We start from the raw sequence: 53,797 nt of genomic DNA, 5'->3' as shown, positions 1-53,797 counted from the left end.
ATTTCCCTCTAGACCGCCACAGCCCAATGCCCCTGGTTCAGCAACTGACCGATCACCTCCAGGCCTGGATCGAGCAGCAACGCCTGCGCCCCGGTGCCCGCCTCCCCTCAATCCGGGCCCTGGCTGGCTCATTGCAGGTCAGCCACGCCTGCGTGATCGAAGCCTATGACCGCCTGGTCGCCAGTGGCTGGCTGGAAGCGCGCCACGGCACTGGCTTCTTCGTCGCAGAACGCAAATCTGACCTGTCTTGGCAAAACGAAGCCCCCTGGGGCGAGGCCGCCGACGGAAGCTGGCGACAGTTTCGCGAGGGTTTCGATGAACTGCTCAAGCTCGGCTGTGGCTGGCTGCCGACGTCCTGGCGCGATGGTGAGGCGCTGGCCCAGGCCGTGCGCCAGGTCAGTCGCGGCGATGCGCAAGACCTGTTCGACTACGGCCCACCCCTGGGCCTGGCCAGTCTGCGCCAGCAGTTGCACAAGCGCCTCACCCGCCTGGACATCCCGGCCGGCCCTGAGCGCATCCTCACCACCCAGGGCGCCAGCCATGCCCTCGACCTGCTGGTGCGCATCTTGCTCAAGCCCGGCGATACCGTGTTGGTGGAAAGCCCCGGCTACTACAACCTGTTCAACCTGCTGCGCCAGCACGGTGTGCGCATGCTCGCCGTGCCGCGCACCGCCAGCGGCCCGGACGTGCAGGCGCTGGAGGCGCTGCTGGCCGAGCACCGCCCGCGCTGCCTGTTCATCAACAGCCTGTACCACAACCCGACCGGCACCAGCCTCACGCCCAAGGTCGCCTATCGGCTGTTGGAACTGGCCCGCGAGCACGACCTGCGGATCATCGAGGACGATATCTATGCCGACTTCCAGGACGGCCCGGCCACGCGTCTCTCGACCCTCGACAGCGAGCAGCGGGTCATCTACCTGGCGAGCTTCTCCAAGACCCTGAGCAGCGCCCTGCGGGTGGGCTACGTGGTTGCGGACGCGCCGCTGATCGCCCGTCTGGCCGAACTGAAGATGGTCAGCGGCATCGGCACCTCGCGCTTCGCCGAGCAGGTGGTCGGGCAGATGCTCGCCAACGGCAGCTACCGCAAGGCCGTGCAGCGCTTGCGTGTGCGTCTTGCACAGCATATGGCCAAGCTGCTCGAGCAGCTCGAGGCAGTTGGCTGGGAGGTGTTCTGTGAACCCTATGGCGGCATGTTCGTATGGATTCGTTCGCCCGGGCGCAGCTTCGCCGAGGTGGAGCGGTTGGCCTTGACGCATTCGGTGCTGCTCACACCAGGCAGCGCCTTCGATTTCCAGGGGAAAGACAGCGACTGGCTGCGGGTCAATGTCGCCTACGGGCAGGATGTGCGGGCCCAGGCGTTCTTCCGGCATGCGGGGCGACCCTGATTTAGCTGAAAACGACAGGTTCATAGCTATTTGACACCATTCTGGCGCCAAGCCCTTGTTACTTGACGGGCGCCATTGTCACTCTTGCCCTCTGCAAAACCGCAAACGGGCGAGGGGGATTCGGCGATGAGGTCGACCAAGCACAGTGTTCTGGCCAACCTGGGCATGGCCCGCAAACTCGGCCTGGGTTTCGCCCTGGTGCTGCTACTGACGCTGGCGGTGGCGGCCATCGGCGTGGTGGCGCTGCAGAGCGTCGAGCAACGCTTCGAAGGGCTGCGCCAGATGGGCCAGGTCAATACCGACCTTCTGCGCCTGCGCCAACGCGAGCAGGCCTTTGCCTTGCGGTCGGACATCAAGGAGGCCGAAGCCGTGCGCGCCGGCCTGCAAGGCCTGGTCGAGCGCGTGCGCGGGCTGCCGGCGTTGGCTGCGACCGAAAGCGACCTGACGGCCTATGGCAAGGCTTTCGATGCCTTCGTCGAGGCGGTGCAGTCCAAGGAGCTGGCGCTGGACATGGCCAGTTGGTCGGTGTCCAGCGTCGCCAACAACCTCGACGTGCTTCAGGCGGGCCTGGCCGATGACGGTGCCTATACCCTCAAGCAGTCGCAAGGCCAGCAAGGCACGGAGTTCCTCGACCAGGCCGCGCAGGTGGCGCAGGTCTCGCGCCTGATGCTGCAAGCCATGGACGAGGCGCGGGTGCGCCTGGAGAAGGGCCGCAAGGGCGATGACACGGTCGAGCAGGGGCGTATCGCGCAGACCGTCGATGCCGCCGCGCTGGTCGACCAGCTCAAGGCGTCAGTGAGCGACGCTGGCTACCAGAGCGTGCTCGGCGAAGTGGCGGGGCATATCGCCAGCTTCTCGGAGAAACTCAACGAATACACCGACCTGCTGGCCAAGGAGCAGGGCATCAAGGCGCAGTTGCAGACCAGCGCCGAGCAGGTCACCGCGCGCATCGACCAGGCCTACGCGGCCCAGGAGCAGAGCATGCAGGGCGAGTTGACCCGCAACGCCCTGGCCATTGCCTTGGCTACCGCGCTGGCGTTGCTGGTAAGTGTGGTTGCGGCCTGGTTGATCACCCGCGCGGTGGTCGGTCCACTGAAGCGGGTGATCGCCAACGCCCAGCGCATCGCCGCCGGCGACCTGGTGGTCGAGGCGCAGGTGGCCGGGCGCGACGAAGTCGGCCAACTGACCCAGGCCATGCAGCAGATGGCGGCGGGCCTGGCCGGCATCGTCAGCGGCTTGCAGCAGGGCATCGAGCAACTGGCCGGCAACGCCCAGGCACTGTCGGCCGTGACCGAACAGACCAACCGCGAGGTCGGCAGCCAGAAGGAAGAGACTGAGCAGGTGGCCACGGCCATGCAGCAGATGACCGCCACCGTGCACGATGTGGCGCGCAATGCCGAGGAAGCCGCCCAGGCCGCCCAGGCCGCCGACGACAAGGTCGAGTCCGGCCAGCAGGTGGTGCGCCAGAGCATGCAGCGTATCGAGCAGTTGGCCGAAGCCGCGGAAACCGCCAGCGCCGGTATCGACAGCCTGAGTGCCGAGATTCACACCATCGGCGGCGTGCTGGAGGTGATCAAGAGCGTCGCCGAACAAACCAACCTGCTGGCGCTCAACGCGGCGATCGAGGCGGCCCGGGCAGGTGAACAGGGGCGTGGTTTCGCGGTGGTGGCCGACGAGGTGCGCGCCTTGGCGCGGCGTACCCGGCAGTCCACCGAGGAGATCGAGCGGCTGGTCGCCAGCCTGCGTGGCAATGCCCAGCAGTCAGTGGCGCAGATCCGTGGCAGCACCGAGCTGGTGCGTCTGGCGGTGGCCGATGCGCTGCATACCGAGAGCGCGCTGGGCAGCATCGCGTCGGCGGTGTCGTTGATCCAGCAGATGAACCAGCAGATCGCCGCGGCGGCCGAGCAACAGAGCTCGGTGGCGGAGGAGATCAGTCGCAGCGTCACGCAGATTCGTGGCAGTGCCGATCAGGCGGCGTTGGCGATGCGCGACAATGCGCGGTCCAGTGTCGAGCTGGCGCAGTTGGGGGATGAGTTGAAGGGGATGGTGGGGCATTTCCGGTTGTGAGGGGAGGCCGTGCCGACCCTATCGCGGGCTTGCCACGCGATAGGGTCGGCAAAGACGCCCGGTATCAGCCTGCCTTGCGCGGGCTCAGGATCACCAGGGTGATCACCCCCGCGACAATCCCCCAGAACGCCGACCCGATGGAAAACAGCGTCAATCCCGACGCCGTGACCATGAAGGTGATCAACGCCGCCTCGCGCTCACGCGCCTCGCCCATGGCCACGCTCAGGCCATTCATGATCGAGCCGAACAGCGCCAAGGCGGCGATCGACAGCACCAACTCCTTCGGCAGTGCGGCGAACAGCGCCGCCAGGGTGGCGCCGAACACGCCCGCGATACCGTAGAAAATCCCGCACCACACTGCCGCGGTGTAGCGTTTGGCCGGGTCTTCATGGGCATGCGGCCCGGTGCAGATCGCCGCGCTGATCGCTGCCAGGTTGACCCCGTGGGAGCCGAACGGCGCCAGCAGCAGCGAGGCGAAGCCGGTGGCGGAAATCAACGGTGAGGCTGGCACCTGGTAACCGTCCGCGCGCAATACCGCGACGCCGGGCATGTTCTGCGAGGTCATCGCCACCACGAACAGCGGGATGCCGATGCTGATGGTCGCCGCCAGCGAGAAGCTCGGTGTGGTCCAGACCGGCTTCGCCACTTCCAGGTTGAAGCCGCTGAAGTCCAGCAGCCCCAGCATGCCCGACAGCGCGGTGCCGACCACCAGCGCGGCGAGCACGCAGTAGCGCGGCGACAGGCGCTTGACCAGCAGGTAGCTGAAGAACATCCCCAGCACCAGCAAGGTGCGGTGCTGGGCGGCGACGAAGATCTCGCTGCCGATCTTGAACAGGATCCCCGCCAGCAGCGCCGAGGCCAGCGAGGCCGGAATGCGCCGCACCAGGCGTTCGAAGCTGCCGGTCAGGCCGCACACCAGCACCAGCAGCGCGCAGGTGATGTAGGCGCCGATCGCCTCGCCGTAGCTGACCCCGCCGAGGCTGGTGATCAGCAGTGCCGCGCCGGGGGTCGACCAGGCCACGGTGATCGGCGTGCGGTAGCGCAGCGACAGGCCGATGCTGCACACCGCCATGCCGATCGACAAGGCCCAGATCCATGAGGAAATCTGCGCGCTGGTCAGCCCTGCCGCCTGGCCGGCCTGGAACATCAGCACCAGTGAGCTGGTGTAGCCCGTGAGCATGGCGATGAAACCGGCGACCACGGCCGAGGGTGAGCTGTCCGCAAAGGGGCGCAGGCGCGTGGAGGTGGCGTCGGTCATAGGTGTTTCCTTGTACTTGTAAGCAGTTTTTTCAGGCTACCGTGTGGCAGCCTGATCCTTGCCATACAGCAACCATTGCATTTAGCCGTACAGTCCCCAACTATTGGGCACGGATCGCAAACTGCACCAGAGGGGAGGGGCGATGTACAAGGTCTATGGAGATTTCCTGTCGGGCAACTGTTACAAGGTCAAGCTGATGCTGCATCTGCTCGGCCGCCCGTATGAGTGGCACCCGGTGGATACCCTCAAGGGCGAGACAGAAACCCCCGAGTTCCTGGCCATGAACCCGAACGGCAAGGTGCCGGTGCTCAAGCTCGAAGACGGTACCTGCCTGTGGGAGTCCAACGCCATCCTCAACTACCTTGCCGACGGCAGCGAGTTCTTGCCCAGCGAGCCGCGCCTGCGTACCCAGGTGTTGCAATGGCAGTTCTTCGAGCAGTACAGCCATGAGCCGTACATCGCCGTGGCGCGGTTCATCCAGTTCTACCTGGGGCTGCCGCAAGAGCGCGTGGAGGAGTACCGCAAGCTGCACAAGGGCGGCTACAAGGCGCTCAAGGTCATGGAGCGGCAACTGCAGATGACGCCCTACCTGGTGGGGGAGCAGTTCTCGATCGCTGACGTGGCGTTGTATGCCTACACCCATGTGGCGCACCAGGGTGGGTTCGACCTGACGGATTACCCGGCGGTGCGGGCCTGGTTGGAGCGGGTGGCCAGTCATCCGCGGCATGTGCCGATGGTGGAGTGATTCAAGGTTTTGCGTTGTTGGTGCCGGCCCTATCGCGGGGCCGGCAAATTCGGCGCTGATTTTGCCTCAGACCGCCGAAAACCGCTTGTCCAGGTAGGCGATGATGGCCTTGGACTCGTACATCCAGGTCACCTGCCCGCCGTCCTCGATGCGCAGGCACGGCACTTTCACCCGTCCACCCCCTTCGAGTAGCGCCTGACGGTGCTCCGGGTCGTTCTTCGCATCGCGCAGCGCCACCGGCACGTTCAGGCGGTGCAGGGTGCGGCGGGTCTTCACGCAGAATGGGCAGGCGTGGAACTGGTACAGCGCCAGGCCCTTGGCTTCCTGCTCCACCTGTGCCTGGGCGCTGGCATCGCGCTTGCGCTTGGCCGGGCGGCTGATCCAGTCGGCGAACACGATGAGTTGGCCGAGGCCGACTCGCAAGGCTTTGACGATCATGGGCAACTCCTGAAACAGGTTGGGCGGAAAACAAAAAGCCGACCCCAGGGGTCGGCTTCAGCGCAGCGGCCGATCACTTGATCAAGCTGAGGAACTCGCTGCGGGTGGCGGCATTCTCGCGGAACTCGCCGAGCATCACCGAGGTGATCATGCTCGAATTCTGCTTCTCCACGCCGCGCATCATCATGCACATGTGCTTGGCCTCGATGACCACGGCAACGCCGGCGGCACCAGTGACCTGCTCGACCGCCTCGGCGATCTGGCGGCTGAGGTTTTCCTGGATCTGCAGACGACGGGCGTACATGTCGACGATCCGCGCAACCTTGGACAGGCCCAGCACCTTGCCCTTGGGCAGGTAGGCCACGTGGGCCTTGCCGATGAACGGCAGCATGTGGTGTTCGCACATCGAATACAGCTCGATGTCCCGGACCAGCACCATCTCGCTGTTGTCGGAGCTGAACAGCGCGCCGTTGGTGACTTCTTCCAGGGTTTGCTCGTAACCGCGGCAGAGGTACCTCATGGCCTTCGCGGCCCGTTTGGGCGTGTCGAGCAGGCCCTCGCGGGAGACGTCCTCGCCGATTTGGCTGAGGATCGCGGTGTAGTTCTGTTCCAGGGACATGTATCTACCTGTGGGAAAAAACGCAAAAACGAAGGTTACGGCGGCGAAGGCGGCGCTGCAAGCGCGATATCACTCGTCGCGGCCTTCGAGCATGGTCCGGCGCAGCATCACGTACACCGCGCCGGTGCCGCCGTGGCGGGCCTGGCACGAGGTGAAACCGAGCACCTGCGGGTGCTGGCGCAGCCAGGTGTTGACGTGGCTCTTGATCATCGGGCGCTTGCCGTCCAGGCGCGCGGCCTTGCCGTGGGTGACGCGCACGCAGCGGACTTCCAGCTTGGTGGCCTCGGCGATGAAGTCCCAGAGGGTTTCGCGAGCCTTTTCCACCGACATGCCGTGCAGGTCAAGGCTGCCCTCGAAGGCGATCTGGCCGAGCTTGAGCTTGCGGACCTGGCTTTCCTGCACACCGTCGCGGCGCCACATCAGCTCGTCCTCGGCACCGACGTCGATGACGAACTGGTCGGATAGGCCGTCGATCACCAGCGGCTGGTCGCTGCGCACCGTCGCCGACTGGCGCAGGCCGGCGAGTTGCTTGCGGTCTGCCTTGGGTTTGCCGACTTCGGCGCGGTCATGCTGGATCGGCTTGACGCCGCGCACTTCGCTGCGAAAGAGGGAAAAATCGTCGTCTTGCATGTGTGCCTCCACGTGGGCGGCGTAGTTTACGCGAGTGGTTCCTGGCGTACAGTCCTGTGTCGTGGGTGCCGGCCCTATCGCGGGGCAAGCCCGCGCCTGCAGGTATTGCGTGGCCCTTGCAGGCCCCGTTTCAGTCGTGCTTTTTCATCAGGTGCGGCGACAGGTTCAGCTCGCGCCCACGGCGCAGGCGGATGCGGCTACGCCGCCAGAAACGCACGCCCAGGTACAACAACGCCAACCCGCACACGGTCAGGGTGATCGACAGCGGTCGATTGGCGTTGAGTTCGGCGAAGGCCTGGTAGTTGCCTAGCAGGCCGGCGACACCGGCCATGGCCAGCAGGATGCCCAGGGTGGCGATCAGCGCCGAAAGGCCGGCTGCCAGGCGCGCGCCCCAGTTGCCGGGTTCACGTTGGCGCAGGCGCCTGGCGTCGAAACTGCCTTTGAGCTTCATTCCGATTTCCTCTGTGGGTATCGGGAATTCGACCTGGGCCCGGGCCTTGGGTTCCGCCCGGCTGCCGGGCGGTGTGCCAGCGCGTCAGATCAGGCTGGCGGTCGGGGCGACGCAGGCGAAGTTGTCGGCCATCACGGCCATCTCGCCCTGGTGGATCTGCGCGGCTGGGATGATGCCGTCCTTCCAGGCCAGGTCACGGGTGGCCGAGGCGTCTTCCACCAGGGTGCAGCGGTAACCATAGTCCTTGGCGCGGCGCACCGTGGTGCTGACGCTGGAGTGGCTCATGAAGCCGCAGACGATCAGGTCCAGGTGGCCCAGCTCCTGCAACGTCTCGTGCAGCTTGGTGTTCTTGAAGGCATTGGGCATGCGCTTCTCGATGATGATTTCGCCGGCCTGCGGCTCGAGGCCCGGGATGAACTCACCGCGGCTGCCTTGCGGGTCGAACAGGCCACCGACGGTGCCCAGGTGGCGAACATGGATGATCGGGCGCCCGGCCTTGCGAGCGGCTTCGAGCAACCGGGCGATGTTGGCCACGGCCTCGTCCATGCCCGACAGCGTCAGAGGACCGCTCAGGTACTCTTTCTGCGCATCGATGATGATCAGGCTGGCTTGGCCCAGCTTGGCCGGCGGGTAGTCGCGGCCGCTGAGGCGGAACATCGTGGTTGGAACGGACATCAAGGGCTCCTTGGATAGGGCTTTTGTAGGTCTATTCTCCCCTGCCTCGGCGCCAATGTGAATGGTTGACAACGCAAGCGGCATGGTTGCTGGCCTGTGGCTACCCGGACGGGATTCGGTGGAACATTTCAGCCGAGGGGCTGTTAGACTTTCGTGCTGTATCAAAAGGAGTCCCCCGTGATCACATCCCGTCTGCGCACCCTGCGCGACCATATTCGCTGGGCGGTCAGCCGCTTCCACGAGCACGAACTGTTCTTCGGCCATGGTGCCGACAACGCTTGGGACGAGGCGCGCCTGCTGGTGCTGGGCGCCGTGCACCTGCCTTGGGAAGTGGCCGACAGCTACCTCGACTGCCAACTGGAGGACGACGAGCGGGTACGCCTGCAGCACCTGCTCAAGCGGCGCATCGAAGAGCGCGTGCCGACCGCCTACCTGTTGGGCGAGGCGTGGTTCTGCGGCATGTCGTTCATCGTCGACGAGCGCGTGCTGGTGCCGCGCTCACCGATCGGAGAACTGATCGAGAAGCGCTTCGAGCCATGGCTGGCGGCCGAGCCCGCACGCATCCTGGACCTGTGCACAGGCTCCGGTTGCATCGGCATCGTCGCCGCCGACGTGTTCCCCGAGGCCGAGGTGGTGCTGGGCGACCTGTCCTTCGAGGCGCTGGAGGTGGCCAACCAGAACATCGAACGGCATGGCCTGGACGCGCGGGTATACACCGTGCAGGGCGATGGCTTCGCCGGGCTGCCGGGGCAGCGGTTCGACCTGATTCTGTCCAACCCGCCGTATGTCGATGCCGAAGACTTCGCCGACATGCCTGCCGAGTACCACCATGAGCCCGAGCTGGGCCTGGCCTGTGGCAACGATGGTCTGGACCTGGTGCGGCGGATGCTAGCCGAGGCCGCCGACCACCTGACCGAGAAGGGCTTGTTGATCGTCGAGGTGGGCAACAGCCAGGTGCACGTCGAGTCACTGTACCCGGAGGTGGATTTCGCCTGGCTGGAGTTCGAGCGCGGCGGGCATGGGGTGTTCATGCTCACGGCGCAGCAGTGCCGGGATCACCAGGCGCTGTTCAAGGCGCGAGTTTGAGGTGGGGCGGGGGCTGCTGCGCAGCCCATCGCGGGGCAAACCCGCTCAGATGCCACCGAGCTAGCGGGTGGCGATCCAGATCAACAACCCGGCCTGGAACACCGCGAACGCCACCAGGCAGGTGATGGTGAAGCGCAACCCGCTGTCCTCGCGGCGGTACTTGGCCACCCGCTCATCCCGCTCGCGCAGTTGCGCTTCCTTCTCCTGCAACTTCTGCTCGGCCTGTTGCAACATCGACGCCGCCTCGATGATGTCGACGCGTTGCACCTTCTCGCTGTTCCAGCCGCCCTTGAGCTGGCCAACCGGCGCTTCCACCGTGCGTCCCTTGAGCATCTGCCCGTCGGCGTACTCCACCTCCAGGCCGACGCTGCGCAGCATGTGGTCGCGGCGCAGGCGGGAATCCTCGTTCAGCGCGTCCTTGCTCGGCAGCGCCATGCCCTCGATGCGGTAGTGCGACCATTTGCGCTGCAGCCATTGGCTGGCTTGGGCCAGCATGAAGCGGCCCAGGCCGCGGTTCAGCGGCTCCAGTTGCAGGCCACCCTCGTCGCCCAGGCGCACCAGGCGCTGCTCGTGGTCGACGCGGACATCAAGCTGGTTCTGTTCCTTGCGCACCTTTTGCCCGGGCAGGCGGATCTCCAGGCGCAGCAGGCTGTTGGCCTTGTCGTGGCGCTCGGCGTAGCCGAACTGGACGAAGCGCAGCGGTCGCGCGCCACTGTTGCGGTCGGTGGGCAAGGGGGCCAGGCGCAGCAACTGGAAGTGTTCGACAGTCAAGTCTGCCCAGGGCAGTGGGGCGCTTTCCGGCGGTTGTTCTTCGGCCGCCTCGGCGGCGGGGGCATCGGTCATCGGGCAATCCTCAAAAACGGGGTGGTCGGTGAGATCGCGTGGTACCTGCTATCACCGCCTCATGCCCGTCTTATCGGCAGCGCGCGCCAAGACCTGAGTGAATCATCAGGCCGAGGGCAACTGATGGATGAACGCGACGATCCGCTCGCCCAGTTCGCGGGCCAGCGGCAGTTCGGGGTTGAGGTAGCTGTCGCGCTGCTGGTGCATGTCTCGCGGGCTGATGCGCAGCATGTGGTTCATGCCGTCGATCAGCGCCAGTTGCGCATCGGGCTTGGCCGCCTTGAGGCGCTCGGCGTCGTCCACGTCCACCTGCACGTCGTTGCGGCCCTGGACGATCAGCGCCGGCACTTTGACCTGGGCGAAAGCCGCCGCTGGGTTCTGGCGGAACAGCGAGATCAGGTACGGCTGCACGGTGGGGCGGAACACCTCGCGCAACGGGGACGGCACGTCCAGGCTCGACTGCCCGGCCTGCAAGCGGTCGAGCAGGGCGTTGCCGCTCACCAACTGCGCCGGTGGCAGGCGCTGGGCCAGTTGCTCGCGCAGCACGTCGGCCACCGGGCGGCCGCTGCCGGCCAGGGTGATCACCGCGCTGGCGCCGGCCTGCTCGGCGGCCAGGCTGGCGATCAGGGCGCCTTCGCTGTGGCCGATCAGGATCAGCGGGCCGAAGCGAGGGTCGGCCTTGAGCTGACGCGCCCAGGCCACCACGTCGGCGACGTAGCCTTCGACGCTGAGGTCGCGCTCATCCGGCGCGGCCGGCTGGCTGGCGGCCACGCCGCGCTTGTCGTAGCGCACGCTGGCGATGTGTTCGCCCGCCAGCAGCAGTGCCAGGCGCTTGAGGTTGTCGATACGCCCCGAGGCGGGGTTGTTGCCGTCGCGGTCGGTGGGGCCGGAGCCGGCGATGATCAACGCCACTGGCGGCGGCGTGGCCTGCTGGGGCAGCAGCAGGCTGCCGTGCAGCACGCCGTGGCCGGTGTCCAGGTCGATGGGGCGCTGCAGGACGGTGGGGGCGGCCTGGGCGACGGTGGCGCAGAGCAGGAAGAGGAGGGCGGCGAGGCGCGGCATGCTGGAGGGCTACATGGGGGGATGAGGTTTGGACAGGGTGGTGCCTGGAAGGTTCGCGCGTGTGTTTTCGGGCCCTGTCGCGATAGGGCCACCGCAGCATCCGATTCCTGTCGCAACCCTGCGCCTTTCCGTATACTGGCGCCCTCGTTCACATTCAGGCTGATTCGCGGAGCGTCCATGTCCGGCAATACCTACGGCAAGCTGTTCACTGTCACCACCGCTGGCGAAAGCCATGGGCCGGCGTTGGTCGCCATTGTCGATGGGTGCCCGCCTGGCCTGGAGATCTCCCTGGCCGACCTGCAGCACGACCTCGACCGGCGCAAGCCCGGCACCAGCCGGCATACCACCCAGCGCCAGGAGCCCGACGAAGTGGAGATCCTCTCCGGGGTCTTCGAAGGCCGCACCACCGGGTGCTCGATTGGCTTGCTGATCCGCAACACCGACCAGAAGTCCAAGGACTACTCGGCGATCAAGGACCTGTTTCGCCCGGCCCATGCCGACTACACCTACCACCACAAGTACGGCATCCGCGACTACCGTGGCGGTGGCCGCAGCTCGGCGCGGGAAACCGCCATGCGCGTGGCCGCCGGCGCCATCGCCAAGAAATACCTGGCCACCCAGGGCATCCGCGTGCGTGGCTACATGAGCCAACTCGGCCCGATCGAGATCCCGTTCAAGACCTGGGACAGCGTCGAAGACAACGCCTTCTTCAGCCCCGACCCGAGCAAGGTGCCGGAGCTCGAGGCCTACATGGACCAGCTGCGCCGTGACCAGGATTCGGTCGGGGCGAAGATCACCGTGGTCGCCGAAGGCGTGATGCCTGGCCTGGGCGAGCCGATCTTCGATCGCCTTGACGCCGAGCTGGCCCACGCGTTGATGAGCATCAACGCGGTCAAGGGCGTGGAAATCGGCGCCGGTTTCGCCAGCATCGCCCAGCGTGGCAGCGAGCACCGTGACGAGCTGACCCCGGAAGGCTTCCTCAGCAACAACGCCGGCGGCATCCTCGGTGGTATCTCCTCGGGCCAGCCGATCGTCGCCCACCTGGCGCTCAAGCCGACCTCCAGCATCACCGTGCCGGGCCGTTCCATCGACGTAAACGGCAACCCGGTGGACGTGGTCACCAAGGGTCGCCACGACCCGTGCGTGGGCATTCGCGCCACCCCGATCGCCGAGGCGATGATGGCCATCGTGCTGATGGACCACCTGCTGCGCCACCGTGCGCAGAATGCCGATGTGAAGGTGGGCACGCCGGTCCTGGGCCAGCTGTAACCTCCCATTGAAGGAGCGCCCGCCCCCTGAGGAGCGGGCTTGCCCCGCGATAGGGCCCGTTTAGACCCCGCACAGCTCCCGGCCCGACCCCATGCCTCCCATCCCCTATTGGCGTCTCTCCAGCTTCTACCTCTGCTACTTCGCCTTGCTCGGCGCCACCGCGCCATTTCTGGCGTTGTACTTCGACCACCTGGGCTTTTCCCCGGCACGCATCGGCGAACTGGTGGCCATCCCCATGCTGATGCGCTGCATCGCCCCCAACCTGTGGGGCTGGTTGGGCGACCGCAGTGGCCAGCGCCTGCTGATCGTGCGCCTGGGGGCGTTGTCGACCCTGGCGACCTTCTCGTTGATCTTCTTCGGCAAGAGCTACGCCTGGCTGGCGCTGGTGATGGCCTTGCACGCGTTCTTCTGGCACGCGGTGCTGCCGCAGTTCGAGGTGATCACCCTGGCCCACCTGCACGGGCAGACCGCCCGCTACAGCCAGGTGCGCTTGTGGGGGTCGATCGGCTTCATCCTCACGGTGGTCGGCCTGGGCCGGTTGTTCGAATGGCTGAGCCTGGACGTCTACCCGTTCGCCCTGGTGACCATCATGGCCGGCATCGTCGCCGCCAGCTTGTGGGTTCCCAACGCCCAGCCAGTGGACATGACCGAGCGGCGCGAGGCCGGGGGCTTCCTACGGCAACTGGCGGCACCGGGGGTGTTGGCCTTCTATGCCTGCGTGGCGCTGATGCAGTTCAGCCACGGGCCGTACTACACCTTCCTCACCCTGCACCTCGAACACCTGGGCTACAGCCGTGGCGCCATCGGCTTGCTGTGGGCCTTGGGGGTGGTTGCCGAGGTGCTGATCTTCATGCTGATGAGCCGGCTCTTCGCGCGCGTCTCGGTGCGCCGGGTGCTGATGGCCAGCTTCCTGTTGGCCTCGCTGCGTTGGCTGCTGCTGGGCAACCTGGCGGACATCCCGGCAGTACTGGTGTTCGCCCAGGTGTTGCACGCCGCCACCTTCGGCTGTTTCCACGCCGCCTCCATCGCCTTCGTCCAGGGCAGCTTCGGCGCCCGCCAGCAGGGCCAGGGGCAGGCGCTGTATGCCGCGCTGTCCGGCACAGGCGGGGCGCTGGGCGCGCTCTATTCGGGTTACAGCTGGAAGCTGCTGGGCCCGCAGTTCACCTTTGGCATGGCCAGCGTCGCGTCGCTGGCCGCAGCCGTTATCATTGCCGTTCGTTTGCATGAGACCAGGACCCGTCCCCGATGAGCATCCTCAGCGTTTTCCATACGTCCAGCCCGCAGCAGCCAAACAAGGTGCTGACCCACCACGACGACATCGCCGCGACCCTCGCCGAGCACGGCGTGCGCTTCGCCCACCGCGGCGAGACGCCGCGCATCCGCCCAGGCAGTGGCGAGCAGGCGGTGCTTGCCGAGGCCCGTGAGTGGCTGGACCGGCTGATGACCGAGCAGGGCAGTCGTGCCTTCGTGGTGCTCGACCGTGACGGCGTGGTGCCGGAGGCGGCCGACCTGCGCGATGAGCACATGCATGACGCCGAGGAGGTGTTCGCTGTGCTCGGCGGCCGTGGCCAGGTCAGCCTGCGCCTGGGCGACTACGTGTGCGCCGTGCTGTGCGAGCATGGGGACGTGCTGGTGGTGCCGGCGGGTGTCGGGCGCTGGATCGACCTGGGCGATGCGCCGTTCTGCCTTGCCGTGCGGTTGTTCACCAGCGAGCAGGGTGTGGCGGCGCGGTTCAGCGCTGATAGCGATGCCCGGGTGTTCCCGGGCATAGACGAGTTCTGAAGCGGGTGTTGCTGTAAAGCGCTCACAAACAGATCGCGGGGCAATCCTCGTCGCACAAAATCCCTTCGTGAGAGGAGGATTGCCCCGCGAAACGGGCGCCGCGATCAGCGATAGGTCGGCAGGGCGAAGCGCTGCTGGCTCTGCAGCATGGAGATCACCGGCAGCTCACTGGCCTGCTCGGCAAGGTCGCGGCGGATGGCGCTGATGGCCCAGGACAGTTGCTCGGCGCTGTGCAGCTGCGCGTAGGACAGCACCCGACGGGTCACCGTGCCGTCGGCGGCTCGCAGGGTCAGCAAGATGCCGCCGTCGGGGCGGGCCTTGGTGTCGACCTGGTAAGCGGAAAAGACCGAGGCGAATTTTTCCTGGATGAGGTCCATATCAACTCCTGACTGTGATTTAGCAGACGTGAGTTGATGATTGCAGCGACTGTGCCAGCCCGGGATTTCATTAAAAATCCTTATAAATCAATTATTTAAAAATTAATCTTGGCTGGCTCGCCGTGCATTCTGCATGGTCGCGCATTTTGCACAGTGCATTTTGCAAGGTCATAGAGGCCACCTTTGGCCCCCATAGAATCTGAACCTTTGACCCTGTTGCGGGGCCTGACGAAAAATTGGGCCTTGAACATTGCCAGGAGGTTTCCTATGTCCGACCAACAGCCCACTCCCATGACCGAAGAAGAAACCGCCGCCTTCGCTGAAGAGGTATTCGAGCGCGCGCGCCGTGGCGATGCTGCGATGCTGGAGCGCTTGCTGCAGGGGGGCTTGCCCGCGGACCTGCGCAACCACAAGGGCGACACCTTGCTGATGCTTGCCAGCTACCACGGCCATCACGATGCCGTGCGCGTGCTGCTGACCCATGGCGCCGACCCGCTGATCGCCAACGACAACGGCCAACTGCCGATCGCTGGCGCAGCGTTCAAGGGAGACCTGGCGATGATCCGCCTGCTGCTCGAGCATGGCGTGCCGGTGGATGCCGCAGCGGCCGACGGCCGCACCGCGCTGATGCTGGCGGCGATGTTCAACCGTGGCGAAATCCTCGAGTGCCTGCTGGCCCATGGCGCCGACCCGGCTCGCCAGGACGCCCGTGGCGCCACCGCGTTGCTGGCGGCGCGCACCATGGGCGCGGCGGAGGCCGCCGCGCGCCTGGAGGCGCTGGCCGGCTAACCGTCGGGGGGCGTTTGCGGCTATCCTTGGCGCCTTTTTCACCCACGCAGGGCCCCCCATGAAAAACCAGTTGCTCGAACTCATCAGCCTCATCGGCGCCGGCTGCATGCGCGAGGAAGACATCGAGCGCATCGCCGACGAGGCCGCGCAGGCCTACGCCGACCCCGCCGCCTTCCTGGCCGCCAACCCCGACATCAACTACGACGACAGCTTCCCCATGCCCCTGGGCGAATGGGTCGTGCTCGGCAGCCTGCCAGACACCGTGGTGTTCCAGGCCGACAGCTATCAGGAGCTGTTCCAGCACATCACCGACTCGTTCGACAAGAGCGTGCCGTTCACCCTCAAGCCCAAGCAACTGGCGCGTACCGAGCCGCTGACGGCGCTGAACCGTATCCAGGTGCAGATGGGCGCGTTGAACAAGGAAGCCGGCGGTTACGTGCTGGTGAACTTCAGCCAGTTGCTCGATGACGAGTTGCAGATGGTGATGGTCGGGCAGCAGGACCTGGCGCGGTTGCTGGCGTTGGGGGCCGAGGTGGGGATCAAGGTGGAGCCGGCGTTGGAGGCGTTGAAGGTGGCAGTGCACGTCTGACGGCCTGTGCCGCAGGGGCAGGCCCCGCGATAGCGTCGGTGCGGATACCCGCCTCAGCCCAACGCGGTATCGAGGAACATCATCACCCCGAACCCACCCATCAAACCCAGGGTCGCCGCCGTCTGGTGCCCGTTACGGTGGGTTTCCGGGATCACCTCGTGAGACACCACGAAGATCATCGCCCCTGCCGCCAGCCCCATGCTCACCGGGTAGGCGAGGGCAAAGCCGGTGGAAATCCCCAGGCCGATCACCGCCCCCAACGGTTCCATCAAGCCCGAGCCGATCGCCACCAGCGCCGCCTTGAAGTTCGACAGCCCCGTTGCCCGAAGCGCCAAGGCCACGGCCAGGCCCTCGGGAATGTCCTGGATGGCGATGGCGCTGGTCAGCGGCAGGCCGATGCTCATGTCGCCATTGGCGAAGCTCACGCCAATGGCCATGCCCTCGGGCAGGTTGTGCAGGGTGATCGCCAGCACGAACAGCCACACCCGGCTGACCCGTGCCGCATCCGGCCCGCAAGGGCCGGTGCTTTCATGCTCGTGCGGGGTGAAGCGGTCCAGGCCGAGCATCAGCAGCACGCCCAGGCCCATGCCCAGCACCACGGTGAATGCCGCCGCGGGGCCGTTGCCGGTGATCTCGCGGGCGGCGTCCAGCCCCGGCAGGATCAACGAAAAGGAGCTGGCCGCGAGCATCATGCCAGCGGCGAAGCCGAGCATCACGTCCTGGTTGCGCGCGCTGACATCGCGCAATACCACGGCCAGCACCGCGCCCAGCGCGGTGGCGGCAAACCCGGAGAGGCCGCCGAGCAGCGCGAGGTGCAGGTTCTGCGCATGGTCGCCGTTGACCGCGTTCCACAGGCTCGCCAGCAGCAGGAACACGATCGCCAGCAGGCTCACGCCCAGCCCGGCGCTTAGCCAAGGCGTGTTCAAGGCTTGCTGGCGCCAGGCATTGATCAGCGGGTGCGGTGTGGCGCTATGGGTGTGGGCTGGGGGCATGGCAACCTCGCGGGCAGTGGATGGGGCCAGTCTAGTCAGGGACACTCCGGGCTGGCCAAGGATTCCCTTCTATCGCGGCGATAGCCGACTATGCTGTGCAGCATCGACAGACAGCCGGAGCCTGCCCATGGGGTCGACATTCAACAGCCTGGTCGGGCTGATCATCCTTGCCTTGGACATCTGGGCCATTCTCAATGTGCTGAAAAGCAGCAGCGAGGTCGGCATCAAGGTGCTGTGGATCCTGCTGATTCTGCTGCTGCCGGTGCTGGGGTTGATCATCTGGGCGATCGCCGGGCCGCGGGGCAATGTGCGGATCGGCTGAGGCGGTGGCCAGCATGCCCCGCGCCTGTAGGAGCGGGCCCCGCGATAGGGCAGGCCCAGACACTCCACCTGCCACTCCGTGACAAAATTTTCACACTGACTTCACCAAAATCCGCGCCGCACGTTTATCGTGTAGGCCGCCCCATGGCCTCCCAGGCTGCAAGGCGAGATCGCCTTCCCGCAAACCCGATACCCTAGGATCCTCCCATTCATGGCTAAAACGGATGCCTTGAAGCAACGGGCCGTGCCGGCACCGTTCGCGCCGACCCTCAAATCGCACCTGGCCTACACGCTGCTCAGCGGCCTGGTGATCATGCTGATGCTCAGCCTGGTGCGCCTGGCGCTGCTGGTCTACAACAGCGACATGATCGGCGATACCCCCTATGCCACCGTTGCCGAAGGCTTCCTCAACGGCCTGCGCTTCGACCTGCGCGTGGTGGTGTACATCAGCATCCCGCTGTTGCTGGCCTTGCTCAGCCCGTGGGCCATGGCGCGGCGCGGGTTCTTCCGGCTGTGGCTGACCCTGGCTTCGAGCATCGTGATGTTCCTCGGCCTGATGGAGCTGGATTTCTACCGCGAATTCCACCAGCGCCTGAACGGCCTGGTCTTCCAGTACATCAAGGAAGACCCCAAGACCGTCATGAGCATGCTCTGGTACGGGTTCCCCGTGGTGCGCTACCTGCTCGCCTGGCTGTTCGGCACCTGGCTGCTGAGCCTGCTGTTCAAGGGTATCGACCGCCTGACCCGCGGTGATGCCGGCCCCGGCCGGATCAGCGGCTTGCGCCGCGTGGCGCCGTGGTACGGGCGCCTGGCGGTGTTCATGGTGATCCTGCTGGTGGCCGTGGTCGCCGCCCGTGGCACGCTGCGCCAGGGCCCGCCCATGCGTTGGGGCGATGCCTTCACCACCGATTCGAACTTCGTCAACCAGCTGGGCCTGAACGGCACCCTGACCCTGATCGACGCCGCCAAGAGCCGCTTCGGCGAAGACCGCGCCAACATCTGGAAGCCCGTGCTGGAAACCGGCGTGGCCCAGCAGAGCGTGCGCGACTTGCTGTTGACCGCCAACGACACGCTGGTCGAAGCCGACCAGGCGGCGATCCGCCGTGACTTCACGCCGCCAGCCGAGCGCACCCTGCCGATCAAGAACGTGGTGGTGATCCTCATGGAGAGCTTCGCCGGCCACTCGGTGGGCGCCCTGGGCAGCCCGAACAACATCACGCCGTACTTCGACAAGCTGGCCAAGGAAGGTTTGCTGTTCGACCGTTTCTTCTCCAACGGCACCCATACCCACCAGGGCATGTTCGCCACCATGGCGTGCTTCCCCAACCTGCCAGGCTTCGAATACCTGATGCAGACCCCCGAAGGCGGCCACAAGCTGTCTGGCCTGCCGGCGCTGCTCAGCGCCCGCGACTACGACGACGTGTACGTCTACAACGGTGATTTCGCCTGGGACAACCAGTCCGGCTTCTTCGGCAACCAGGGCATGACCACCTTCATTGGCCGCAATGACTTCGTCAACCCGGTGTTCTCCGACCCGACCTGGGGCGTTTCCGACCAGGACATGTTCAACCGGGCCAACGAGGAGCTGGCCAAAAACTACGGCAAGAAGCCTTTCTACGCGCTGCTGCAGACCCTCTCCAACCACACCCCGTACGCCCTGCCCAAGGACCTGCCGGTGGAGAAGGTGACCGGCCAAGGGCGTCTGGACGAGCACCTGACTGCCATGCGCTACTCCGACTGGGCCTTGGGCCAGTTCTTCGAGCAGGCGCGCAAGCAGCCGTACTTCAAGGAAACCCTGTTCGTCATCGTCGGCGACCACGGCTTCGGCAACCACCAGCAGGTCACCGAGCTGGACCTCGGCCGCTTCAACGTGCCGCTGCTGCTGATCGCCCCCGGTATTCAGGACAAGTTCGGCGCGGTCAGCCACACCGTCGGCACCCAGGTCGACATCGTGCCGACCATCATGGGCCGACTGGGGGGCGAAACCCGCCACCAGTGCTGGGGACGCGACCTGCTCAACCTGCCGGTCGGCGACCAGGGCGTGGGCATGATCAAGCCGTCGGGCAGCGAGCAGATCGTCGGCCTGGTGCAGGGCGACCAGATCCTCATCGAGTCCAAGGACATGACCCCGCGGATGTACCGTTACCAGTTGGGCCGTGAGTTCAAGGCCGAGCTGATCGAAAGCCCCGACCAGCCGGAAATGCTCAAGAAGCTCGAGGCGTACATCCAGACGGCGACCAAGAGCCTGCTGGACAACACCGCCGGTGTGATCCACGGCACCCCGCAGTAACGCAATGCGTTGAAGCACGAGCCCGCCACTACCGGCGGGCTTTTTTCATCTTCGGCCGGTCACCCGCGCTGAACAACGCTTTCCTGCCACGGTCAAGCTAGGTACGGATGTCACTCACGTTGCACCAAGCGAGGGTTGATCGATGAAAGAGTGGGAAGTCATCTTTGCCGACCAGAAAGGCGAGCCGATGTCGCTGCTGCTCACCAGCGAGCACTGCCCCAGCGAGGAGGACGCGGCGCGGGCGATACGCTCGCACCTGTTTCCGGTCATGGACGAGCTTGACCTGAACGACTTCCAGGGGCGTACCCACGCCCCCACGGCACGTTGGCTCAAGGAGCAGAACGGCGTGACCATCACCGAGATCCGCGAGGCGTCCTGACGGCAACCCCTCTGGCGCGGTGCCGTCACAGGCGCTACGCTGCAAAAAGGCGTCGGCCTCTTCTGCGGGCCGGCGTCGCTTCCTTTCGCGTCTCGCATCAGCTCGAACTGCCAGGCCATTCACAGCGGCCTGCAGGTGCGTAGTGCACTGAAAGTCTATCCATCGGTTTGAGGAGGACGTTTCATGAGCAGCCAGAACGACGACATCAGCAGCAATGTCCTGCGCCAGATGAAGGCAGGCGGTTTCGACTTCACCCGCATCCATCCCATCGAGTTCTACGCGGTGTTTCCCGACGAGGCCGGTGCGCGCCGCGCGGCGGGGCAGTTTCGTGGCGAGTCGATCAACGCCCAGGTGCGCGAGCGCGATGACGGCGCCTGGCATCTGGAACTGAGCAAGGTCATGTATGCCACCCACCGGGGGATCGGCGCGTTCGAGGAAAGTTTCGAGAAGGTGATTTCGCCGTTGGGCGGGGAAGTGGAAGGGTGGGGCGTCCGGCAGGAGCGGCTCACGGCCTGAGACCGAGGCGTGGCCATCGCGGGCAAGCCGGCTCCTGCAGGGCGATGGCTACAACGCTTTACGTCCCGCCATATGCTTCAGGTACGCCAGCACCGCATCCAGTTCCTGCTCGTTCAACACACTCTCGGGAAACCCAGGCATGCGCGCCTGCGGCCATTGCCGCAGGGCCTGCGGGTCACGGATGTAGCGGCGCAGGAACGCCGGTTGGAAATACTCGGTGGGGTTGTAGGGCCGGTTCAGGTCCGGCCCGAACTGCGCATCACCCGCGCCATTGAGCCGGTGGCACGCCAGGCAATTCTGCTGAAACAGGGCGAACCCCTGGCGCACCGGGTCGTTGGCTGTCAGCGCTGGGTCCGGCAGCAGTGCCGGAAAGCGCTCGGCCACCGGTGCCAGGCGGCGGATCGTGGCGAGCTGGTAGGGCCATTGCTCGGGGCGGATGCCGCTGGCGTCCGGGTTGCTCCAGACCAGGTAGAATGGCCCGGCCCCCGGTTTGCCGGGGGGCAGGGGCGGCCACGGCTGGCGTGGGTCTTCCACCGCCAGCCAAGCCTGCGCAGGGCCGTTCAGCAGCAGCGGTGCGGCGGGCATTTCCGCGGCGAAGCCGTCCAGCGCCACTGCTTGCAGGTGGTCCTCCGGGCGTACGCCCTCAAGCAACACGGCCAAGGGTACGGCACGGTAGCGCATGGGCTGTTTGTAGGCCGCATCCTGCGCGATATCGAGGTCGCGGGCCTGGGGGTGCTCAAGTAGCTGCGCGGTCTGCCACTGGCGTGGCGAGTCACCGAGTTCGAGGGTCAACTGCGCCGCCGCCAGGGGCAGGCTGAGCAACGACAGCAACAGGGTCAGGCAGTGGCGCATGGGCAATCTCCAACCGTCGAGGTCGGCAGGTTACCTGGGCACCGCTGGTGAATGCCACCGCTGCTTCAGCCGAACAAACGCGTCAGGTTCGGCAGGATCAGCAGCAATGTAGTGGCGAACAGTATGAGGCCGGCTTGGCGTACTTTCGATTGTCTGAACATGGCGGACCGCCTTCTTGTTGTTATTCCTGAATAACCCTTGGCTTCCGTGTCTGGCTTCGGGTCGATCGCAGGGCGTGTGAACCACCGTCCTGCTTGCCGCTTGTGTCTGGATATACAACCAACAGTAGGGCGAACGTCATGGCTGTTTGAGAACCCTTTGTTCTAACCGAATCATGGTCGATTCTCCGTGGTTATGAGGCCAGTGGCCATTCCGCTGGCATGCTCTGACTAGACAGTTGCGTGGCTGCCACGAGTAATTGCCTAGCTGCCTACCGTTCGTCAGTGCGCACCACTTGCTTGTACGTGTCTTTCGCGGCAGTCTCTACCGCAGATTCCCACCCATGTCGTTCAGGACTATCCCTATGTCGTTACGCATCTGCATCCTTGAAACCGATGTCCTGCGACCGGAGTTGACCGCGCAGTACCAGGGCTACGGAAGGATGTTCGAGCAGCTGTTCTCGCGTCAGCCGATCGCCGCCGAGTTTCGCGTGTACAACGTGATGAACGGCGAGTATCCCGCGGAAGAGGAAACCTTCGACGCCTACCTGGTGACCGGCAGCAAGGCCGACTCGTTCGGCAGCGACCCCTGGATCCAGACCCTCAAGGCGTACCTGCTCAAGCTCTACGAACGGGGTGAGAAACTGCTGGGCGTGTGCTTCGGCCACCAGCTGCTGGCGCTGGTGCTCGGCGGCAAGGCCGAGCGTGCCGACAAGGGCTGGGGGCTGGGTATCCACCGCTACAGCCTGGCCGCCCACGCCCCCTGGATGGACCCGGAAGTGACCGAGCTGAGCATGCTGATCAGCCACCAGGACCAGGTCACCGCGCTGCCCGAGGGCGCGACCCTGATCGCCTCCAGCGACTTCTGCCCGAACGCGGCATACCACGTGCGCGACCAGGTGCTGTGTTTCCAGGGGCACCCGGAGTTCGTCCATGACTATTCCCGTGCGCTGCTCGATGCGCGCCAGGATCGGCTGGGGGAGGAGGTGTACCAGAAGGCGGTCGCCAGCCTCGTCGATGAGCACCAGGGGGACCTGGTCGGGGAGTGGATGATGCGCTTTGTCGGGCATTCGGACAAAGGCAAGCAAAACCTGGCCTGATCTTAACGTCCCTCTCGCGGGGCAAGCCCTCTCTCACAAGGACTGCGTCGTTCCTTGGGAGAGCGGGCTTGCCCCGCGATGCTTTTCGCTACAACCACCCCGACCGCTTGAAGCTGGCGAACAACCCGCCACACCCTGCCACGATCACCCCCAGCACCACGAAATAGCCGTAGTGCCAGCTCAGCTCCGGCATGTTCTGGAAATTCATCCCGTAGATCCCGGCAATCGCCGTGGGGAAGGCCAGAATCGCCGCCCAGGCGGCGAACTTGCGCTGCACGATGCTTTGCCGTGACGACTCCAGCAGCATGCCGATCTCGATGGTCTGGCTGGCGATGTCACGAATCCCCGCCAGGTCCTCCATCTGCCGCGTGACGTGGATCTGCACGTCGCGAAAGTACGGGCGCATGTTCTTGTCGATGAATGGAAAGCTCAAGCGCTGCAACTCCTCACCGATCTCCACCATCGGCGCCACGTAGCGGCGCAGCCGCAGGATGTCGCGGCGCAGGCTGTGCAGGCGGCGGATGTCATCTTCGCGCAGCGAGCCGCTGAGCACGCTCTGCTCCAACTCCTCGATCTCGCCATGGATCGCTTCGCTGACCGGCTGGTAGTTCTCGGTGACGAAGTCGAGCAGGGCATAGAGCACGAAGTCCTCGCCGTGCTCGAGCAGCAGCGGCCGCGCCTCGCAGCGTTGGCGCACCAGGGCGTAGGACTTCGAGTGGCCGTTACGGCAGGTGATGATGTAGCCGTTGCCGGCGAAGATGTGGGTCTCGATGAACTCCAGCCGGCCTTCGTGGCGCACCGGCGAGTAGGTCACGATGAACAGCGCGTCGCCAAAGGTTTCCAGCTTGGGCCGGCTGTGTTTCTCCAGGGCGTCCTCGATCGCCAGTTCATGCAACCCGAACTGCCGTTGCAGGTTGGCCAGCTCCTGAGCGTTGGGCTCTTCGAGGCCGATCCACACGAAGTGCCCGGGCTTGCGTGCCCATTCGCTGCCTTCGTCGAGGCTGATGTTGGTGACCTTCCTGCCGGCGCTGTACACCGCCGCTGCGACGACTCGACCCATGGTTGCCTGCTTATTCGGTTAGACATGGCAGACAGCTTGGGCCGTGCGCGGCATTAGGGCAACCGTTGCCGGTCAGTGCCGGGGCAGCTCGCTGTCCATGCGGTCGATGCACTGCTGCATCTGCGTGCGGCATTGTTCGATCAGCGCCGGCAGGTCCTGCTGGCCGAGGCCGCGGGTGGCGATTGGCGGCAGCGAGCGGACGATCACCGTGCGCTGGCGCCAGCTGTTCAGGCCCAGGCGCTGGGTGTAGCGGCTGACGCACACCGGCACGATCGGCACGCCGGCCTCGACCGCCATGTGGAACGCGCCTTTCTTGAACGAAAGCAACTGCTCACCGGGGTTGCGCGTGCCCTCGGGGAAGATCCAGATCGAGGTGTCGTCGCGCAGGATGCGCGTGGTCACCTGCAGGGCCTTGCGCGCCTGGTAGGCGTTCTTGCGGTCGACCAGCACGTTGCCGCCGAGCCAGAACAGCTGACCGAACAGTGGGATCCAGCCCAGGCTTTTCTTGCCAATGGCCACGGTGCGTTGCGGCACCACGCGACCGAGGATGAACAGATCGAAATTCGATTGGTGGTTGGCGACGATCACGCAGCCGGGCGGCTGGTCCCACAAGGGGCCGACCTCTGCCTTGACCCGCAGGCGCAGCAGCCAGGTGGCCGGTACGCTGTAGAGGCGGGCGAACAGGCGGCTATTATCGGGGTTGAACGGGCGGCACAGGCCGATGACCAGGCCGAGCGCTCCCACCAGCAGGAAGTGCAGGGCCAGCAGGAGCATGCGAAGCGAATAGAGCATGATGGGGCTCACACCAGACAGTCGCGGGGCAGTGTACGACTGTGCACTGGCCTGGGCAAACGGTTGGTGTGTCTGGGAGGGCCCTCTCGCGGGGCAAGTCGGATCGCCCCGCGAGGGGTGTTCAACCCATGTGGTTCTGGTCCAGCAGAATCGCCTCGTCCAGTGCGTCCAGCAGCCCCTTGCGCACCTTCAGCTTGGTGTTCTTGTGCGCCAGCATGTTCAGCTTCTTCAGCTCACGCGCGGCGGCCAGGGCGGTGTCCAGCAATTGCTCGGCCGGCACCACCTGGTCGAGGAAGCCCGCGCCCAGCGCGCCCTGTGGGTCAAACACCTCGGCATTGTTCACCGAGCGCTGGAAGGCCGCGCGGCCCAGGCGGTCGCGCGCCAGTTCGATGCCGGCGTGGTGCATGGTCATGCCGATCTGCACTTCGTTCAGGCAGATCTTGTAGGGGCCTTCGACGCCGATGCGGTAGTCGGCCGACAGCAACAGGAAGGCACCCTTGGCCACGGCGTTGCCAGGGCAGGCGACGATCACCGGGAACGGGTGCGAGAGCAGGCGCCGTGCCAGGGTGGAGCCGGCGGTGACCAGGCCGACGGCTTCCTTGGGGCCGCTGGTCATCACCTTGAGGTCGTAGCCGCCGGAGAGAATGCCAGGCTGGCCGGTGATGATCACCACCGCACGCTCTTCAACGGCCCGGTCCAGCGCGGCGTTGAAGGCGGTGATGACGTCCGGGGAGATGGCGTTGACCTTGCCGTTGTTCAGGGTCAGGGTGGCGATGCCGTCTTCGGCGTGGTAGGTAATCAGCTCGCTCATGACAGAGTCCTTTAGGTGGCGTGGCGACGACGTTACCCAGCGCCGCCGGCCAGGTAAAGCGCCAAGGCTGACCGGCTGGTCAGTGAATCGGGCCGCGGCCTTGCGCGGGCGGGGCAGGGCGCTGGCCGTGGAAAAAGCGCAGTGTGGATTGGCAGCATCGCCCTGGCGCCTGGGGCATTTCCGTTCAGGGGCTTAAGCGCATGAAAATTCTGAAAAAAATGCTTGCCAAAGAATAGGTCTTCTACTAAATTAGCGCGCCTCGACAGGCTGAACTGCTTGAAGAGATCCGGTGAAGTGTCCGAGTGGTCGAAGGAGCACGCCTGGAAAGTGTGTATACGAGAAATCGTATCAAGGGTTCAAATCCCTTCTTCACCGCCACATTCCGCAAGAAACCCCTGAATCGAAAGGTTCAGGGGTTTTTTGTTTTCTGGGTTTTTTGCGCGGACAGTGATGGCCCTAGCGCGGGGCAAGCCTGCTCCTGCAAGGAGCGCGCTGTGCCCCGCGAGGCGTCCTCAGAAACTGACCGAAGCCGACAGCCGAGCGGTACGCGGCGCCCCCTGGAACAGGTAGTTGTCCCCCAGGTAATCCCCCACGTCGCGCCAGTAACGCTTGTCGAAGAGGTTGTCCACGCTCAGCCTCAGCACCGTGTCATACCCGCCGATGCGCGTGCGGTAGCGGCTGCCGATATCGAACACCGTGTACCCGCCCACCTCGACGTTGCCCGCCTGGCTCGCAGACTTGCTGGCGTTGTAGCGCGCCCCGCCGAGTAACGCCAGCCCCGGCAGCGGCAGGCTGTATTCGGCCTGCAACGCCGCACGCAGGCGCGGCACGTTGATCGCCTGGTGGCCTTCGTAGGCCTCGGTGCCGCTGCCCTGCACCCGGGCGCGGATCGCCGCGGCGCTGGCCTGTACCTGCAACTTCGAGGTCACCCAGCCGCTGGCGCCGAGTTCCAGGCCGGTGTTCTTCTGCTGGCCCTGCTGCACGTAGGTGAAGTTGCCGTCGCCCTCGGGGCGGGCGTATTGGTAGGCCTGGCGAATCTGGAACAGCGCCGCGCTCAGGCTCATGCCCCGCCAATCACGCTTGATGCCGACTTCCAGCTGGCGCGACAGGGTTGGAGAAAGGATCTCGGCGGCATTGCTGGCAAACCACGGCGCGGTGCCGCCGGACGACAGGCCTTTGGCATAGCTGGCGTACAGGGTGGTGTCCGGCCGTGGCTTGTAGATCAAGGCGGCGTTGGGCAGCAACTGGTATTGCCGAGTGTGGCGGCCAGCCGCGCCGGTCTCGTCCCAGGTCTTTTCGTCCAGGCGCACTTCGCGGGCGCCAAGCACGGTCTGCCACTGTTCGTTGAAGCTGATGCGGTCGCTTGCGAACAGGCCGTACTGGCGGCTGTCCAGGCGTTTCTCGCTGGCGCCGACGGGTTTGTCGGACGGCTCCAGCGCCGGGGCGCCGGTGTAGATGTTGCCGGTATCGAGCCACTCGTTGTAATAGGGCCGCTGGTCGAGGGTGCGGCGCTGGGCGCTGGTGCCGACGGTCAGCTCATGGCCCACGCCCAAGGCGTCGAAGCGCCCGTCGAGGGTGGCCTGGGCCTCGTCGATGCGCCGGGTGTCGTCGGGGCTGCGGAAGTCGTAGATGTCGTAGTCGCCGTTGCTGCCGAAGAACGCGCCCTCGCTGGAGCCCCAGGCGAACGAACTGTAGTCGTCGATCACCACCTTGCTGCGCGAGGCGCTGAGGGTGCCCTGCCACGTGTCGCTGAAGCGGTATGTGAAGTGCCCGCCGAGGTTCAGCGAATCGTTCTGCACGGGTTTGGCCCAGTGCTGGTAGGCCAGGCGGTCGTGCGGGTCGATGCCGTGCGGCAGCTGGCTGCCGCCGAGCAACTGGTAGCCCGGCACCGAGCGTTGCTCGCGGTGCTGGTACTCGGCGTCCAGTTGCAGGGTGGCGTCGGGGCTGATCTGCCAGTCGAAGGCCAGTGAGGCGAAGTCGCGCTTGCCGTCGGCGTGGTCGACGTAGCTGCGGATGTCTTCATGGGCAAGGTTGGCCCGCAGGCCGAACTGGCGCTCGCTGCCGAACCAGCCGCCGAGGTCGGTGGCCAGGTAGCGTTCGCCGTGCTCGTTGCTGGCGAGGGTGACGCTGCGCACGTCCTCGGTACGCTTGGTCACGTAGTTGACCAGCCCGCCCGGCGCCGACACGCCGCTTTGCAGGCCGGACAGCCCCTTGAGCAACTCGACCTGCTGCTTGTTCTCCAGGGCCACGTTCTGCTCGCCGGCGATGGTCTGGCCATTGATCCGGTAGCTGCTGGCGGCGTTCAGCTCGAAGCCGCGCACGTTGAAGTTCTCGTAGTAGCCGATGGGCGCGTAGCTTTCGCCGACCGAGGCGTCGCTTTGCAGCACTTCGCTGAGGTTGCGCACCTGGCGGTCATCCAGCAGTGCGCGGTTGAACACGCTGATCGACGCCGGGGTATCGAGCAGTGGCGCGGGCTGAAAGCCCCCGACCTGCGCTTCGCGGGCCTGGTAGCCGTTGTCGCCGTAGCGTTCGGTGACCTGCACCGGGGCCAGGGTCACGCTGTCGGCGGCCAAGGCGTGGCTGCCGTGCAGGGCAAGGCCCAGGCCAAGCAGGCCGAGGGGCAGGCGGGGGCGAAGCGGGGTCATGCGGGGGGCTCCTTGAAGGACGGGCGCGCAGGGGCGGGGCTCGGCGGCGTTGCACCGGCCGGGCAAAGGGGCGCCATGTTAGCAGGCGCGGGTGGGCGAGGGGATGTGCCAGTGTGCTGGCCTCATCGCGGGGCGAGCCCGCTCCAGGAGGACGGCGCGGTCCTCGTAGGAGCGGGCTTGCCCGGCGATGAGGCCGCCAGGGTATCGCGGCGAGCTGTTCAGCTCACGCTCAATGCGGGGTTGGGCGTTGCTGCTTGCGCCAGGTGTCGTCGATCTTCGACCAGGTCTTGCCGTCGGTGATGGCCATGAGTTTGCGTCCGTCCTTGAAAGTGACGAGGAAGGTGGCTTCCTCTTCCTTGCCGCCGAGCCATAACCCTGCCAGCAGGCCCACCGGGCCGGCCACCAGGGCGCCGGCGACGCCCCAGCCGAGGGTGCTGCCCAGATTGCGGCTGGATTCCAGGCTGGCCAGTTTCAGATCCTTGATCCGCGCCAGGGAAATCCGTTCGCCGGGCGAGGGGCTGCGTGGGGTCTTGAGCGTGAGCGCTCCGTTGCGATACTCGCCTTCACCTTGCAAGAAATCGCCGGATTGCACCGTGAGTCTTGTCATCGTGTCGTCCTGTCAGTGGGAGGGCTGTAGCCAACGCCTACTGAGCGCCGCCGCCGCAGGCAAGTCAACGTGCAGGCGACGGAGGGTCATGCGGTAGTTTGTCGCGCGGCAAAAAAAACATTAACGAAACAGACTGGCCGATCACTAATTTGAAGTCGCGTTTTTATAATTAAACTTCCGTGCGGTGAATAATAAACGTGCGCGTCATTATTGGCGTTGTGGGTAACCCTCGGTTAAAACTGATTCCTCACAGTTTGCGCAAATGCACTGGGTGCTTTGGCACTTTTCAGTTCAGTGAATGGCCGCCAAAAATAACTGGACAACAAGTTTCAGAATGTGTCGGTTTTTTTGCGCCTCAAAAGGGCGAGTGACTGGAAGCCTCGCCGAAGTTGGCGGGTTTCCGTCTGACATCCATTGCTTTTTTGCGCCTTCGGACTTCTACAGCCGCGAGCTGGGCACTTTCAGCCCGTTCAGCGCCCAGCAGAAGGCACAGGCGAAACTCGCCATGCAATCGTGGGCCGACGTGGCCAAGGTGACCTTCACGGAAGCGGCGTCGGGTGGCGACGGTCACATGACCTTCGGCAACTACAGCGCCAACGACGGCGGCGCGGCGTTCGCCTACCTGCCGTTCGACCAGCCGGGCTCGCACAAGGGCGAATCCTGGTACCTGATCAACAGCGGCTACCAGGTCAACGTCACCCCGGACACCGGCAACTACGGCCGCCAGACCCTGACCCACGAGATCGGCCACGTGCTCGGCCTGTCCCACCCCGGCGACTACAACGCCGGGCAAGGCAACCCGAGCTACCGTGACGCTTCGTATGCCCAGGACACCCGTGGCTACAGCGTCATGAGCTACTGGAGCGAAAGCAACACCGCGCAGAGCTTCGTCAAGGGTGGCGGGCAGTACTACGCCTCGGCCCCGCTGATGGACGACATCGCGGCGCTGCAGAAGCTCTATGGCGCGAACTACGCCACGCGTTCCGGCGACACCGTGTACGGCTTCAACTCCACCGCTGACCGCGACTTCTATTCGGCCACCTCGTCCGCGTCGAAAGTCGTGTTCTCGGTGTGGGATGGCGGCGGCAACGATACCCTGGACTTCTCCGGGTTCACCCAGAACCAGAAGATCAACCTCAACGAAGCCTCGTTCTCCGACGTTGGCGGCATGCTGGGCAACGTCTCCATCGCCAAGGGCGTCACTGTCGAGAACGCCTTCGGTGGGGCAGGGAACGACCTGCTGATCGGCAACGCGCTGGCCAACGTGCTCAAGGGCGGGGCCGGCAACGACATCGTCTATGGCGGTGGCGGGGCCGATACCCTGTGGGGTGGCAGCGGCGCGGACACCTTCGTGTTCGCTGCCGTCAGCGACTCCATGGCCAAGGCGTCGGATCGGATCATGGATTTCGTCAGCGGTCAGGACAAGATCGACCTGTCGGGCATTGCCGCGTTCGCCCAGCACACGTTGCCGTTGCAGTTCGTCGACGCCTTTACCGGGCATGCCGGCGAGGCGATCCTCAGCTACGACCAGGCCACCAACCTGGGCAGCCTGGCCATCGATTTCACCGGTAGCAGCCTGGCTGACTTCCTGGTGGACACCGTGGGCCAGGCCGTCGCCTCGGATATCGTGGTCTGATGGCGCGGGGGTGGCCTGCGGGCCACCCCTTGCCCCGCGAGGTGGATGGATGCGAGCAATCAAGCGAATGATCGCGCTGGGCGCGATTCCCCTGATGTCGATGACCGAGGTAGGTATGGCGAGCAGCCTGCTACTCCCCAACGCCGCGCAACTGGCCGGCGACTGGCGGCTTTACCCGCAATCGCAGGCGGCCGACGGCTGTGCCCTGCGCCTGGCCGCCAGCGAAGGCGCCGTGCACGGTGACCTGGTGTGTGCCGAGCGCCTGCTGGGCCTGCGCCCGGGGTCCTGGTTGGTGACCCCCGACACCCTGGCGCTGGTGGCCGCAGACGGCGCCACGGGGGTGCACTTCAGCCGCGAGGGAGGGCAACGTTATACCTGGACGTCGGCCGAGGGCCGGCAACTTGTGCTTGAACGCCAGGGCAAATAAGCCAACCGCCAAGTTATAACGGCAACCAGGGTAAAACATGAAACAACCGAGCCATACGCCCGGGGCGCCCTTGTGGGTGGCACTCGGCGAATTCAAATCGCCGTTGATCAGCGTGGGGTGTTTTACCGCGCTGATCAATATCCTGATGTTGGTCCCTTCTATTTATATGCTGCAAGTGTACGACCGTGTGCTGACTTCGCAGAATGAAACCACCTTGTGGATGCTCACGCTGATGGTGGTGGGCTGCTTTGCTTATATTGGCGTGCTCGAAGCCGTGCGCAGTTTCATCGTTATCCGCGTGGGCAGCCAATTGGAAAAAAGTTTTAACCTCAAGGTGTATCGCGCGGCCTTCGAGCGCAACTTACGCCAGGGCGACGGCGCCGCCGGGCAGGCCTTGAACGACCTGACCCAGGTGCGCCAATTCGTCACCGGACCTGCACTGTTCGCCTTCTTCGACGCGCCATGGTTCCCGGTGTACCTGGCGGTGATTTTCCTGTTCAACGTCTGGCTCGGCGTGCTTGCCTGCGCCGGCGCGCTGTTGCTGGTGCTGCTGGCGCTGCTCAATGAACGGCTGACCCATAAGCCGATGGCCGAGGCCTGCGCCCTGCAGCAACAGTCCAGCGCCCTGGCTGGCAGCCAACTGCGCAATGCCGAGAGCATCCAGGCCATGGGCATGCTCGGCGCCTTGCGCCAGCGCTGGTTCGCCCTGCACGGGCGCTTTCTCGATCTGCAGAACCAGGCCAGCGACACCTCGGCCGTGATCACCGCTACCAGCAAGGCCCTGCGGCTGTGCCTGCAATCGCTGGTGTTGGGCTTAGGTGCGCTGCTGGTGATCGAAGGGCGGATGACCCCGGGCATGATGATTGCCGGGTCCATCCTGATGGGGCGAGCGCTCGCTGCTCAACTACCTGTTCAAGCCCCTGCTCGACCGCGCGGGCACTGCCTTGACCGAACAATAAGGACCGGCTGCGATGAACGCTTCACTGATCGGCCTGCTGGCCGCCTGTGCCCTGGCGCCAGGGCTTGCCCAGGCGGCCATGGGGCCGTTCCAGGTCTACGAGCAGGCCCTGCGCCGCGACCCGACCTACCTTGCCGCGTTCAAGGCGCGCGAGGCGGGTCAGGAATACCGCGCCATCGGTCGCGCCGGCCTGTTGCCAAATCTTTCCTACAGCTACAGCAAGGGGCGCAACGATTCCAAGGCCACCTGCAAGGGCGTGGCCCAGGCCCTGTTCGCCGACGAGAGCTTCCGCGACCAGAGCCAGCAGTTGCTGGTGCGGGTCATGACCAGCTACACCCAGGCGCTGTTCGCCCAGGATCAGATCGCCATCAGCGTTGCCAGCAAGCAAGCCTACCGCCAGCAGTTCCAGCAGAACGAGCGGTTGTACCAGGCTGGGGAGGGCACCCGCACTGACATCCTCGAAGCCCAGGCACGTTACGAGCTGGCCGATGCCGAAGAGATCCAGGCGCGTAACGACCAGGATGCAGCCCTGCGCGAGCTGGGCGCGCTGATCGGCGAGCCGGCGGTGCGGGTGGAGGAACTGGCGCCGCTGCGCGTTGGCTTCGCCTTGCCGGTGGTGACCCCCAGCGGCTACGAGGCCTGGCAGTCACTGGCGTTGGCCAGCAACCCGCTACTCGGCTCGCAGCGCCATGCGCTGGAGGTGGCGCGCTACGAGGTCGAGCGCAATCGCGCCGGGCATTTGCCCAAGGTCACGGCGTTCGCCACCTCGCGGCGGCAGGAGTCGGACAGCGGAAACACCTACAACCAGCGCTACGACACCAACACCGTGGGTATCGAGGTGAGCCTGCCGCTGTTCGCCGGTGGCGGGGTATTGGCCTCGACGCGTCAGGCCAGTCGGCGTGTGGAACAGGCCGAGTACGAACTCGATGGCAGCACCCGCGGCACCTTGATCGAGCTGCGCAAGCAGTACAACGCCTGCCAGTCCGGCGCCAGTCGGCTGCGGGCCTACGAACGGGCATTGCAAGCCGCCGAGGCGCTGGTGGTGTCGACGCGCAAGAGCGTGCAGGGTGGCGAGCGGGTCAACCTGGATGTGCTCAATGCCGAACAGCAGTTGGCCACCACTCGGCGCGACCTGGCGCAGGCGCGGTATGACTACCTGCTGGCGTGGATCAAGCTGCATTACCAGGCGGGGACGCTGAGCGAGGAGCAGTTGGCGCGGGTGGATGAGGCGTTCGTGTCGAACGGGCCGTAGCCAGTGCCAGCGCTATCGCGGGGCAAGCCCGCGATAGCGCCAGATCATCCTCCCGCTGCACCTCAGGCAACCCGAGACCGACCACGCGTCGACATACCCCAAACCGCCAGGGCGACCGCACCGATCACAACCCCAGCCGCAACGATGCCCATCCAGCCGAACCGTTGGAACAACTGCGTCCCCAGCAACGACCCCAGTGCCCCGCCAATGAAATAACAGGTGATGTACCCCGCATTCAGCCGCGTGCGCGCCTCTGGCCGCAGCCCGATCACCGCATTCTGGTTGCTCACGTGCACCAACTGCACGGCCAGGTCCAGCAACAGCACCCCCAGCAGCAACGCCAGCAACGACTCCCGCGCAAACGCCAACGGCAACCACGACAGCAGCAGCGCCGCCAGCCCGACCGTGGTGCCCAACGCCCCCGCGCCACGGTCGGCCAAGCGCCCGGCCCAGTTGGCCGACAGCGCCCCTGCCGCCCCCGCCAGGCCGAACAGGCCGATCACCGCGTCTGGGTAGTGGTAAGGCTCATCGGCCAGCAGGAATGCCAGCGGCGTCCAGAACAGCGCGAACAAGCAGAACGCCAGCAGCCCCAGCAGCGAACGCAGGCGCAGCTCCGGCTCTTCGACGAACAGGCGGAACACCGAGCCGATCAGCGCCGGGTACTTGAGCCCGGCATGGCTGCGGTGCTGGGGCAGGCTGCGGTACAAAGCGATGGCGCTTGCCGCCATCAGTACTGCGGCCAGTACGTAGATGGCGCGCCAGCCGCCCAGTTCAGCCATCAGGCCAGCGGCGGTGCGCGCCAGGAGAATGCCCAGGAGCAACCCACTCATCAGCGTACCCACCACCCGGCCACGCTGCTCCGGGGCGCTGAGTGCGGCCGCCATCGGCACCAATACCTGGGCCACCACCGAGAACAGCCCGGTCAGCGTAGTGCCCAGCAGCAGCCAAGGCAGGCTAGGCGAACAGGCGCTGATCACCAGGCCCACCGTGGCAATGACGACCATGGTGACGATCAGCCGCCGCTGCTCGAACAAATCGCCCAGCGGTGCCAGCAGGAGCAGGCCGGCGCCGTAGCTGAGCTGGGCGGCGATGACGATGGTGCCGGCGCTGGCGGTGCCCAGCCCGAACTGCTCGGCGATGCTGTGCAGCAGGGGTTGGGCGTAGTAGTTGCTGGCCACGGCCAGGCCGGTGGCGGTGGCCATCAGCAGGATCAGGGCGCGGCTCAGGGCAGGGCTGTGCATGCGGGGTCTCGGGCGGCAGGTTAAGCGGGGAGTATCGACAAGAGTGGCTTGGGTTGCCAGTGCTGGGGCTGGCCAACGACAGGGGCCTGCGCCTACAGGGAGGGTATTGTCCCGGTAGGCGCAGGCGTGCCGCGATGAGCAGCGTCAAACGATCACGCCGCGAACCCACCATCGGCCGTCAGGCTCGCCCCAGTGATGTAACCCGCCTCGGGCCCTGCCAGGTAGGCGACGAAACTGGCGATCTCGTCGGGGTGCCCATAGCGCCCGATGGCCATCAAGGGGATCAGGCTGTCGGCGAACTCGCCGCTGGCCGGGTTCATGTCGGTGTCCACCGGCCCAGGCTGCACGTTGTTGACGGTGATGCCCTGCGGGCCGAGGTCACGGGCCATGCCGCGGGTCAGGCCGACCAACGCCGACTTGCTCATGGCGTAGGGCGCGCCACCGGCGAACGGCATGCGCTCGGCGTTGGTGCTGCCGATGTTGATGATCCGTCCACCCTGGCCCATGTGCCGGGCCGCGGCCTGGCTGGCGACGAACACGCTGCGCACGTTCACTGCCAGCAGGCGGTCGAAGTCGCCCAGGTCGAATTCGGCCACCGGTGCCACCGCCAGCACGCCGGCGTTGTTGACCAGGATGTCGAGGCGACCGAACGCCTTCACGGTATCTTCCACCGCCTGCTGCACGGCGCTGGCGTCGGCGCTGTCGGCGCGCAAGGCCAGGGCGCGACCGCCGCTGGCGTTGATGTCAGCGGCCAGGGCCTCGGCGGGGGCGGCGGAGCTGACGTAGGTGAAGGCCACCTGCGCGCCGTCACGGGCCAGGCGCCGGACGATGGCGGCGCCGATGCCGCGCGAACCACCCTGGACCAGGGCGACTTTGCCTTCGAGGCTCGAGTGCTGGGACATGTTGCTCTCCTGAAAAGGGCAAGGCCGAATGCCTTGGATGCGCCCAGTATCGACTCGTAATTAGGTGCTGATAAGATGGCAATCGCTATCATCAGAGTGAACTTTTAGTTGGGAATCGATCATGGAGTCCTTCAGTAGCCTCGAATGCTTCATCCGCAGCGCCGAGGTCGGCAGTTTCGCCGAAGCGGCACGGCGCTTGTCCCTGACCCCGGCGGCGGTGGGCAAGAACGTTGCCCAACTCGAAGCACGCCTGGGCGTGCGCTTGTTCCAGCGCAGCACGCGCAAGCTGACCTTGACCGAGGCGGGGCAGCGCTTTCTCGGCGAGGTCAGCGACAGCTTTCGCACCATCCAGCATGCGGTGGCCAACCTCGCCAGCAGCGAAGGCCAACCGGCCGGGGTGCTGCGGGTGAGCATGGGCACGGTGTTCGGGCGTCTGTATGTGTTGCCGCTGTTGGGCGAGTTCTTGCGGCGTTACCCGGCGATCATCCCGGACTGGCATTTCGACAATCGCCAGGTGGACCTGATCGGCCAGGGGTTCGACGCGGCTATCGGTGGTGGCTTCGACCTGCCGCTGGGGGTCGTGGCGCGGCGCTTGGCGCCGGCACACCGGGTGCTGGTGGCCGCGCCCGAATACCTGGCGCGACATGCGCCGATCATGGTGCCGGAGGACCTGCAGCGGCATGACGGCATCCTGATCCGTTCACCGCAAACGGGCCGTGTGCGCTCCTGGCCGCTGACCAGTCGTTGGCACGAGCAGCGCCCTTTGGCGTTGCGTCAGGGCATGACCATGAGCGATTCGGACGCCGCCTGCGCGGTGGCAGAGCAAGGGTTGGGGATCGCTCTGGTGAGCTTGCCGTTCGCCGTGCCTTGCTTCGCTTCTGGGTGTTTGCAGCGGGTGTTGCCGGACTGGTACGTGGACGATGGCAACATCAGCCTGTATTACGCCGAGCACAAGCTGCTGCCGGGCAAGACCCGGGCGTTCATCGATTATGTGGCGGAGCGCTTCGCCGAGCAGGGGTTGGCGCGGCGGTTCAATGCGCTGGAGGAGGGGTAGGCCGTGCCGGCCCTATCGCGGGGCAAGCCCGCTTCTACAGCAGTGATGGGCCCGTCTAGACAACCTCGACAATGACTTGGCCCCGCGCCGCTCCGGCTACCACGAGGCTTACTTCGTCATCCACACGCTTGCCGACCAGTTGCTGGCCCAACGGCGAACGCGGCGTGATCACTGTTACTAGTTCCTCTCCCTCGCCAATCTTCAGCCCCGCTGCCTCCGGCCCGAGGAACAGCAAGCGCTGCACACCGTCCTCATCCTCCAGCGTCACCAGGTTGCTGACCTGCACCCCTCGCGCCGGGTCGTAGTCGCGCAACAGCAACTGCTGGTAGGTCTGCAGCGCCTGGCGGATCTCGGCCGTGCGCCGCGCCTGGCCGGTGGCCAGGTACGAGGCTTCCAGCCCCAGGGTGTCGTATTTGTTCTCGGCGATGTTTTCTTCGGCGATGGCGGCCTCGTAGGCGGTCTGGGCGGCGCGGCGCAGCACCTCCATGTCGTGTTCGAGGGTGGCGACGATACGCGCGAGCAGGGTGGCCTTGTTCATGATCAGTAGCAGAACTCCAGCACGTTGGCCTGGCTCTTGTCGGTCGGCGCGGTGCGGTTTTGCTGCAGCCAGAACTGGCACTTGGGGTTGTTCAGGTTGCGCATGTTGCCTTGGGCGGCCTCGGCGGCCTGCTGGGCTTCCTGTTTGTGCAGGATGTCCTTGTAGCGCTCGAACATTTCGGCCTGGGCATCGGCCGGTGGCGCAGGGGGCGGGGTGGGTGCCAGCACTGCCGGGGCGATGGCCTGGGCCACTGGCTCCACCTGCTGCGGCCATTGGCGCCAGGCCAGCCACAGGCTCAGGGCGATTGCCACGGCGCCAAGCCACAGGCCCAGGGCCACGCACAGGATCAACTGCACGGGTTTCAAGGTGATCTTCAGTTCGCGGTGGCGGGGCATGGCAGCCTCCTGGCAGGGCGGGTCGTGGGCGGCATTGTCGCATGGCGATGTGGGTTTTTTCAGCGGCGATGCTTTTGTCGGCGAGAATTAATCCGCACAATCCGCGGTTTTCCGCGTCGAGAGGGGAGAGGGATGAAGACCCGCTGGGACATCTTCTGCACGGTCGTCGACAACTATGGCGACATTGGCGTGACCTGGCGCCTGGCCCGCCAGTTGGCGGCTGAGCATAGCCTGGCCGTGCGCCTGTGGGTCGATGACTTGGCGGCCTTCGCCCGCTTGTGCCCGGGGGCCGATCCCGGCGCCGCGCAGCAGTGGCGGCAGGGTGTGGACGTGCGCCACTGGATGCCCGATTGGTCAGCGGTCGACACTGCCCAGGTGGTGATCGGCGCCTTCGGCTGTAGCCTGCCGCCCGCCTATGTCGACGCGCTGGTGCAACGCGCCACCCCGGCGCTGTGGCTGAACCTGGAATACCTCAGTGCCGAGGACTGGGTCGAAGGCTGCCACGGCCTGGCCTCGCCCCAGGCCAATGGCCTGCGCAAGCGCTTCTTCTTCCCCGGTTTCACCGACAAAACCGGCGGCCTGCTGCGCGAGGCCAGCCTGTTGCTCCAGCGTCAGGCCTTCGAGGCCGACGCGGCTGCACGCACCGCGTTTCTTGGCGGCCTGGGCGTGCAGCCTCGGCCAGGGGCGCGGCTGGTGTCGCTGTTCGCCTACGAGAACCGGCAGTTGGGCAGTTGGTTCCAGGCCATGGCCGAAGACTCCCAGCCGACCCACATGCTAGTGCCTGAGGGGCGCATCCTCGCCGATGTGCGCGCCTGGTTCGGCGAGCCGGCACTGGGCGTGGGCGATGTGCGCGAGCGCGGTGGGTTGACGGTGCAGGTGCTGCCGTTCGTCAGCCAAGAGGACTACGACCGCCTGCTCTGGTGCTGCGACTTCAACGCCGTGCGCGGCGAGGACTCGTTCGTTCGCGCGCAATGGGCCGGCAGGCCCTTGCTATGGCACATCTACGTACAGGAAGAAAACGCCCACTGGGAAAAACTCGAAGCGTTCCTGGCGATCTATCGGCGGGGCCTGTCGGAGCAGGCCGGTGACGCGCTGGTCGAACTGTGGCGCGCCTGGAACATGGACCATGACATGGGCCAAGCCTGGCGCGAGGCGCTGGCGCACTGGTCGGAACTGCAGGCCCACGCCCGGCAATGGTGCGCTTTGCAGGCCGCTCGGCCGGACCTCGCCACAGCGCTGGTACAGTTTTACCGAAATTGGATATGATACGCGGCCTCGATTTTTATAAATCCATCCAGATTCGGATATTTCGTAATGAAAACTGGTAAAGAAATCAAACCCGGTACCGTTCTGCGCATCGATAACGATCCGTGGTTGGTTCAGAAAGCTGAATTCACCAAGTCGGGCCGTAACAGCGCGATCATGAAGACCAAGCTGAAGAACCTGCTGACCGGCTACAAGACCGAAACCGTCTACGGTGCGGACGACAAGCTGGACGACGTGATCCTGGATCGCAAAGAAGCGACCCTGTCGTTCATCAACGGTGACGAATACACCTTCATGGACACCACCGACTACACCATGTACGAACTGAACGCCGAGGACATCGACGCCGTTCTGCCGTACATCGAAGAAGGCATGGAAGACATCTGCGAAGCCGTCTTCTTCGAAGGCCGCCTGGTATCGGTAGAACTGCCGACCACTATCAGCCGTCAGGTCGTCTACACCGAGAACGCTGCTCGTGGCGACACTTCCGGCAAGGTCATGAAGCCTGCCAAGCTGAAGAACGGCACTGAAATCCAGGTTGCCGACTTCATCCAGATCGACGAGTGGATCGACATCGACACTCGCGACAACAGCTTCAAGGGCCGCTCCAAGAAGTAACTCTTCTTGCGACCCACGAAAAACCCGGCCTTGGCCGGGTTTTTTTGTGCCTGACGTTAGTCGGTCGGGGACGCATGGCGTCCCCGAGGCCATCAGACCGTCACGTGCAAGCGTACATCCACGTTACCGCGGGTGGCGTTGGAGTAAGGGCAGACTTTGTGCGCCTTCTCCACCAGCCCTTCGGCCTCGGACTGGGCCAGGCCCGGCAGGTTGACGTGCAGGTCGATGTCCAGGCCAAAACCACCGGGGATCTGGCCGATACCGACCTTGGCGGTGATCGAGGCATCGGCGGGCAGGGCTTTCTTCTCCTGGCCGGCGACGAACTTCAGGGCGCCGATGAAGCAGGCCGAGTAACCGGCGGCGAACAGCTGCTCGGGGTTGGTGCCTTCACCGCCTGCGCCGCCGAGTTCCTTCGGGGTGCTCAGCTTGACTTCCAGCTTGCCGTCGCTGGATTTGGACTTGCCGTCGCGACCGCCGGTGGAGGTGGCTTCTGCGATGTACAGGGGAGTGACCTTTTGCATCTTGAACCTCGCTTTGTGTGCTGTGCGCCAGGGCGCTGGGTGGGTATGGGGATTAAGTTATCGCGCAATTATTTTGTGCGCAAGATAATTTTTCGACCATTCGTCCGACGGCCATTTCACAGCGTAGTCGTCAGAGGTTTTTTTGCAGGCTGGCGCGCAGGTCCAACAGCTCGGTTTGCAGTTGCTGCAGGCGCTCCAGCGAGCGGCCGCTGGCTTGCAGGATGCATTGGGGCACACGACGCGCTTCCTGCTGCAGCTCACGGCCCTTGTCGGTCAGTTGCACCAGCACCACGCGCTCGTCTTCGCGGCTGCGGGTACGTTTGAGCAGGCCTTCGCTTTCCAGGCGCTTGAGCAAGGGGGTCAGCGAGCCGGGGTCGGTGAGCAGACGCTGGCTGATCTCACCCACGGTCAGGCCGTCCTGCTCCCACAGCACGAGCATGGCCAAGTATTGCGGGTAGGTCAGGCCGAGGGCTTGCAGCAGCGGTTTATAGACCTTGGTCATCAGCAACGAGGTGGAATGCAGGGCGAAGCAGACCTGGTTGTCCAGCAGCAGCTCGTCGCAGGAGGCTTGGGTGTCTTTCATGCAGGTCCTTGAGTAGGTTCGGTTAAGAATCTAGCACGCTGATGGTTAGCGCGCTCATCATCCACGCAGTCCGCTGCGCAAGGCCAAGTCCCAGGGGGGCACCGGGCTGAAGCGGCTCTTGAGAAATTCGAGCAGCAAGCGGCTGCGAGAGTTCGTTTCATGTTCAAGGCGCAAGGCATAGATGCCGGTGGTTTCAGGTTCAGGCAGGCCGTTTTCGCAGAACAGCGGCAGCAGTTCGCCCCGCAGCAGGTACTCACTGATCAGCCAGGTCGGCAGGTGCGCCACACCCAGCCCGGCGAGGGCACCGAACAGCAAGGCCTCGGCGTTGTTGGCGGCCATGCGCATGCGAGTAGGGCGGTGCAGGCGCAGTTGCCCGTCGACATGAAAGCGCCAGGCGAAGGGTGGCGCCAGGCCGTCCCAGTCCAGGCCGTCGTGCGTCGGCAGTTCGCTGGGGCTGCGCGGTACGCCGCGGCTGGCCAGGTAGGCAGGGCTGGCGCAGGCGATGCGCACCATGGGCGCCAGGGGGGTGGCCACCAGCCGGGTGTCGGCCATGGGGCCGGCGCGCAGCACCAGGTCGACTTCGCCCAGGTGGCTGCCGTGCATGTCGACGAAGCTGTCGATCAGGCGCAGTTGCACGTCCAGCCCGGGGTAGGCGACCAGGAAGTCGGCGATGGCCGGAGCCAAGTGGCGGCGGCCGAAGGCGGCGGGGGCATCGATACGGATCAGGCCTTCCGGAGCGCTGCTCAGCGACACCGCCTCGGCACGTGCCAGGCGCAGCTCCTCGACGATACGCCGGGCGCGTTCGGCGAACGCCTTGCCAGCCGGGGTGACGCGCACCGCATGGGTGCTACGGGCGAACAGGCGGCTGCCCACGGCATTTTCGAGGTGGTCGATGCGCCTTGCCACCGCCGAGGGGGTCAGGGGGTGGCGGCGCGCGGCGGCGGAGAAACTGCCGGTTTCCAGTACGTCGAGGAACAGGCTCAGGTGTTCGGTGAGAAGGTCCGGGCTCATGGGATGACCGTTTGCTTGTGCGAAATGCGCAAAGCCATTGTGCGCTGCTGTGCGTTTCCCTGCCAGGGCCCACTGGTTAGCATGCTTGGATTATTCAATGCAGCTGGATGAAACGCTGATGATCGAGTGGTTGATGTACATCGCCCTGGGCGCGGCCCTGGGCACCATGGGTGGGTTGTTTGGCATTGGCGGCGGGCTGATCGCCATTCCGGCGTTGGGTGTGCTGTTTGGCCTGGACCAGCAACTGGCCCAGGGCACGGCGCTGGTGATGGTGGTGCCGAACGTGCTGCTGGCGCTGTGGCGCTACCACCAACGCAACCGCATCGAGCTGCGCCATGCCGTGCCGCTGTCGCTGTGCAGCTTCCTGTTCGCCTGGTTGGGGTCGATCTGGGCGGTGGGCATCGATGCGCATTCGATGCGCCTGGGCTTCGTCGGCTTCCTGATCGTATTGGCGGTGTGGAACGTGGCACGGATGTTCCTGCGCGTGGCACCGCCGAGCAGCGAGCTGCGCTACCCCTGGCCGTGGCTGGGCGTGCTGGGTTGCTTTGCGGGCACCATGGGCGGGCTGTTCGGCGTGGGCGGCGCGGTGGTGGCGACGCCGATCCTGACCAGCGTGTTCGGCACCACCCAGGTGGTGGCCCAGGGCTTGTCGTTGGCACTGGCTGCGCCGAGCACGACCGTTACCCTGCTGACCTACGGGCTGCACCAGAGCGTCGACTGGCACGCCGGCATTCCGCTGGCGGTGGGTGGGTTGTTGAGCATCAGCTGGGGCGTGAAGCTGGCCCATGCGCTGCCGGAGAAGGTATTGCGCACGCTGTTCTGCGGGTTCCTGATCGTCTGCGCGGTGATGCTGGCGTTCGAGCTTTGATCAAAGGGCCCTAGCGCGGGGCGAGCCCGCTTCTACAGGTTCAGCGTTGGTTTCGGAATCAGCGGGGTATTTGTAGGCGTGGGCTTGCCCCGCGATAGGGCCGTCAACCACCCCACAAAAACCTCACTTGAAGCCCTGAGCCACATAGTCCGCCAGGCAATCGGTAATCGGTGACTGGCTTTGCGCATTGCGCAGCAGCATCACATTGGCCACCGGCAATTGCGGCAACCCATGTTCCTCCCCCAGGACCCGCAGGTTGCCAGCAATCAAGCTCTGCAACTGCGCCGTCACCGCAAGCCCCGCGCCGACGATGGCGAAGATCGCCGCCAGGCTGGGGCTGGTGTAAGCGATGCGGTAGTCGATTTCCAGCAGTTCCAAGGCATTGCAAGCCCATGAACGGCAGAAGCAGTCGGTGTTGAACATCGCCAGCGGCATCGGCCGCTGCTCTTGCGGGCAGAAGCCCTGGGCCGCAGCCCACACCAGGCGCTCCTGGCGCAGCAACTGGCCGACCTCCGAGCCGGGCTCGCAGGTGACGATGGTCAAGTCCAGGTCCTGGCGCTGCATCAACTGCTTCGACGGCTCGCAATGCACTTCCACTTGGATCAGCGGGTAGCTCTGGGCGAAGCTCGACAGGATGGTCGGCAGGAAGCGCATGGCGTAGTCGTCAGGCGTGCCGATGCGCACCACCCCGACCATGTGCGGCATGCGCAGGGTGTTGAACACTTCACCGTGCAGCTTGAGGATGCGCCGCGCATAGCCCAGCAGCACCTGGCCCTCGGCGGTCAAGCGCACCTGGCGGCCGTCACGTTCGAACAGCTGGCGCTGGAGGATGTCTTCCTCCAGGCGTTTCATCTGCATGCTCACCGCCGATTGGGTGCGGTTGACCACTTCGCCGGCACGGGTGAAGCCGCCTTGCTCGGCGATGGCGACGAAGGTGCGCAGCACGTCCGCGTCGAGGCTCTGGTATTGGGACATTGCATCAATCTCCTAGATGCAAGGTATAAGAAACATTCGTTGGATTGATCTTATGCCGGGGGCGAGACTGAAGCCATCTTCACGGAGGGCATCAAGATGAAAGGTCATGTCAGCATCCATCCGCACAGCTTTTCCCTCAGTCATGCACTGAATGTGGCGCTGCACCACGTTGCGCGCTGGTACCAGCTGGGGCGCCAGCGGCGGCAACTGGCAAGCCTCAGTGACGAGGCGCTGCACGACCTGGGATTGAGCCGGGCGGACACGTTGCAGGAAGTGGAGCGGCCCTTCTGGGACGATCCGCTACGCAAGTGACACCGCATCGCGGGGCAAGCCCGCTCTTGTGAGCGGGCTTGCCCCGCGATAGGGCCGCCACAGACACTACACTGACCGCTCACCCACCCCGGAGCCGCGCAGTGTCCTTAAGCCTCTCCCTCAAGCAGGCCCGCCGCCTGGCCCTCGCGGCCCAGGGTTTCGGCAAACCGACAGATACCACGCCCACGTCCGCGGCCATCAAGCGCATGCTCCAGCGCCTGGGCGTGGTACAGATCGACTCGGTCAACGCCCTGGTGCGCTCGCACTACCTGCCGCTGTTCTCGCGCCTTGGCGACTACTCCCCGGCCTTGCTCGACCAACTGGCCTGGGGGCGTGGCCGCCAGCGCCAGTTGTTCGAATACTGGGGCCACGAAGCCTCGCTGCTGCCCCTGGCGCTGTACCCGCTGATGCGCTGGCGCATGGCCCGGGCCGCTGAAGGCGAGGGCATCTACCGGCAACTGGCGCAGTTCGGCCGCGAGCGTCAGGACGTGATCGCCCGCGTGCTGGCCGCAGTGCGTGAGCAAGGCGCGTTGGGCGCTGGCAGCCTGTCGACCCGCGAGGAGCGCGCTGGCCCCTGGTGGGACTGGAGCGACGAGAAGCACGCGATGGAATGGCTGTTCGCCGCCGGTCAGGTGACCGTGGCTGGACGCCGGGGCTTCGAGCGCCTGTACGATTTGCCCGAGCGGGTGCTGCCCGGCGCCATCCTCGACCAGCCGACCCCCTGCGACGCCGAAGCCCACCAGGGCCTGATGCTGCATGCCGCCACCGCCCTGGGCGTGGCCACCGAGCAGGACTTGCGCGACTACTTCCGCTTGAGCCCGGCGCAAAGCAAGGCGGCGCTCGCCGAGCTGGTGGCCGATGGCCGCTTGCAAGCCTGCACGGTGCAGGGCTGGAAGCAGCCCGCCTACTGCGTGGGCACCCCGCGTATCCCTCGACGCGTCGAGGCCAGCGCCTTGCTGTCGCCGTTCGACTCACTGGTCTGGGAGCGCGGTCGCACCGAGCGGTTGTTCGACTTCCGCTACCGCCTGGAGATCTACACCCCGGCGCACAAACGCGTGTTTGGCTACTACGTGCTGCCGTTCCTGCACGACGAGCGCATCGCCGCGCGCCTGGACTTGCGCGCCGAGCGGGCCAAGGGCGAGCTGGCGGTGCATGCCGTGCATGAGGAGACGCAAGGGTTGGACGAGGCGGGGTATCAGGCCCTGGCCCGCAACCTGGAACGGCTGGCGGGCTGGCTGGGCCTTGAGAGGGTGCGGCTGGACTGCCCGCGGGAGGCGGCAGCCCGTTTGCGTCAGGCGCTCAGCGACGCACCTGCTTGAGGGTTTCGGCGATCAGGAACGCCAGCTCCAGCGACTGGTCGGCGTTCATGCGCGGGTCGCAGTGGGTGTGGTAGCGATCGGACAGGGCGTCCTCGGTGATCGGCCGGGCGCCGCCGATGCATTCGGTGACGTTCTGCCCGGTCATCTCGATGTGAATGCCGCCCGCGTGGCTGCCCTCGGCCTGGTGCACCTGGAAGAACTGCTTGACCTCGTCGAGGATCTGCGCGAAGTCGCGGGTCTTGTAGCCGCTGCTGGCCTTGATGGTGTTGCCGTGCATCGGGTCGGAGCTCCACAGCACCTTGCGCCCCTCGCGCTCGACCGCGCGGATCAGCCCCGGCAGATGGTCGCCGACCTTGCTGGCGCCCATGCGCACGATCAGGTTCAGGCGACCGGGGTCGTTTTCCGGGTTGAGCACGTCGATCAGGCGGATCAGTTCCTCGGTGTTCATGCTCGGGCCGACCTTGACCCCGATCGGGTTGTGCACCCCGCGCAGGAACTCCACGTGGGCGCCGTCGAGCTGGCGGGTGCGGTCGCCGATCCACAGCATGTGCGCCGAGCAGTCGTAGTAGTCGCCAGTGAGGCTGTCGCGGCGCACGAAGGCTTCTTCGTAGTTCAGCAGCAGCGCTTCGTGGGCGGTGAAGAAGCTGGTCTCTCGCAGTTGCGGGGCGGTGTCCAGGCCGCAGGCGCGCATGAACGCCAGGGTCTCGTCGATGCGGTCGGCGAGTTGGTGGTACTTCTCGGCCAGCGCCGAGTTGGCGATGAAGTCCAGGTTCCACTTGTGCACCTGGTGCAGGTCGGCGAAACCGCCCTGGGCGAAGGCGCGCAGCAGGTTGAGGCTGGCGGTGGCCTGGTGGTAGGCCTGCAGCAGGCGCTCGGGGTCGGGCACGCGGCTGGCGGCGTCGAAACCGATGCCATTGACGATGTCGCCCCGGTAGGCGGGCAGGGTGACCTGGCCGATGGTCTCGTCATTGGCCGAGCGCGGCTTGGCGAACTGGCCGGCCATGCGCCCGACCTTGACCACTGGGCAGCCGGCGGCGAAGGTCATGACGATGGCCATCTGCAACAGCACCTTGAAGGTGTCGCGGATCTTCGCCGCGGAGAACTCGGCGAAGCTCTCGGCGCAGTCGCCGCCCTGCAGCAGGAAGGCGCGGCCCTGGGTGACCTCGGCGAACTGCCGGCGCAACTCGCGGGCCTCGCCGGCGAACACCAGCGGCGGGTAGCTGGCCAGGGTCTGCTCGACCTTGAGCAGGTGCGCGGCGTCGGGGTAGGTCGGTTGCTGCTGGATCGGCAGGGCGCGCCAGCTGTCGGGGGTCCAGGGTTGGTTCATCACGGGCTCGGTATCGGCGGTTGTCGTGCCTGCCATGGTATCAGGTGGCGGTGAGCTTGTTGCACCGCAGGCATTGACGGACAATGCGCGTTTTGCGCGGGCGGGAAGGCGATGGCGACGGAGCGGGAAGAGCGGCTGCTGGCCCGGGTGGAGGATGCCTTCGGGGTCATCAGTGTGTACGAGGTCGAGGACTATCGCTTCCTCGAGTTCGGCGACGCCATCGAGCAGAGCTGCACCTTCACCGCCGACCCCAGCTGGCTGGAGTACGACTACACCCGTGCCATGCTGGTCGGTGCGCTGTGCCATGCGCAACCGGAGAGCGCGCTGTTCCTCGGCCTTGGCGCGGGCACCTTGACCCAGGCGTGCCTGAAGTTCCTGCCGCTGGAGGATGTCGAGGCCATCGAACTGCGCCCCGACGTGCCGCGCCTGGCCATGGAGTACATGGGCCTGGACGACGACCCAAGGCTGTACGTGCGTATCGGCGATGCCCTTGAGTTGTTGCCTACTGCCGAGCAAGCCGACCTGATCTTCGTCGACTTGTACACCGACCATGGCCCGGGTGTCGGGCACCTGGCCTGGGGTTTTCTGGAGAGCTGCCAGAAGCGTCTCAACCCGGAAGGGTGGCTGGTGATCAACCAATGGGCGGGCGATGATGGCCGGCCGCTGGGCGCGGCGTTGCTGCGGGGGCTCTACCACCGGCACTACTGGGAGCTGCCGGTGAAGGAGGGCAACGTGATCCTGCTGGTGCCGGCGGACCTTGAGCAGGCGCTGGACCTTGATGGCCTGCGGGCGCGGGCCGGCGCGTTGGCCGCGCGCCTGGGGTATTCGCTGGAGTACCTGATCCGCGAGGTGCGGGCGGCGAGTTGAGCGGAGGGTGGTGGCGCCCCCATCGCGGGCGAGGCCGCGATGAGCACGACATGCATCCCGGGGGAATCGTTTCAGCGACCTCTGGCTGCTGGCCCGATACTGGCCACTACCCCCCGAAAAAATTCTCACGGCCAACACGAATTCGTATATGATACGCGCCGGTCTTTTAGCGGGCCGCAAAATCAGGCGGTGCAAATCCTCCGAATCCAGCTTCGGCTGCTGGTCCGCTAGGCGGACATTCCCACGTTTTTCTTTTCAATCGTTTTCGCAAATCCCCGCCGCCAAAGCTGCCTGGGTGACCTTCGGGTCTTTCAAGGCATGTGCAGCTTTGGAGCATGGGTCTTTGCGGATGCACATAGAGGCAGACCCATGACCCAGGAAACCGGCGGATTCGCCGCTCTCGAACTCAATCCGAACATCGTTGCTGCCGTCCTGGCGACCGGCTATGAAGAGCCGTCCGCCATTCAGCAACAGTCGATCCCGATCATCCTCGCCGGTCACGACATGATCGGCCAGGCGCAGACTGGCACCGGCAAGACCGCTGCCTTCGCCCTGCCGATCCTCAACAAGATCGACGTGAGCAAGCGCGAACCGCAAGCCCTGATCCTGGCGCCAACCCGTGAGTTGGCGCTGCAAGTAGCCACCGCCTTCGAAACCTACGCCAAGCAGATGCCGGGCGTTAACGTGGTGGCCGTGTACGGTGGTGCCCCGATGGGCCCACAACTGCGCGCCATTCGCAACGGCGCACAGATCGTCGTCGCCACCCCGGGCCGCCTGTGCGACCACCTGCGTCGTGACGAGAAAGTGCTGTCGACCGTGCAGTACCTGGTGCTGGACGAAGCTGACGAGATGCTCAAGCTCGGTTTCATGGACGACCTCGAAGTGATCTTCGACGCCATCCCGGCCTCGCGCCAGACCGTGCTGTTCTCCGCCACCCTGCCGTCTTCGATCCGCAGCATCGCCGAGCGTCACCTGCGCGAGCCGAAGCACGTCAAGATCCAGAGCAAGACCCAGACCGTCACCGCGATCGATCAGGCCCACCTGATGGTCCATGCCGACCAGAAGATCCCGGCCGTGCTGCGTCTGCTGGAAGTGGAAGAGTTCGACGCGCTGATCGCCTTCGTGCGCACCAAGCAAGCTACCCTGGACCTGGCCGCTGCCCTGGAAGCCAAGGGCTACAAGGCTGCCGCGCTGAATGGCGACATCGCCCAGAACCAGCGTGAGCGGGTCATCGACTCGCTCAAGGATGGCCGCCTGGACATCGTCGTCGCTACCGACGTCGCCGCCCGTGGCCTGGACGTACCGCGCATCACCCACGTGTTCAACGTCGACATGCCGTACGACCCGGAATCCTACGTGCACCGTATCGGTCGCACCGGCCGTGCCGGTCGTGATGGCCGCGCGCTGCTGCTGGTTACCCCGCGCGAGCGCCGCATGCTGCAGGTGATCGAGCGCGTGACCGGGCAGAAGGTCGCCGAAGCCCGCCTGCCCAACCCGCAGGCCGTGCTCGACGCACGCATCAAGAAGCTGACCGCCAGCCTCGCGCCGCTGGTGGCCGAAGCCGAAGTCAGCCATGGCGAGCTGTTCGATCGCCTGACCGCCGACCTGGGCTGCAGCCCGCGCGCCCTGGCCTCGGCTTTGCTGCGCAAGGCCACCAACGGCCAGGCGCTGGACCTGGCCGCGGTCGAGCGCGAGCAACCGCTGGTGCCGACCCACGCCCCGCGTGAGCGTACTGGTGAGCGTGCCGACCGTGGCGAGCGCAGCGAGCGTGGTGACCGCGAGCGTCGTGCGCCGATGCCGCTGGCTGAAGGCCGTGTGCGTTGCCGTACCGCCCTGGGTGCCCGTGACGGCATCGCCGCGAAGAACCTGCTGGGCGCGATCCTCAACGAGGGTGGCCTGGCGCGTGACGCCATCGGCCGCATCCAGGTACGCGACAGCTTCAGCCTGGTCGAGCTGCCGGAAGAGGGCCTGGAGCGTCTGCTGTCCAAGCTCAAGGACACCCGTGTGGCGGGCAAGCAGCTGAAGCTGCGCCGCTACCGCGAAGATTGATCCTGGCGCTGCAATGAAAAAATCCCCGGCCTAGGCTGGGGATTTTTTTGTCTGGCGAATGTTGCTGCGTCATTACCGGCCCTCAGTCAAACCGGTAGATATCCATTCCCAGCGCCCCGAGCGTGAACCCCTGGTGCACTACCCCGAACCGTTCCCCCGCCCCCAGGGCGAAGAACAGCGGTAGCAAGTGTTCGTCACTGGGATGGTTGCGCACCGCATGCGGTGCCTGGTGCCGGTAAGCCAGCAGCGCCGCGCGGTCATCCTCGGCCAGACGCTCCACCACCCAATCCCGGAAGGCACCGGCCCACGGCGCGATCACCTCCGGCCCGGCATGCCAGCTGAGCTCGCCGAGGTTGTGAGTGATGCTGCCCGAGCCGATCAGCAAGATACCGTCCTCACGCAATGGCCTGAGGGCCTCGCCGACCCGCACCTGCAATGCCGGGCCGAAATGGCTGGGTAGCGACACCTGGATGACGGGAATGTCCGCAGCCGGGTACATCAGTGACAGCGGCACCCAGGCGCCATGGTCGTAAGGGCGCTGGTTGTCCAGGCTAGCGCCCAGGTCGGCGCTCGCCAGCAGCGTGGCGATCCGCTGCGCCAGCGCAGGCTCGCCCGAGGCAGGGTACTGCACGGCATGCAAGGCCGGCGGGAAGCCATGGAAATCATGCCAGGTGGGCGGTTGTGGCGTACTCATCACCAGCAGCCCTCGGCTTTCCCAGTGCGCCGAGACCACCACGATTGCCTTTGGGCGTGGTAGCGCTTGCGCCAGGGCGGCGAGGGCCGGGCCGCTGGCACCGGGCTGCAGGGCAAGCATGGGCGAGCCGTGGGAGATAAACAGGCTGGGCAGCATGGTGCGTTCCTGAACGGTTAAGATGCCGCCATCTTCGATCAGTCAACGATCGATATCCAATATAAGTTTTGCAAGAAATCTATCGAGAAATCAGGAGTTAGCATGGAGTCTGCGTTCTGGCACAAGCGGTGGGCGGACAACCAGATCGGTTTTCACCAGGCCGAGGTGAATCCGTACCTGCGGGCGCACTGGTCGAAGCTGGCGCTGGCACCGGGCAGTCGTGTGCTGGTGCCCTTGTGCGGCAAGAGCCTGGACCTGGCCTGGCTGGCCGGGCAGGGGTATCGGGTGCGGGGGGTGGAGTTGTCGAGGCGGGCGGTGGAGGATTTCTTCTCCGGGCAGGGCTTGCTGCCCGAGGTCGCTCAGCACGGCGCGTTCGAGGTGTGGCGCAGTGGTGAGGTGGAGTTGTGGTGCGGAGACTTCTTCGCCTTGCAGGCGCAGGACCTGGTCGATTGCGGGGGGCTGTACGACCGCGCCGCGTTGATCGCGCTGCCGCCGCTCATGCGTGAACGCTACATGGCGCTGCTGTCGACCCTGTTGCCAGCGACGTGCACGGGGCTGGTGGTGACCCTGGAGTACGATCAGTCGCGCCTCGATGGGCCGCCATTCTCGGTGCCGGATGACGAGGTGCGAGGTGGCTTCGAGGGGTGGCGCATCGACGCGCTGGAGGCGCCACAGATTATCGAGCAAAGCCCTAAGTTCCAGGGCGCGGGGGTGATGAGCCTGTTGGAGCGGGTGTATCGGGTCGAGCGGTGAAGGGGAGGGCTGCGCCTCCAATCGCGGGGCAGGCCCGCTCAGGCCCAGCACAAGAAAGGCGACCTTGCAGGTCGCCTTTCTTCACATCGGTGCAATGCTCAACCGCGACGACGCAGCGCCTCGATCCGGTCCTCCAGCGGCGGGTGGCTCATCAGCAGGCCCGCCAGGCCCTGCTTGAGGCCGCCATTGATACCGAAGGCCTTCAGTGTGTCGGGCATGTGTACCGGCATGCCTTGCTCCACGCGCAGGCGCTGCAGGGCGCTGATCATGGCCCCGGTGCCGGCCAATTGCGCACCGGCCTCGTCGGCGCGGTACTCGCGGCGACGCGAGAACCACATGACGATGATACTGGCGAGGATGCCCAGCACCAGTTCGGCGACGATGGTGGCCACGTAGTAGGCGATGCCCTGGCCTTCCTCGTTCTTGAAGATCACCTTGTCGACGAAGTTGCCGATGATGCGCGCGAAGAACATCACGAAGGTGTTCACCACGCCTTGCACCAGCGCCAGGGTGACCATGTCGCCGTTGGCCACGTGGCCTATCTCGTGCGCCAGCACGGCGCGCACCTCGTCACGCGAGAAGCGCTCCAGCAGGCCCTGCGAGACCGCCACCAGGGCGTCGTTGCGGTTCCAGCCGGTGGCGAAGGCGTTGGCCTCGTAGGCCGGGAAGATACCCACCTCGGGCATCTTGATGCCGGCCTCGCGAGACAGTTCCTCGACCGTCTGCAACAACCACTGTTCGTGATGGGTGCGAGGCTGAGTGATGATCTGGGTGCCGGTGGTCATCTTCGCCATCCACTTGGAGATGAACAGCGAGACCAGCGACCCGGCAAAACCGAACACGGCGCAGAACACCAGCAGGCGGCCCAGGTCCAGGTCGACGCCGTTGGCGGCCATGAACCCGTTGAAACCGAACAAGCTGAGGGTAATGCTTGCAACCAGCACCACCGCGAGGTTGGTGGCCACAAACAACAGAATGCGCATCATGGTTGTTACGTTCTCCTGACGGATGAAAATCTAGCGTACTGCGGGGGTATATAAGGCTGCGGACACGGCGATTCAACCGGTCGACTATTTCAAACTGTGTACCGAGCAGTATGGCAGAGGGTGTCAGGTGGGCTGTGGGATAGAGCGTTGCGGGGTGTAGGAAGATAGTTGGGCCCGCAACGCGGGCCCGGTAGTCGCTTATTGCTGGTAGGTGCGCAGGAAGTTACCGATGCGGCCGATGGCCTGCTCCAGGTCGTCGACCCGCGGCAAGGTGACCACGCGGAAGTGGTCTGGCCACGGCCAGTTGAAGGCGGTGCCCTGGACGATCAACAGCTTTTCCGACAGCAGCAGGTCGAGCACGAACTTCTCGTCGTTGTGGATAGGGCACACCTTTGGGTCGATACGCGGGAAGGCGTACAGCGCGCCCATGGGCTTGACGCAGCTCACGCCTGGAATGGCGTTGAGCAATTCGTAGGTGCGGTTGCGCTGCTCCAGCAGGCGCCCGTTGGGCAGTACCAGGTCGTTGATGCTCTGGTAGCCGCCCAGGGCGGTCTGGATCGCATGCTGCGACGGCACGTTGGCGCACAGGCGCATGTTGGCCAGCATGTCGATGCCTTCGATGTAGCTCTGGGCGTGTTGCTTGGGCCCGGAGATGATCAGCCAGCCGGAGCGGAAGCCGGCAACGCGGTAGGACTTGGACAGGCCGTTGAAGGTCAGGCACAGCACGTCCGGGGCCAGCGACGCGGTGCTGATGTGCACGGCCTCGTCGTAGAGGATCTTGTCGTAGATCTCGTCGGAGAACACCACCAGGTTGTGCTGGCGTGCCAGCTCCAGCATGCCCAGCAGCAGCTCCTTGGAGTACACCGCGCCGGTCGGGTTGTTCGGGTTGATGATCACCAGGGCCTTGGTGTTCGGGGTGATCTTGGCCTTGATGTCGTCGAGGTCGGGGAACCAGTCTGCCTGCTCGTCGCACAGGTAGTGCACGGGCTTGCCGCCCGCCAGGCTCACGGCGGCGGTCCACAGCGGGTAGTCCGGCGCCGGGATCAGCACCTCGTCACCGTTGTTGAGCAGCGCTTGCATGGACATCACGATCAGTTCGGACACGCCGTTGCCCAGGTAGATGTCCTCGATGCCGACGCCTTCGATCTGCTTCTGCTGGCAGTACTGCATGACCGCCTTGCGCGCGCTGAACAGCCCCTTGGAGTCGCTGTAGCCCTGGGCGGTGGGCAGGTTGCGGATCACGTCCTGGAGAATCTCGTCGGGCGCCTCGAAGCCAAACGGCGCCGGGTTGCCGATGTTCAGCTTGAGGATGCGCTGGCCTTCCTCTTCCAGGCGTTTGGCGTGCTTGAGCACCGGGCCGCGAATGTCGTAGCAGACATTGGCGAGCTTGTTCGATTTGCTGAACTGCATGATGTGATCCCGATTGGATAAGTCGCGGGGCGCGGCCGTCAAAAGGTTTGAAAAGGACGGGGCGCGGGTGCCAGACTGAGCGTCTGCACACAAGCCAACTAATATACGTGCCACCCGCGCTACGGAAAAGACAGCGCGGGGTGAAATTCCGCCTGCCGAGGTCCACCCATGCAAAAGATCGAGAAAACCCTGGAAGAGTGGCGCGCGATGCTCGACCCCGCGCAATACCAGGTGTGCCGCCTGAAAGGCACCGAGCGCCCCTTCAGCGGCAAATACAACAGCGAGCGCCGCGCCGGCATCTATCATTGCATCTGTTGCGACCTGCCGCTGTTCGATGCGCGGACCAAGTTCGATGCCGGCTGCGGCTGGCCGAGTTTCTACGAGCCGATCGAAGAGGGCGCGATGATCGAGATCCGCGACACCTCCCACGGCATGATCCGCACCGAAGTCACCTGCGCCCAGTGCGACGCGCACCTGGGCCATGTGTTCCCCGACGGTCCGCCACCGACTGGCCTGCGCTATTGCATCAACTCGGTTTGCCTGGATTTCAAACCGCACGACTGACACGGAGAATCGACATGGCTGACGCGTTGCTGGACTTCCCCTGTGTGACCCTCGCCGGCGAGCAGAAAACCCTCGGCGACTTCGCCGGCAAGGCGCTGCTGGTGGTCAACACCGCCAGCCAGTGCGGCTTCACCCCACAGTACAAGGGGCTGGAGCACCTTTGGCAGCAATACCAGGCGCGTGGCCTGGTGGTGCTGGGCTTTCCCTGCAACCAGTTCGGCAAGCAGGAGCCGGGCGATGCCCTGGAGATCGCGCAGTTCTGCGAGCTGAACTTCGGTGTGAGTTTTCCGCTGTTTCGCAAGGTCGAGGTGAACGGCCCCGGCGCCCACCCGCTGTTCGCCGAGCTGAAGAAGCGCGCGCCCGGGGTGCTGGGCACGCAGAAGATCAAGTGGAACTTCACCAAGTTCCTCATCGATCCGGTCAGCGGCCAGGTCACCCGCTACGCGCCGACCACCAAGCCGGAAGCGATCAAGGCGGCGATCGAGCCGTTGCTCAACCGCTGAGCGGCACCCAGTGATCGATCAGCG

55 protein-coding genes, 1 tRNA gene and 4 pseudogenes (2 of these 60 cut by a window edge) are annotated in these 53,797 nt (G+C 65.4%); 31 read left to right on the top strand and 29 right to left on the bottom strand.

Annotation, left to right across the window (positions count from 1 at the left end):
- From P0Y43_RS18350 to P0Y43_RS27090, 3 genes and pseudogenes are all read left to right on the top strand, one after another.
- A protein-coding gene (locus tag P0Y43_RS18350) for a PLP-dependent aminotransferase family protein (RefSeq protein ID WP_275638671.1) crosses the window boundary here: on the top strand, positions 1-1,385 show its 3' portion. Its footprint begins 4 nt before the window's first position; only the last 1,385 of its 1,389 coding nucleotides appear in the window; its start codon lies beyond the left edge, outside the window; the stop codon is at positions 1,383-1,385.
- A gap of 126 nt (positions 1,386-1,511) precedes the next feature.
- Positions 1,512-2,543, top strand: a pseudogene (locus tag P0Y43_RS27095) (methyl-accepting chemotaxis protein); the annotation flags it as partial.
- Between the two features lie 36 nt (positions 2,544-2,579).
- Positions 2,580-3,452, top strand: coding sequence for a methyl-accepting chemotaxis protein (locus P0Y43_RS27090; protein ID WP_430540259.1), 873 nt, complete (start codon positions 2,580-2,582; stop codon positions 3,450-3,452).
- Between the two features lie 64 nt (positions 3,453-3,516).
- Here the strand turns inward: P0Y43_RS27090 and P0Y43_RS18340 are convergent, their stop codons facing one another.
- Positions 3,517-4,710 (bottom strand): benzoate/H(+) symporter BenE family transporter, encoded by a 1,194-nt coding sequence (locus P0Y43_RS18340; protein ID WP_275638669.1) that lies wholly within the window; start codon positions 4,708-4,710, stop codon positions 3,517-3,519.
- Between the two features lie 142 nt (positions 4,711-4,852).
- Between P0Y43_RS18340 and P0Y43_RS18335 the strand changes: the two genes are divergently transcribed.
- Positions 4,853-5,455, top strand: a complete 603-nt coding sequence (locus tag P0Y43_RS18335) for a glutathione S-transferase family protein (RefSeq protein ID WP_275638668.1) — start codon at positions 4,853-4,855, stop codon at positions 5,453-5,455.
- A gap of 66 nt (positions 5,456-5,521) precedes the next feature.
- Here P0Y43_RS18335 and P0Y43_RS18330 read toward each other — a convergent pair whose 3' ends face one another.
- From P0Y43_RS18330 to P0Y43_RS18310, 5 genes are all read right to left on the bottom strand, one after another.
- On the bottom strand, positions 5,522-5,893 hold the full coding sequence (locus tag P0Y43_RS18330) for a glutaredoxin family protein (RefSeq protein WP_275638667.1): 372 nt from the start codon (positions 5,891-5,893) through the stop codon (positions 5,522-5,524).
- 73 nt (positions 5,894-5,966) lie between these two features.
- On the bottom strand, positions 5,967-6,512 hold the full coding sequence (gene folE / locus P0Y43_RS18325; RefSeq protein WP_275638666.1) for a GTP cyclohydrolase I FolE: 546 nt from the start codon (positions 6,510-6,512) through the stop codon (positions 5,967-5,969).
- Positions 6,513-6,581: 69 nt separating this feature from the next.
- A complete protein-coding gene (locus P0Y43_RS18320) occupies positions 6,582-7,142 on the bottom strand; it encodes a Smr/MutS family protein (RefSeq protein ID WP_275638665.1) in 561 nt (186 codons plus the stop codon).
- Between the two features lie 130 nt (positions 7,143-7,272).
- Entirely contained in the window at positions 7,273-7,593 is a 321-nt protein-coding gene (locus P0Y43_RS18315; RefSeq protein WP_275638664.1) for a hypothetical protein, read from the bottom strand.
- 84 nt (positions 7,594-7,677) lie between these two features.
- On the bottom strand, positions 7,678-8,268 hold the full coding sequence (locus P0Y43_RS18310; RefSeq protein WP_275638663.1) for a cysteine hydrolase family protein: 591 nt from the start codon (positions 8,266-8,268) through the stop codon (positions 7,678-7,680).
- Positions 8,269-8,445: 177 nt separating this feature from the next.
- Here P0Y43_RS18310 and prmB point away from each other — a divergent pair, with 177 nt between their 5' ends.
- Positions 8,446-9,354, top strand: coding sequence for a 50S ribosomal protein L3 N(5)-glutamine methyltransferase (gene prmB, locus P0Y43_RS18305; protein WP_275638662.1), 909 nt, complete (start codon positions 8,446-8,448; stop codon positions 9,352-9,354).
- 60 nt (positions 9,355-9,414) lie between these two features.
- Here prmB and P0Y43_RS18300 read toward each other — a convergent pair whose 3' ends face one another.
- Positions 9,415-10,197, bottom strand: coding sequence for a hypothetical protein (locus P0Y43_RS18300; protein ID WP_275638661.1), 783 nt, complete (start codon positions 10,195-10,197; stop codon positions 9,415-9,417).
- 105 nt (positions 10,198-10,302) lie between these two features.
- On the bottom strand, positions 10,303-11,259 hold the full coding sequence (locus P0Y43_RS18295) for an alpha/beta hydrolase (protein ID WP_275638660.1): 957 nt from the start codon (positions 11,257-11,259) through the stop codon (positions 10,303-10,305).
- A 177-nt stretch (positions 11,260-11,436) separates the two neighbouring features.
- Here P0Y43_RS18295 and aroC point away from each other — a divergent pair, with 177 nt between their 5' ends.
- The 3 genes from aroC to P0Y43_RS18280 all read left to right on the top strand — a co-directional run bounded on the left by aroC (position 11,437) and on the right by P0Y43_RS18280 (position 14,310).
- On the top strand, positions 11,437-12,528 hold the full coding sequence (gene aroC, locus P0Y43_RS18290) for a chorismate synthase (protein WP_275638659.1): 1,092 nt from the start codon (positions 11,437-11,439) through the stop codon (positions 12,526-12,528).
- 91 nt (positions 12,529-12,619) lie between these two features.
- Positions 12,620-13,777, top strand: a complete 1,158-nt coding sequence (locus P0Y43_RS18285) for an MFS transporter (RefSeq protein ID WP_275638658.1) — start codon at positions 12,620-12,622, stop codon at positions 13,775-13,777.
- Positions 13,774-14,310 carry an oxidase gene (locus P0Y43_RS18280; protein WP_275638657.1) on the top strand — a complete coding sequence of 179 codons (537 nt, stop codon included), beginning with the start codon at positions 13,774-13,776 and terminating at the stop codon, positions 14,308-14,310. Before P0Y43_RS18285 ends, P0Y43_RS18280 begins: the two co-directional genes overlap by 4 nt.
- Positions 14,311-14,414: 104 nt before the next feature.
- Here P0Y43_RS18280 and P0Y43_RS18275 read toward each other — a convergent pair whose 3' ends face one another.
- Positions 14,415-14,687, bottom strand: a complete 273-nt coding sequence (locus P0Y43_RS18275; protein ID WP_275638656.1) for a DUF3509 domain-containing protein — start codon at positions 14,685-14,687, stop codon at positions 14,415-14,417.
- A gap of 267 nt (positions 14,688-14,954) precedes the next feature.
- Between P0Y43_RS18275 and P0Y43_RS18270 the strand changes: the two genes are divergently transcribed.
- Entirely contained in the window at positions 14,955-15,476 is a 522-nt protein-coding gene (locus P0Y43_RS18270; protein WP_275638655.1) for an ankyrin repeat domain-containing protein, read from the top strand.
- 58 nt (positions 15,477-15,534) lie between these two features.
- On the top strand, positions 15,535-16,065 hold the full coding sequence (locus tag P0Y43_RS18265; RefSeq protein ID WP_275638654.1) for a hypothetical protein: 531 nt from the start codon (positions 15,535-15,537) through the stop codon (positions 16,063-16,065).
- Between the two features lie 53 nt (positions 16,066-16,118).
- Here the strand turns inward: P0Y43_RS18265 and P0Y43_RS18260 are convergent, their stop codons facing one another.
- Positions 16,119-17,057, bottom strand: a complete 939-nt coding sequence (locus tag P0Y43_RS18260; protein ID WP_275638653.1) for a ZIP family metal transporter — start codon at positions 17,055-17,057, stop codon at positions 16,119-16,121.
- Between the two features lie 127 nt (positions 17,058-17,184).
- On the opposite strand from P0Y43_RS18260, the gene P0Y43_RS18255 reads away from it, so the two are divergent.
- From P0Y43_RS18255 to P0Y43_RS18240, 4 genes are all read left to right on the top strand, one after another.
- Complete coding sequence (locus P0Y43_RS18255; RefSeq protein ID WP_275638652.1) at positions 17,185-17,379, top strand: PLDc N-terminal domain-containing protein; 195 nt, start codon at positions 17,185-17,187, stop codon at positions 17,377-17,379.
- A 210-nt stretch (positions 17,380-17,589) separates the two neighbouring features.
- Complete coding sequence (locus P0Y43_RS18250) at positions 17,590-19,668, top strand: LTA synthase family protein (RefSeq protein ID WP_275638651.1); 2,079 nt, start codon at positions 17,590-17,592, stop codon at positions 19,666-19,668.
- A gap of 142 nt (positions 19,669-19,810) precedes the next feature.
- Entirely contained in the window at positions 19,811-20,047 is a 237-nt protein-coding gene (locus P0Y43_RS18245; RefSeq protein WP_275638650.1) for a hypothetical protein, read from the top strand.
- 183 nt (positions 20,048-20,230) lie between these two features.
- Positions 20,231-20,563, top strand: coding sequence for a ribonuclease E inhibitor RraB (locus tag P0Y43_RS18240; RefSeq protein WP_275638649.1), 333 nt, complete (start codon positions 20,231-20,233; stop codon positions 20,561-20,563).
- A gap of 48 nt (positions 20,564-20,611) precedes the next feature.
- Here the strand turns inward: P0Y43_RS18240 and P0Y43_RS18235 are convergent, their stop codons facing one another.
- On the bottom strand, positions 20,612-21,415 hold the full coding sequence (locus tag P0Y43_RS18235) for a cytochrome c (protein ID WP_275638648.1): 804 nt from the start codon (positions 21,413-21,415) through the stop codon (positions 20,612-20,614).
- A 523-nt stretch (positions 21,416-21,938) separates the two neighbouring features.
- Here P0Y43_RS18235 and P0Y43_RS18230 point away from each other — a divergent pair.
- The gene (locus P0Y43_RS18230; protein WP_275638647.1) at positions 21,939-22,673 is read left to right on the top strand and encodes an amidotransferase; all 735 of its coding nucleotides are present in this window, start codon (positions 21,939-21,941) and stop codon (positions 22,671-22,673) included.
- A gap of 88 nt (positions 22,674-22,761) precedes the next feature.
- Here P0Y43_RS18230 and P0Y43_RS18225 read toward each other — a convergent pair whose 3' ends face one another.
- The 3 genes from P0Y43_RS18225 to P0Y43_RS18215 form a co-directional block, all read right to left on the bottom strand.
- Positions 22,762-23,733, bottom strand: a complete 972-nt coding sequence (locus P0Y43_RS18225) for a magnesium and cobalt transport protein CorA (protein ID WP_275638646.1) — start codon at positions 23,731-23,733, stop codon at positions 22,762-22,764.
- 72 nt (positions 23,734-23,805) lie between these two features.
- Positions 23,806-24,525 carry a lysophospholipid acyltransferase family protein gene (locus P0Y43_RS18220; RefSeq protein WP_275638645.1) on the bottom strand — a complete coding sequence of 240 codons (720 nt, stop codon included), beginning with the start codon at positions 24,523-24,525 and terminating at the stop codon, positions 23,806-23,808.
- A 121-nt stretch (positions 24,526-24,646) separates the two neighbouring features.
- A complete protein-coding gene (locus tag P0Y43_RS18215) occupies positions 24,647-25,336 on the bottom strand; it encodes a crotonase/enoyl-CoA hydratase family protein (protein WP_275638644.1) in 690 nt (229 codons plus the stop codon).
- A 288-nt stretch (positions 25,337-25,624) separates the two neighbouring features.
- Here P0Y43_RS18215 and P0Y43_RS18210 point away from each other — a divergent pair.
- Positions 25,625-25,714, top strand: a tRNA-Ser gene (locus P0Y43_RS18210).
- A 134-nt stretch (positions 25,715-25,848) separates the two neighbouring features.
- On the opposite strand, the gene P0Y43_RS18205 is transcribed toward P0Y43_RS18210, so the two are convergent.
- Together P0Y43_RS18205 and P0Y43_RS18200 are read right to left on the bottom strand one after the other, a co-directional pair.
- Positions 25,849-27,981 carry a TonB-dependent siderophore receptor gene (locus P0Y43_RS18205; protein ID WP_275638643.1) on the bottom strand — a complete coding sequence of 711 codons (2,133 nt, stop codon included), beginning with the start codon at positions 27,979-27,981 and terminating at the stop codon, positions 25,849-25,851.
- Between the two features lie 229 nt (positions 27,982-28,210).
- Entirely contained in the window at positions 28,211-28,588 is a 378-nt protein-coding gene (locus tag P0Y43_RS18200) for a hypothetical protein (RefSeq protein WP_275638642.1), read from the bottom strand.
- A 439-nt stretch (positions 28,589-29,027) separates the two neighbouring features.
- On the opposite strand from P0Y43_RS18200, the pseudogene P0Y43_RS18195 reads away from it, so the two are divergent.
- From P0Y43_RS18195 to P0Y43_RS18180, 4 genes and pseudogenes are all read left to right on the top strand, one after another.
- Positions 29,028-30,224: pseudogene (locus P0Y43_RS18195) on the top strand (serralysin family metalloprotease); the annotation flags it as partial.
- Positions 30,225-30,273: 49 nt separating this feature from the next.
- Positions 30,274-30,651 carry an AprI/Inh family metalloprotease inhibitor gene (locus P0Y43_RS18190; RefSeq protein ID WP_275638641.1) on the top strand — a complete coding sequence of 126 codons (378 nt, stop codon included), beginning with the start codon at positions 30,274-30,276 and terminating at the stop codon, positions 30,649-30,651.
- Positions 30,652-30,688: 37 nt separating this feature from the next.
- Positions 30,689-31,549 (top strand): annotated as a pseudogene (locus P0Y43_RS18185) (ABC transporter transmembrane domain-containing protein); the annotation flags it as partial.
- A 73-nt stretch (positions 31,550-31,622) separates the two neighbouring features.
- The gene (locus P0Y43_RS18180; RefSeq protein ID WP_275638640.1) at positions 31,623-32,861 is read left to right on the top strand and encodes a TolC family outer membrane protein; all 1,239 of its coding nucleotides are present in this window, start codon (positions 31,623-31,625) and stop codon (positions 32,859-32,861) included.
- A gap of 62 nt (positions 32,862-32,923) precedes the next feature.
- Here P0Y43_RS18180 and P0Y43_RS18175 read toward each other — a convergent pair whose 3' ends face one another.
- Both P0Y43_RS18175 and P0Y43_RS18170 read right to left on the bottom strand, forming a co-directional pair.
- Positions 32,924-34,102 carry an MFS transporter gene (locus tag P0Y43_RS18175; RefSeq protein WP_275638639.1) on the bottom strand — a complete coding sequence of 393 codons (1,179 nt, stop codon included), beginning with the start codon at positions 34,100-34,102 and terminating at the stop codon, positions 32,924-32,926.
- Between the two features lie 152 nt (positions 34,103-34,254).
- Entirely contained in the window at positions 34,255-35,004 is a 750-nt protein-coding gene (locus P0Y43_RS18170) for a 3-oxoacyl-ACP reductase family protein (RefSeq protein ID WP_275638638.1), read from the bottom strand.
- A gap of 121 nt (positions 35,005-35,125) precedes the next feature.
- Here P0Y43_RS18170 and P0Y43_RS18165 point away from each other — a divergent pair, with 121 nt between their 5' ends.
- Positions 35,126-36,058 carry a LysR family transcriptional regulator gene (locus P0Y43_RS18165; RefSeq protein ID WP_275638637.1) on the top strand — a complete coding sequence of 311 codons (933 nt, stop codon included), beginning with the start codon at positions 35,126-35,128 and terminating at the stop codon, positions 36,056-36,058.
- Positions 36,059-36,113: 55 nt separating this feature from the next.
- Here P0Y43_RS18165 and P0Y43_RS18160 read toward each other — a convergent pair whose 3' ends face one another.
- Together P0Y43_RS18160 and P0Y43_RS18155 are read right to left on the bottom strand one after the other, a co-directional pair.
- Positions 36,114-36,596 carry a GreA/GreB family elongation factor gene (locus tag P0Y43_RS18160; RefSeq protein ID WP_275638636.1) on the bottom strand — a complete coding sequence of 161 codons (483 nt, stop codon included), beginning with the start codon at positions 36,594-36,596 and terminating at the stop codon, positions 36,114-36,116.
- Positions 36,597-36,598: 2 nt separating this feature from the next.
- Entirely contained in the window at positions 36,599-36,991 is a 393-nt protein-coding gene (locus P0Y43_RS18155) for a hypothetical protein (RefSeq protein WP_275638635.1), read from the bottom strand.
- A 132-nt stretch (positions 36,992-37,123) separates the two neighbouring features.
- On the opposite strand from P0Y43_RS18155, the gene earP reads away from it, so the two are divergent.
- On the top strand, positions 37,124-38,257 hold the full coding sequence (gene earP / locus P0Y43_RS18150) for an elongation factor P maturation arginine rhamnosyltransferase EarP (RefSeq protein ID WP_275638633.1): 1,134 nt from the start codon (positions 37,124-37,126) through the stop codon (positions 38,255-38,257).
- 48 nt (positions 38,258-38,305) lie between these two features.
- Entirely contained in the window at positions 38,306-38,875 is a 570-nt protein-coding gene (efp, locus tag P0Y43_RS18145; protein WP_275638632.1) for an elongation factor P, read from the top strand.
- 92 nt (positions 38,876-38,967) lie between these two features.
- Here the strand turns inward: efp and P0Y43_RS18140 are convergent, their stop codons facing one another.
- The 3 genes from P0Y43_RS18140 to P0Y43_RS18130 all read right to left on the bottom strand — a co-directional run bounded on the left by P0Y43_RS18140 (position 38,968) and on the right by P0Y43_RS18130 (position 40,990).
- Entirely contained in the window at positions 38,968-39,396 is a 429-nt protein-coding gene (locus tag P0Y43_RS18140) for an organic hydroperoxide resistance protein (protein ID WP_275638631.1), read from the bottom strand.
- A gap of 130 nt (positions 39,397-39,526) precedes the next feature.
- A complete protein-coding gene (locus P0Y43_RS18135) occupies positions 39,527-39,979 on the bottom strand; it encodes a MarR family winged helix-turn-helix transcriptional regulator (protein ID WP_275638630.1) in 453 nt (150 codons plus the stop codon).
- Between the two features lie 57 nt (positions 39,980-40,036).
- Positions 40,037-40,990, bottom strand: coding sequence for a LysR family transcriptional regulator (locus P0Y43_RS18130; RefSeq protein WP_275638629.1), 954 nt, complete (start codon positions 40,988-40,990; stop codon positions 40,037-40,039).
- A 118-nt stretch (positions 40,991-41,108) separates the two neighbouring features.
- On the opposite strand from P0Y43_RS18130, the gene P0Y43_RS18125 reads away from it, so the two are divergent.
- Entirely contained in the window at positions 41,109-41,858 is a 750-nt protein-coding gene (locus P0Y43_RS18125) for a sulfite exporter TauE/SafE family protein (protein WP_275638686.1), read from the top strand.
- A 123-nt stretch (positions 41,859-41,981) separates the two neighbouring features.
- On the opposite strand, the gene P0Y43_RS18120 is transcribed toward P0Y43_RS18125, so the two are convergent.
- Positions 41,982-42,833, bottom strand: coding sequence for a LysR substrate-binding domain-containing protein (locus P0Y43_RS18120; RefSeq protein ID WP_275638628.1), 852 nt, complete (start codon positions 42,831-42,833; stop codon positions 41,982-41,984).
- A gap of 96 nt (positions 42,834-42,929) precedes the next feature.
- On the opposite strand from P0Y43_RS18120, the gene P0Y43_RS18115 reads away from it, so the two are divergent.
- Positions 42,930-43,145, top strand: a complete 216-nt coding sequence (locus tag P0Y43_RS18115; protein WP_275638627.1) for a DUF1127 domain-containing protein — start codon at positions 42,930-42,932, stop codon at positions 43,143-43,145.
- Positions 43,146-43,246: 101 nt separating this feature from the next.
- A complete protein-coding gene (locus P0Y43_RS18110; RefSeq protein ID WP_275638626.1) occupies positions 43,247-44,464 on the top strand; it encodes a winged helix-turn-helix domain-containing protein in 1,218 nt (405 codons plus the stop codon).
- Here the strand turns inward: P0Y43_RS18110 and P0Y43_RS18105 are convergent.
- Complete coding sequence (locus P0Y43_RS18105; protein ID WP_275638625.1) at positions 44,445-45,791, bottom strand: class II 3-deoxy-7-phosphoheptulonate synthase; 1,347 nt, start codon at positions 45,789-45,791, stop codon at positions 44,445-44,447. The two genes, P0Y43_RS18110 and P0Y43_RS18105, sit on opposite strands and share 20 nt — an antisense overlap.
- Before the next feature lie 111 nt (positions 45,792-45,902).
- Here P0Y43_RS18105 and P0Y43_RS18100 point away from each other — a divergent pair, with 111 nt between their 5' ends.
- Both P0Y43_RS18100 and P0Y43_RS18095 read left to right on the top strand, forming a co-directional pair.
- Complete coding sequence (locus tag P0Y43_RS18100; protein WP_275638624.1) at positions 45,903-46,658, top strand: spermidine synthase; 756 nt, start codon at positions 45,903-45,905, stop codon at positions 46,656-46,658.
- Positions 46,659-46,993: 335 nt separating this feature from the next.
- A pseudogene (locus P0Y43_RS18095) lies at positions 46,994-48,707 on the top strand (DEAD/DEAH box helicase).
- 82 nt (positions 48,708-48,789) lie between these two features.
- Here P0Y43_RS18095 and P0Y43_RS18090 read toward each other — a convergent pair.
- Complete coding sequence (locus tag P0Y43_RS18090; RefSeq protein ID WP_275638623.1) at positions 48,790-49,557, bottom strand: DODA-type extradiol aromatic ring-opening family dioxygenase; 768 nt, start codon at positions 49,555-49,557, stop codon at positions 48,790-48,792.
- A 102-nt stretch (positions 49,558-49,659) separates the two neighbouring features.
- Here P0Y43_RS18090 and P0Y43_RS18085 point away from each other — a divergent pair, with 102 nt between their 5' ends.
- Positions 49,660-50,310: a thiopurine S-methyltransferase gene (locus P0Y43_RS18085; protein ID WP_275638622.1), complete on the top strand. Its 651-nt coding sequence runs from the start codon at positions 49,660-49,662 to the stop codon at positions 50,308-50,310.
- 98 nt (positions 50,311-50,408) lie between these two features.
- On the opposite strand, the gene htpX is transcribed toward P0Y43_RS18085, so the two are convergent.
- Both htpX and P0Y43_RS18075 read right to left on the bottom strand, forming a co-directional pair.
- Positions 50,409-51,296, bottom strand: coding sequence for a protease HtpX (gene htpX, locus P0Y43_RS18080; RefSeq protein ID WP_275638621.1), 888 nt, complete (start codon positions 51,294-51,296; stop codon positions 50,409-50,411).
- A 198-nt stretch (positions 51,297-51,494) separates the two neighbouring features.
- On the bottom strand, positions 51,495-52,706 hold the full coding sequence (locus tag P0Y43_RS18075) for a pyridoxal phosphate-dependent aminotransferase (RefSeq protein WP_275638620.1): 1,212 nt from the start codon (positions 52,704-52,706) through the stop codon (positions 51,495-51,497).
- A gap of 168 nt (positions 52,707-52,874) precedes the next feature.
- On the opposite strand from P0Y43_RS18075, the gene msrB reads away from it, so the two are divergent.
- On the top strand, positions 52,875-53,270 hold the full coding sequence (msrB, locus tag P0Y43_RS18070; RefSeq protein WP_275638619.1) for a peptide-methionine (R)-S-oxide reductase MsrB: 396 nt from the start codon (positions 52,875-52,877) through the stop codon (positions 53,268-53,270).
- Positions 53,271-53,284: 14 nt separating this feature from the next.
- Entirely contained in the window at positions 53,285-53,773 is a 489-nt protein-coding gene (locus P0Y43_RS18065) for a glutathione peroxidase (protein ID WP_275638618.1), read from the top strand.
- Here P0Y43_RS18065 and P0Y43_RS18060 read toward each other — a convergent pair.
- On the bottom strand, positions 53,763-53,797 hold the 3' end of the coding sequence (locus tag P0Y43_RS18060; RefSeq protein WP_275638617.1) for a hybrid sensor histidine kinase/response regulator. It continues 2,278 nt past the right edge of the window; the window shows 35 of its 2,313 coding nt (coding positions 2,279-2,313); the start codon falls outside the window, past its right edge; its stop codon occupies positions 53,763-53,765. The genes P0Y43_RS18065 and P0Y43_RS18060 overlap by 11 nt on opposite strands.

Source organism: Pseudomonas entomophila, assembly GCF_029193575.1.
Classification (GTDB): Bacteria; Pseudomonadota; Gammaproteobacteria; order Pseudomonadales; family Pseudomonadaceae; genus Aquipseudomonas; species Aquipseudomonas entomophila_G.
This window is presented reverse-complemented; position numbering and strand designations above follow the sequence as displayed.

Coding starts and splice junctions, on each gene's coding strand:
- P0Y43_RS18155 (WP_275638635.1), bottom strand. CDS start 36,991: ATGCCCCGCCACCGCGAACTGAAGATCACCTTGAAACCCGTGCAGTTG.
- P0Y43_RS18140 (WP_275638631.1), bottom strand. CDS start 39,396: ATGCAAAAGGTCACTCCCCTGTACATCGCAGAAGCCACCTCCACCGGC.
- P0Y43_RS18295 (WP_275638660.1), bottom strand. CDS start 11,259: ATGCCGCGCCTCGCCGCCCTCCTCTTCCTGCTCTGCGCCACCGTCGCC.
- P0Y43_RS18315 (WP_275638664.1), bottom strand. CDS start 7,593: ATGAAGCTCAAAGGCAGTTTCGACGCCAGGCGCCTGCGCCAACGTGAA.
- P0Y43_RS18270 (WP_275638655.1), top strand. CDS start 14,955: ATGTCCGACCAACAGCCCACTCCCATGACCGAAGAAGAAACCGCCGCC.
- P0Y43_RS18335 (WP_275638668.1), top strand. CDS start 4,853: ATGTACAAGGTCTATGGAGATTTCCTGTCGGGCAACTGTTACAAGGTC.
- P0Y43_RS18120 (WP_275638628.1), bottom strand. CDS start 42,833: ATGTCCCAATACCAGAGCCTCGACGCGGACGTGCTGCGCACCTTCGTC.
- P0Y43_RS18310 (WP_275638663.1), bottom strand. CDS start 8,268: ATGTCCGTTCCAACCACGATGTTCCGCCTCAGCGGCCGCGACTACCCG.
- P0Y43_RS18220 (WP_275638645.1), bottom strand. CDS start 24,525: ATGCTCTATTCGCTTCGCATGCTCCTGCTGGCCCTGCACTTCCTGCTG.
- aroC (WP_275638659.1), top strand. CDS start 11,437: ATGTCCGGCAATACCTACGGCAAGCTGTTCACTGTCACCACCGCTGGC.
- P0Y43_RS18235 (WP_275638648.1), bottom strand. CDS start 21,415: ATGCGCCACTGCCTGACCCTGTTGCTGTCGTTGCTCAGCCTGCCCCTG.
- P0Y43_RS18180 (WP_275638640.1), top strand. CDS start 31,623: ATGAACGCTTCACTGATCGGCCTGCTGGCCGCCTGTGCCCTGGCGCCA.
- P0Y43_RS18265 (WP_275638654.1), top strand. CDS start 15,535: ATGAAAAACCAGTTGCTCGAACTCATCAGCCTCATCGGCGCCGGCTGC.
- P0Y43_RS18200 (WP_275638642.1), bottom strand. CDS start 28,588: ATGACAAGACTCACGGTGCAATCCGGCGATTTCTTGCAAGGTGAAGGC.
- P0Y43_RS18320 (WP_275638665.1), bottom strand. CDS start 7,142: ATGCAAGACGACGATTTTTCCCTCTTTCGCAGCGAAGTGCGCGGCGTC.
- P0Y43_RS18280 (WP_275638657.1), top strand. CDS start 13,774: ATGAGCATCCTCAGCGTTTTCCATACGTCCAGCCCGCAGCAGCCAAAC.
- P0Y43_RS18165 (WP_275638637.1), top strand. CDS start 35,126: ATGGAGTCCTTCAGTAGCCTCGAATGCTTCATCCGCAGCGCCGAGGTC.
- P0Y43_RS18215 (WP_275638644.1), bottom strand. CDS start 25,336: ATGAGCGAGCTGATTACCTACCACGCCGAAGACGGCATCGCCACCCTG.
- P0Y43_RS18075 (WP_275638620.1), bottom strand. CDS start 52,706: ATGCAGTTCAGCAAATCGAACAAGCTCGCCAATGTCTGCTACGACATT.
- P0Y43_RS18065 (WP_275638618.1), top strand. CDS start 53,285: ATGGCTGACGCGTTGCTGGACTTCCCCTGTGTGACCCTCGCCGGCGAG.
- msrB (WP_275638619.1), top strand. CDS start 52,875: ATGCAAAAGATCGAGAAAACCCTGGAAGAGTGGCGCGCGATGCTCGAC.
- P0Y43_RS18245 (WP_275638650.1), top strand. CDS start 19,811: ATGAAAGAGTGGGAAGTCATCTTTGCCGACCAGAAAGGCGAGCCGATG.
- P0Y43_RS18230 (WP_275638647.1), top strand. CDS start 21,939: ATGTCGTTACGCATCTGCATCCTTGAAACCGATGTCCTGCGACCGGAG.
- P0Y43_RS18330 (WP_275638667.1), bottom strand. CDS start 5,893: ATGATCGTCAAAGCCTTGCGAGTCGGCCTCGGCCAACTCATCGTGTTC.
- P0Y43_RS18255 (WP_275638652.1), top strand. CDS start 17,185: ATGGGGTCGACATTCAACAGCCTGGTCGGGCTGATCATCCTTGCCTTG.
- P0Y43_RS18175 (WP_275638639.1), bottom strand. CDS start 34,102: ATGCACAGCCCTGCCCTGAGCCGCGCCCTGATCCTGCTGATGGCCACC.
- P0Y43_RS18115 (WP_275638627.1), top strand. CDS start 42,930: ATGAAAGGTCATGTCAGCATCCATCCGCACAGCTTTTCCCTCAGTCAT.
- P0Y43_RS18285 (WP_275638658.1), top strand. CDS start 12,620: ATGCCTCCCATCCCCTATTGGCGTCTCTCCAGCTTCTACCTCTGCTAC.
- P0Y43_RS18170 (WP_275638638.1), bottom strand. CDS start 35,004: ATGTCCCAGCACTCGAGCCTCGAAGGCAAAGTCGCCCTGGTCCAGGGT.
- P0Y43_RS18275 (WP_275638656.1), bottom strand. CDS start 14,687: ATGGACCTCATCCAGGAAAAATTCGCCTCGGTCTTTTCCGCTTACCAG.
- htpX (WP_275638621.1), bottom strand. CDS start 51,296: ATGATGCGCATTCTGTTGTTTGTGGCCACCAACCTCGCGGTGGTGCTG.
- P0Y43_RS18100 (WP_275638624.1), top strand. CDS start 45,903: ATGGCGACGGAGCGGGAAGAGCGGCTGCTGGCCCGGGTGGAGGATGCC.
- P0Y43_RS18240 (WP_275638649.1), top strand. CDS start 20,231: ATGAGCAGCCAGAACGACGACATCAGCAGCAATGTCCTGCGCCAGATG.
- folE (WP_275638666.1), bottom strand. CDS start 6,512: ATGTCCCTGGAACAGAACTACACCGCGATCCTCAGCCAAATCGGCGAG.
- P0Y43_RS18190 (WP_275638641.1), top strand. CDS start 30,274: ATGCGAGCAATCAAGCGAATGATCGCGCTGGGCGCGATTCCCCTGATG.
- P0Y43_RS18160 (WP_275638636.1), bottom strand. CDS start 36,596: ATGAACAAGGCCACCCTGCTCGCGCGTATCGTCGCCACCCTCGAACAC.
- P0Y43_RS18260 (WP_275638653.1), bottom strand. CDS start 17,057: ATGCCCCCAGCCCACACCCATAGCGCCACACCGCACCCGCTGATCAAT.
- P0Y43_RS27090 (WP_430540259.1), top strand. CDS start 2,580: ATGCAGCAGATGGCGGCGGGCCTGGCCGGCATCGTCAGCGGCTTGCAG.
- P0Y43_RS18130 (WP_275638629.1), bottom strand. CDS start 40,990: ATGAGCCCGGACCTTCTCACCGAACACCTGAGCCTGTTCCTCGACGTA.
- earP (WP_275638633.1), top strand. CDS start 37,124: ATGAAGACCCGCTGGGACATCTTCTGCACGGTCGTCGACAACTATGGC.
- P0Y43_RS18205 (WP_275638643.1), bottom strand. CDS start 27,981: ATGACCCCGCTTCGCCCCCGCCTGCCCCTCGGCCTGCTTGGCCTGGGC.
- P0Y43_RS18300 (WP_275638661.1), bottom strand. CDS start 10,197: ATGACCGATGCCCCCGCCGCCGAGGCGGCCGAAGAACAACCGCCGGAA.
- P0Y43_RS18090 (WP_275638623.1), bottom strand. CDS start 49,557: ATGCTGCCCAGCCTGTTTATCTCCCACGGCTCGCCCATGCTTGCCCTG.
- P0Y43_RS18340 (WP_275638669.1), bottom strand. CDS start 4,710: ATGACCGACGCCACCTCCACGCGCCTGCGCCCCTTTGCGGACAGCTCA.
- P0Y43_RS18225 (WP_275638646.1), bottom strand. CDS start 23,733: ATGGGTCGAGTCGTCGCAGCGGCGGTGTACAGCGCCGGCAGGAAGGTC.
- P0Y43_RS18250 (WP_275638651.1), top strand. CDS start 17,590: ATGGCTAAAACGGATGCCTTGAAGCAACGGGCCGTGCCGGCACCGTTC.
- P0Y43_RS18085 (WP_275638622.1), top strand. CDS start 49,660: ATGGAGTCTGCGTTCTGGCACAAGCGGTGGGCGGACAACCAGATCGGT.
- P0Y43_RS18135 (WP_275638630.1), bottom strand. CDS start 39,979: ATGAAAGACACCCAAGCCTCCTGCGACGAGCTGCTGCTGGACAACCAG.
- P0Y43_RS18105 (WP_275638625.1), bottom strand. CDS start 45,791: ATGAACCAACCCTGGACCCCCGACAGCTGGCGCGCCCTGCCGATCCAG.
- efp (WP_275638632.1), top strand. CDS start 38,306: ATGAAAACTGGTAAAGAAATCAAACCCGGTACCGTTCTGCGCATCGAT.
- P0Y43_RS18125 (WP_275638686.1), top strand. CDS start 41,109: ATGATCGAGTGGTTGATGTACATCGCCCTGGGCGCGGCCCTGGGCACC.